Below are 57671 nucleotides of genomic sequence, written 5' to 3'. Positions count from 1 at the left end.
CATCGTAGCCCATTAAACCTGATAGCTTTAAATACTGTGGGTATTGCTGAATCAGCTTCAATATTTCAGCCAATTGCTGGGTGGATTCCACTCCACCTCGATGTAAGCCAACATCAATTTCAATATTCACGTTTAAGCAAATTGAATATACCTGAGCAATTTCTAAATACTGCTGTAGGCGTTGTTTGGTATCAATCAGCCACTGAATCTTGGCGTGTGACCATTCGGAATGCTTTTCATAAAAATAACCCGCGGCTTGGGCTGGCATGGGCTTGCCTAATAAGATATCAGCTTCAGCAAAATTTTCTAAGATTGAAATAATATGTGGTTGGTGAAACACCATAAAGCGTTGCGTATTGATCTGTTCAGACAACATTTTTAATAAGTCTAGACAGGCAAGCGATTTCACCACCAAACGTGCTTTCAAGTGTTGAGCATGTGAAAAACGCACTTGTACATGTTGGATATTTTGTTTTAAAGCAGCCGCATCCACGATGAGTTGTGGTGTCACAACCCCCTGTTTTTTTAGATTGAAATTGAGTTGTTTAAAATAATGATCCAACATTTTCATATCCTTTTCAATCAAAGAAAATTTACATACAATTCGATACGCGAAAAAGTCATCTACAACCTGAGCAAGCCAAAGCGACTGTAGCGTTGGCGAAGCGCAAGAAGTTAAAATACACCTTAATGAGCTTTAAACACCTCTCAGGGCGAAACCAAAATAAGTCCAGCTGAAAGCTTATTCCTTAATTAGATGAGAATACGGCATGACTCCGCTAAAAATATTCCAGCCCATAAAAACGCTCTTTAACCCAAAAACAACTTTTCTAAATATGGATTTAAAAACTTGGCTTGCGGATCAAGTCTCTGACGCAAAGCCATAAAATCATCCCACTTTGGATATAAAGCACGAAGCTGCGTGGTGGTTATATTATGCATTTTCCCCCAATGTGGACGACCCTTATATTTCTGCAAAATCGGTTCAACCACATCAAAAATCGAACGCGGATCTTGTTTGTGATATTGATGAACCGAGATCGAAATCGAGTCTTGCTGATAAAAAGGACTCAGCCAAATATCATCACCTTTGACAAAGCGAAATTCGAGTGGGAAAAAAGTTGAGACTTTATAATTTCTTAAGGTATGTAAAACCTCATCTAGACATTCGATGCCTTGCTCAACAGGAATCTGATATTCCATTTCATTGAATTTAGTATTGCGCGGCGTTGGAAATATCTTACTCGACCAATCCACATAAGTTGTTGGTTTAACCAGCACTCCTAAAAGCTTCTGCAAATAGGGATTGATTGGCGGGAAAAATCGGGTGAGCTCAGAGCACATAGTCAGCAAAGTATCATCCGATGGGAAGTTTTCTTTACGTGGCAAAAGTTCCTCATCAGTTTCATTTAAGGTTTTTAACATCACCTGTTTTTCATAGGAAAATACAAAACACTCAATGTGCCGATGCTGATGCTTCCATTGCTGAATATGTTGCATCATATCTTCGAGGGGGCAAAGTTCGATATGCTCTTTCAGCTTATATCGTGGACGATTTTGCATGGTGATCTTGGTCAAAATCCCTAAACTGCCTAAGGAAACACGTCCTGCGGCAAAAATTTCAGGATGTTCTGTTCGGCTACATTTTAGGATTTCCCCTGAAGCCGTCAGCAACTCAAAGGCTTCGACATAAGCCGAAATACAATGCAAATCTGCGCCTGTGCCATGTGTACCTGTTGAAACTGCACCTGCCAGACTCTGCTGATCAATATCGCCCTGATTCATCAAGGCTTGATTGATCGGGTTTAAGTGTTGGTCTAAATGGTATAATCGTGTTCCTGCATAGATGGTACTTTGACAGCGGTCAATATCTGAAGACTCCACACCTGCAATACGATCTAAAGACAATAACAAATCATCGGTACAGACCAAAGGCGTAAATGAATGTCCTGCACCGACCACCCGTATTTTTGGATAATCTTGCACAATTCGCTGTAACTCTAAAATATTGGTCGGTTGTAAAATCTGCTCAGGATAAGCTTTTTGAAAACCTGACCAATTCGACCAAGTTGCCTGACTAAATTCATTCATACTGCCTCTCCTTGGCCTACGGCAGTTTTTAAATTACCGTGATTGGTTCGCTTTGCGAGTTCTTGTTCTGGAATCGGCTTTGGTCGCGTCGTTTGATCATAACCTTGAACATCATTACGTTTATTCTTATCTCGCAATAATTGTTCTGCTAAATGTTTGAATTTGCTTTGACAAGCGGCAAGTGTCCATTGACCAAATAAGGTATGCCCACCTTCATAAGCTTGTTCTTGGTATTCCTCATAAGTGGTGACATACCCCATATAATCATTGCAATAAGAACTTAACCAAACTCGATCTATATCAGGCTGATCAGCCAAAACTTGTTTTACACTATGAACAACGCGTTGTCCTGCAATGGTCGTAAACTCACCCGGACAGCACACAAGTGCTAACTGACCTAATCGAATGATTTGTAATGGCACAACACTCGGCACTAAAGGACTTTGCTGTATTGCCCCTACTTTGACTTGTCGATTCATTTCTGCAATCAACGGATCAAGCATACTCGGCGGAAAACCAATCGGCTGCCCTAAAATCTTTTTTTCGCCTGCTTCTAGTAAAATTGGCTTAGGTCCTTGTGAGGCATATAGTTGTTGATAGGCAGTAAAATCAGGTGCTAAAGGATACTTGGTTTTTTGTTTACGATATTGATTGGCTAAAAACTGCATCGCTTTGATTAAAGGCTTTGGCGCACCGAGTCCATCGACAGGCGTTCCTGCAAAAAAAGCAACGCCATGACACGGTTGACTGGTTTTTGCACCGACTTGTCCAGCAGCAAACTCAGGCGGAATTTCAATATTGCTTAAATCCACATAAGACAATACTGCATCAATTTCCCCCTCTACTTTTTGTAAGGTGATTTTTTGCCAAGATTGCTGAAATGCAGCCAGAGCCAATTCACTTTGATAACGTCCATTTTGTTGTGCATATTGGTACTCTTGTTCGCCTTTAATTTTGTTGCGAATATTGAGTTGGTTTTTGCCATGAAAATGTGGGGAAACATCGCCTGCCGTTGCTTGCGCAAAAATCGTGACAGGATTTTGAATCCCTTGATCAATCAAAGCCTGCTCTGAAAATGCAGCGGCATAGCCCTTATTGTCGCCATCATGTGCCTTTAGCTTATTTCCAAGACAGGTGGCGTGCACCCCAAACAAAGAAATAAAGGATTGTAATTTTTGCCCCCGATAAAAACCGATCAGTTGCATTTCACGATTCATCGCCAAATGTGTTTCAGTTTCTGAATATTGGATGACATCAGGATTACGGTTATAAGCCTTAATTGAACGATTCCATGCCACAGGTATGTTTTCTGCAAAACTCTGTGTGGTCAGGAAAATCTCAGTCTCTTGTTCTTGCGCTATGGCAGTCAGAAAACTCAGAATAATCGCATCGACAATCGCACTTAAGTGTTCGGGCACAAAACCCGGTGTTGGCATGTTATACAAGGCTTCATGTGCACAGCCGCCCGGCCCTGAATGGGTATGGGTTGCGGTCAAGACCAATTGATTTTCATTAAACGCTGAACCAAAGCTTTGCTGAAGTCTCGTCACCGTTTGACTACGTATCGCATGGGTAATACAGCCTAAATCGAGACAGCAAAAAATAAGCCGATTTTGCTGCTGATCGACAATGCTAAAACTGCGTGCATATAAAGCCGTTCGCTTTTCATAAGCACGATGTGACCATTGGCCATAACCAAACATGGCGTAGCCTTTGGGTTTTATTTGAATTTCCTGCTTATCCCAACCAACCTGATACATTGGTATTTTCCCTTGTTAAATTCTTTTTCTAACTGTCTGTTATAAAGCATGTTTAAAGTTAAACAAAATTATGTGGTAGCCAAAAGCGTTAAAGAGAACTTATTTTTTTATAAAAAGGGATTTTTGTCTAAAAAAATGTATTTTTTGTCAAATGTTCAACAGATTATCATTCAAGCACAAACAAGCTTAGGACTCATTAGCATCCTAAGCTTGCTTTAAATAACCAAAAAATAGAGACTTAACTTGCAGCTTTATAAAACGGCACATCACCGTTAATAGTGGCTCGATGCATAATCCGATGCGCATCACCATAATCAAATAAAGCCTTATGCTGCGTGCAACGATTATCCCAAATCGCAACTTCACCTGCTTGCCACTGCCAACGCAAATGGAACTGCTCATTGGTCGCATGCTCAAATAAATACTGCAACAACTCAGCACTTTCCGCCTCATCTAATTCATTAATACGCGTGGTAAAACCTTCACTCACGAATAAAATCGGCTGACCTGTGACAGGATGCGTTCTCACCACTGGATGAATGACTGGAGGATTACGTTTAAAGGTTTGTTCCAGTTTTTGACGCTCAACTTCATTATGTGCAAAACGTTCAATCGGGAAAGACTGACGAATATCATGGGTAGCCGTTAAGCCCTGCAACTTTTGCTGTAAGTCTTGATCCAGTGCAGCAAATGCAGCGACTCCACTTGACCACAGTGTATCGCCACCCACAGGTGGAATCTTGATGGCTTGTAAGACGCAACCTAATGGCGGATTTTGGCTAAACGTGACATCGGTATGCCAAAGTTCATTGTCCCGTAAGTCTTGTTTCCAACTATCCAATACAATGATTTCAGGTACATTTTCCACCGTTGGAAAAATCGGATGAATATGCAAAGAACCAAAACCACGTGCCAAATCAGCTTGGGCTTGCGGTGCTAGCTGCTGATGACGGAAGAAAATCACATGATGATCAAGCAAAGCCTGTTGAATCTGTTGCGTGGTCTTTTCATCAACCGTATTTAGATCTACATCATGAATAATTGCACCAATGCTTGGTTTAATGATTTCAATATTTAACGTCATTTTTACATCCACACTTATAACTGTTGACCATACCAAGGCGAGAGTTGTTGCTGTAACCACCGCAAGAATAATTCAAAACTGACGGCGACAATGGCAATCACAATGATGCCGAGTACCACAGTATCGGTGATCAGGAATTGCGCCGCTGACTGCACCATAAAACCAATACCACGATCTGCTGCTACCAATTCCGACGCCACTAAGGTTGACCAGCCCACACCTAAACCAATACGAATTCCTGTTAAAATATGAGGTAAAGCCGTTGGTAAAATCACATGCCAAAATACTTGTGACTGGCTCGCGCCTAAAGATAAAGCAGCACGCTCACGATTAAGTTGATGGCTCAACACGCCATGGGTACTGCTGATAATCACGGGTGCAAGGATCGAAAAGAAAATCAAAAGCACTTTGGTGGTTTCACCAATGCCGAACCAGATCACCAATAAAGGTAAATAGGCCAAAGGTGGAATCGGACGCAATAACTCAACCAACGGATCAAATACCGCACGTACCCATTTATTCTGCCCCATCCACAACCCTAGGGGCACACCAATCGCAATTGCTGCAACAAGCGCCAATAAGACACGAGAAATACTCGCAGCCAAATGTTGCCATAAGGTGGCTTGCATAAAGCCTTGTTGGCTGACTTCAAGGAACTTCTGCCATACCGCCTGTGGACTCGGTAAAAATAAGCTTAGGACAATGTTTAATGCGGTGATCAGATACCAGATCACCAATACGCTCAATACACTGGACAGACTAAGAATCAAACTACGGCGGCGAGCTACAAACCCTCCTAATGCATTCAGAACGAAACTTGATTGCTTGGGCTCGGATGGATGCAGCTCAGCCGTCTTCGTAACTTCATAGACGGTATTTTTTGCTTGACCCGTCATACAGTCACCTCATTTACTGCTTGTTTCTGTACACGTAACCGTTCAAACAATTGCTCACGTAATTGAATAAACTTGGGATCGGATTTAATCGCGCGAATGGATTCTCCCCGTTTATAACGATCAGCAAAATCTAATTTTAAAGTTTCCACGATCTTGCCGGGACGTGCGGTCATCAGTAGCAGTTGATTGCTCAGTAACAAGGCTTCTTCAATGTCATGTGTGATCAGGAAGAATGATTTATTTTGTTCAATCCATAAATCCAAAACCAACTGCTGCATGGTTTCACGGGTAAATGCATCTAATGCTGCGAAAGGTTCATCCAACAAGATAAAAGCTGCATGGCTAATCAAAGCACGTGCAATACCAACACGTTGCTTCATGCCCCCTGACAGTTCCCAAATATTTGCTTTGGCAACATGGCTCAAACCAACAATTTTCAGGATCGTATCAACTTGCTGTTGTATTTCATGTGCTTTTAAGCCTTTGAGCTGCAAAGCAAAACCAATATTTTCAGAGACATTTAACCAAGGCAGCAAAGCGTGATCCTGAAACACCACAGCGCGGCGTGCATCAGGTTCAGTTACTACGTCATCATCCAGTTTAATTTGCCCTGAACTTGGCTTTTGAAAACCTGCCAAAATATTCAACAATGTTGTTTTACCACAGCCAGACTCACCCAAAATAACAGTCAAAGTCCCTTCTTCAATCTTGAGATTAATATCTTGAAGTACAGGTACATGCTGCTTTGGAAAAGTTAAATGAAGATGCTCGGCAGCTAATACGCTCATTTAGATCTCCTATGGCTGTAAGAAGTTGGTGGTGATATTGTCTCGATAATCAGACTTGACTTGATCGACTTTGCCCTGACTATTTAAGAAAGTTGCTGTATCAAAAATATTTTTGGCAAACTCACCCGCTAAAGTGGCTTGTTGTTGCTGACGATCTAGATAAATATTTCCTGAAAGCAGTAATGGAATATCTTTGCTATCCGACCCCGTCAGTTGCGCAATTTTCTGAATATTGTCCGCATTTTGTTCAAAAGCTTTGGGATCTTGGTTATAGGCTTCGATCTGCTTCAAGCTAGTTTTTACGAAGGCTTTGAGGAACTCAGGATTCTTCTCAGCAAAATCTTTACGTACCACCCAAAGATCATAGGTTGGTGCGCCCCACTCACCGACTTGTTTTGAATCGGTAAGCACCTGTCCGCTGGCTTTGATTTTGCTTAATGCAGGTTCCCAGACATAAGCGGCATCAACATCCCCGCGTTCCCAAGCCGCAGTAATTTCAGGTGGACGTAAATTAATAATTTTGAGTTGGTTCTCTGAAATATCCCAATGCTTTAACGCAGACAATAAGCTGTAGTGTGTGGTTGAAACAAAGGGAACCGCAATGGTCTTACCCACTAAATCTTGTGGTGCTTTAATCCCCGATTTATGACTCACTACTAAAGCCTCAGAACCACCTAACTTTGAAGTCACTAAAAAGACTTCGATGGGTAAATCACGACTCGCGGCGGCGGCAAATGGACTTGAACCAATATTGCCGATCACCACATCACCTGATGCTAGTGCATTAATCACATCTGAACCTGCATCAAATTTACGCCATTGAATAGCTTGCTGACTGTCACGCTCATAGTCTCGATTGACCTGAGCTACCTTGGTCGGATCAATGCCTGTCTGATAGGCGATCACAACAGGCTTGTTGTTTTTAGAATGAATAGGCACAGCATCTTTTTGATTTTGATAGATAATAAAAGCAACAATCGCCACAAGGACGATTGCTGTAACAATAAGTGGCTTGGAGTTCTTAATGCCCATAATCAGATGATCTTTCAACAATATCTGATTATGGTATGCGTCATGCTTTATGATTAAAAATAAGAAAAAGTGCGTTGTATATTCATTTAAAATCTATCAACTTATGAAGCACATCCAAATAGACTGTAATAGACTCCTTTGAAAAATCCCTGAAAGCGGCCTAATAAATTCATCATTTTGAATCATTAAACGCATAAATTAAGTAATACTGCGCTTCGATAAATACGGTGCTTACAAGATGATGTAATATCGTGATCTTATTCTGAAGAAAAATCCAACGCTTGCTGAGACCAATCATGCAACAACCCGATGTCGTACCAGAAACTCCAACCATCCCCTTTTGGCAAGCTTTTTTATTTTGGCTCAAATTAGGTTTTATCAGTTTTGGTGGCCCGGCAGGTCAAATTGCAGTCATGCATCAAGAACTGGTTGAGCAAAAACGTTGGATTTCAGAAAAGCGGTTTTTGCATGCACTGAATTACTGTATGTTGCTTCCTGGTCCAGAAGCACAACAATTGGCCACCTATATTGGTTGGCTCATGCATCGAACGATCGGTGGTTTGGTTGCAGGCATTTTGTTTTTTCTGCCCTCATTATTTATTCTGATCCTACTTTCTTGGGTTTATATCCAGTTTGGTGATGTCCCAATTATTGCAGGACTTTTTTACGGCATAAAACCGGCTGTCACCGCAATCGTATTCCACGCAACCTATAAAATCGGTCATCGTACCCTAAAAAATAAGTTTTTATGGTTTATTGCCAGCGCAGCATTTATCGCTATATTTTTCTTTAATATTCCCTTTCCAATCATCATCCTCAGTGCGGCAATATTGGGCTATCTGACCAGTAAAAAATATCCGCTCTTATTTGCTCAGCAAACTACGAATACAAATAGCGCAAAAAGTTATGGTACAGCGGTAATTGATGATGATACTCCGCCACCCAATCATGCTATTTTTCGTTGGGCGAATCTACTCAAAATTTTAATCATTGCAGGATTATTATGGTGTGTGCCGATATTAATGTTGTCCTTAACATTGGGATGGCAACATACTTATACCCAAATGGCATGGTTTTTCACTAAAGCTGCTTTACTGACCTTTGGTGGCGCTTATGCAGTTCTGCCTTATGTCTATCAGGGTGCAATCGAGAATTATGGCTGGCTCAGCCCAACGCAAATGATTGACGGCCTTGCATTAGGTGAAAGTACCCCCGGCCCACTGATTATGGTGGTGGCTTTTGTTGGTTTCCTTGGCGCTTTCAATACTGCCTTATTGGGAACTGAACATTTATTTCTTGCGGGTGCAATTGGAGCAGTGATCGTGACTTGGTTTACCTTTCTCTTTTCTTTTGTATTTATTTTGGCGGGCGCACCTGTCATCGAATCCACCCATAACCAACTTAAATTTACAGCTCCACTGACCGCAATTACAGCAGCCGTGGTTGGGGTGATTTTAAATCTCGCACTGTTCTTTGGCTATCATGTGCTTTGGCCTAATGGTTTTGAGCAAGGATTTAATTTTGAAGCTGCACTGATGACTCTTGCTGCTTTAATTGCATTATTTAAATTCCAGATCAATGTGCTATATGTGATCTTTGCATCTGCGCTGTGTGGATTAATGCTATATCTCTTATAAATACCATATCACATCTGTGAGCTGCTCGATCTCCGCTTTGTCATGGCTGACATACAGCATCGGGATTTTGATATCCTGTATCACCTGCTGAAAAAAAGGAATAATCTCAGCCTTATGCGCTGCATCCAAGGCTGATAAAGGTTCATCTAATAACAATAAATGTGGTGAATAAAGTAACGCTCGGCCCAAGGCAACGCGCTGCTTCTCGCCACCTGAAAGCTTAATCGGCATTCGCTCGACTAAATGACCTAGCTTTAATAACTCAATAATATAGTCAACATCAAACTGCCGTTGCTGCGGCTGAATATGCTTAAACCCAAAACGTAAATTTTGCATCACATTTTTATGTGGAAACAGTTGTGCATCTTGAAAAACTAAACCGACGCGGCGTTGTTGCGTCGTTAAATTAATCTTTTGAGCATGATCAAACCAGATCTGATCCTGAACCTTGATCCAGCCTGATTGCGGCGTGATTAGACCAGCGATACTGTGCAAGATCGTGGTTTTACCTGAACCCGATGCACCAAATAAACCAATGACTGCATGATCGGACTGGAAGTGCTGATCAAGACTAAATTGACCTTGTTGTAAACGAATATGACAATCAATCATCACGCATACCCACGCTTATTTTTCTGATAGCGATTGAACCACTGCGCAAACCATAAGGCAAAAAAGGCAACCGTCAATGACAAAATAATCAAGCGCCAAACCGCTGCTTCAGTATCAGGTTGCTGCATGAGACTATACATCGCCAAGGGCAAAGTCCGCGTTTCACTGGCAATGTTACCAACAAAGGTGATGGTCGCACCAAACTCCCCTAAACTTCGACAAAAACATAAAATGCTACCGACTAAAATCCCACTACTGGCCAATGGCAAAGTCACCTGCATAAATGCACCAAATGAAGAAGCCCCCAAACTCTTCGCCGCAATTTCTAAACGCTGATCGACCAGTTCAATTGCGAGTCGTATCGATTGTACCAATAACGGAAAACCCATCACTGCCGATGCAAGCACCGCTCCCTTCCAGTTAAACGCAAACTCTATTCCGAATGGTGCAAGATATTTTCCTAAAAACCCATTATTTCCAAAAACTTGCAATAATAAATAACCAGGTACTACTGGTGGCAACACCAACGGTAAAAACACCAGCGTCTCTAATAGTGATTTTCCCCAAAACTCTTTTCGCGCCAATATCCAAGCAATCAAGGTGGCAGGAATTAAACTAAAAATGAGACAAGTTGCTGCCACTTTACATGACAGCTTCAGGACTTCGATCTCTTCAGGTGTAAGCATCATTGCGGCAGTACACTAAAGCCATATTTTTTAAATATAGAAGTTCCCTCTCGGCTTTGCAGAAACTGATAGAACTTTAAGGACTCTGTATTGTTCCTAACTAATCCAACTGGATAAATAATCGGTTTATGGGTATTCTCAGGAAATACGGCGGCGATCTGCACATTCTTTGTCACCGCGGCGTCAGTGGCATAAACAATGCCTGCTTGACATTCACCACGCGCCACAAAGTTTAAAGCAGCACGAACATCTTCTGTTGCAACGAGACGAGACTCGACACGCCCCCACCAATCCAGCGAGATTAAAGCTTGCTTTGCATATTTTCCAACAGGCACACTTTTGGTATCGCCTGTACAAATTCGACCTCGAATCACACTGAGTGGATCAACGTTATTTTGCATTTTAATATTGATTGGGCGATCTTTCGGACTAATCAATACCAAACGATTTGCGAGTAAATTAACCCGATGATTTGCTGTGACTCGTTTTTTTGTTTGCAAATAATTCATCCAGTCCACATCCGCAGATATGAATACGTCCGCTGGCGCACCTGCTTCAATCTGTTTGGCTAATGTTGCAGAACCTGCATAAGAAGTTTTTATTTTGACTTTATTTTTATGTTGATAATATTGGGTTAATTCATTAATTGCATCCGTCAGACTCGCAGCAGCATATACCGTCACCGTATTGCTCGCCGATACATTAGCACCAAACAATAAATTTCCTGCGAACAGTACTGTTGCAAAGCACGCTGCTTTAATCTTCATAGATGTTCAATCTTCCTCGGATTTCGCTATGTTTCCACAAACATAGCGCCTAATAAAGATACACTAAAAACCACAATTAGCCAGTGCTTTGCTTTTAGATCATTTGCGGAAAATCAAACTAAATAGAATTAGCCTTTCACAACCAAACTCTGCTTCGGCAACAATTTACAACCACAAGACAGAGGATCATTGACCCGTGCAGCCATTTTACCCATCACCTGCATATTTGGATCGCCTGCAATAATCGTCGAAACCGTTTGATGCTTTGGACAAGTCGCTTTATCGCCGACACATGCAATTGGGATACCTTCTATCAAGAAGCTACTATTTCCAGAAATGACCTTCCCACCACCAGTTGTTGGACAACCAATCACAATATAGGGTGTTGCCATAATCACATCCCTCTCATCTTTGATGCTATAAAATTAAAGTACTTCAAACTCAATTCGACGATTTTTACGGCGACCATCTGCGGTTGCATTGTCAGCGATCGGTTGACTAGAACCCTTACCTTCCGTACTTAAACGATCTGTTGCAATATTCTTAGCCACTAAATAATCTTGTACAGCGACAGCACGTTCCTTACTCAGAATCGTATTTTTATTGGCATCACCGGAGCTATCTGTGTGCCCAATGATTCGGACTTGCTTACCGCCAACCTTATTTAAAGCAACGGCCATTTCATCCAAAATCCGTTTACCTGCATCAGTTAAAATCGCACTACCTGACTCAAACTCAATGATGCGGTCTTTTAAAGCATCATCAATGACTTTTTGCTCAGCCAGATTTACAGACAGTTGGGCATTAAATCGATAAGGCTGTTGCACTAAAGACTGAAAATTTGATGCTGTGGGTTGAATTTCATTTGGATTACTCATTTTCCCAGTCAGTTCAATCTGAGTCCCTTGTACCCGCAGTTGTCCCTGCTTCACTTTCTTGAGATCTGGTGTAATGACACGCGTCACCGAATCACTCCAACCGTTTGGCGCTGAAACAGGACGAACCTGAATCTTGTCTACCACTTGATCTGCACCATAAACCGACTGCATTTTAACCAAAATCGCCTGTTTACTTGCTTCATTCGGAACAACGCCTTCAACCACTATCGGTGCTGCCATTGTCAAAGGACTCAACGCTAAACCCAATATAGCAACGGCCCAACCACCCAATATAAACTTCGTATTATTTGTCATATTTATTCATCTAAAAAAGTTTGTCGAAATAGCTTTAAACCTTGGTTAAGGCTTAACTGACGTTGACACAATGATTGCTCTAAAGTGGCGAGACCTGCATTCTGTTCAAGATAAGCATCAATCCATTCTGCTTGAATCAAAGATACCCAATGATCACTCTGCATATTCTGAGTAAACAAATCACTTAAAGCCATGATATCTGCCCCTTGAAAACCGATGAATAAAATCGGTTCTTCCCGATGCAAGATACCAATCAATATTTCGGCATTACTTTTCTCTAAAAAACGTCCAATCATGCCTACCCAAAAAGCAGCAATTTCATAGCAATACATATGATTATTGATCGGCAAAATCAGCACTTTATTTAGACGACTGGTGCCATTTTTCAGGATGGGTTGAAGCAAAAGCCCTAATCCAATCATACTTTGTACAAGTTGATAAACATTGATTTTCATCAATTGGGCAAATGAATGCAAAGTATGATTTTCATAAAAACTATTGCATTCTGATGCGGTAAAAACCTGCACTAAATTGGGTAAATTGTTTAGCTTATCCAACATCACATCCGTATCGCGGATACTGCGTAATACTCGATTTCGTTGAAATAAATCCACCAACACCGACTTATAAAAATAAGGTGCAAGCAACAGATTCTGATAAGGCTGTTCAATCTCTAGTAATTGACTCAACACCATCGGGAACGCTCGTCCTGAACTATCTTGGCTGGCAATCAAGTTTGCGACGAGAAACATCGATTCTGAAGGATTTGCAATAAAGAAATCAAGTGCTGGCAATGCCTCATAGCGCTGCTTAAACTCAGGTGCTTGCATTGCATGTTCAAGTGCTTCAGTGATCCACTGATCAAGCACCTGAATTAACGCATATTGACCTTTGGATTTAATAAAATCCCCTCGAGCAGGCGTTTTTCCATAATATAACGGCGTGGTTTTTACTGCTTGCATACGCCCTCCCCACGGTACTGCGTGATCATCCTAATCATTACGGTGTTGCTCCTTGAGATGGCGAAACAGTAGAAGATTGTGATGCTGCACTATTGTTTGGAGTCATTTGAGCAGAGACAACGCGAACTGCTTTCTCAGTCACCACTTTATCCACAAGTTTTAGACCTGTATAACCACGACTCGATCCAACATTGCCTGAGCTATTGCCACTGATTAATCGGAAGTTTACTTTCAATGATAATGCTGGATTTGCCTTGCTCTTCCAAACCATCTCAAAGCTACCATTTTGCTCTTTACGTTGTGCACTATCAATCAAACGGTTGATCCCATACTCACCAGGTTCATCAAAGATAGTATGCGTTTGTCCTTCTAGATCGATCGCAGTGATACGCGCACCAGGAATCGCGCCTTTATTTGGCCAAACAAAATTCACCCATTGTTGAATGCCATTTTCATAGACCATACGTTGACCATCAATATCAATGGTATAAGACAAGAATTGTGGGTTCTGTAATGGATAAAACTGGAAGTTAGATTGGTTCGATGCTGGCGCAGCCGCAGGCTGATCTAAACTACCTGTTGCCATACCATTGATCGGTGCAACATATTGTTGGAAAGCCATCACAAATTGTGGATTCAGGCTGATGCCTAAATCTTTCCACGTCTTAGAAGTCAACACATAACCACGGCGAATCACAAATGGATCTAAAGCCTCTTTCACAAAGCGAGAAATACTGCCTGTTTCACCAAAGATCTGACCGATTTCATTACTGGTGGCTTGTAACGTTACACTCGAATTGAATGGATACTTCTGACTAAGATTGGTTTGGAACGGTTGATATGCTTGTATCCCCCAAAGTTTATTTAACTCATCCTGAGTTGGCAGGATCAAACTTGAAAATGCCTGTGTCAACGGACTCATCAATAATTTCTGCGCCACTTGCTGATCGGCTTCTTTCATACCCACCATCATTTTCTCATCAACATACTTCTGGGTAGTGTTAAAGACAGAAGTTTGATCAGTAATGGTCTGTTTCACCAATGCCATTGCACTTGGTCCAATCTCACCTGCTGTTTTGAGGTCATTGAACTTACTACGCACCTGCGCGAGATGATTCATATACTCATCAAATAATGATTTGTCTTGTAGATCATCACGCTTACGTACCAATTGATAGAACATTTGGTACTCTTGCGAAATTGCACCCTGTGCTTTATTCATGGCTTGAATAGTACGTTGATCGTCAGAGCTTTTTAAGACTTTACGCTTGAACCACGCAACAAAGCCTTTTTCAGGGATCGCCAGTTCTGCTTGCACAATTGGATTATCCCAATTGGTTTCAATGGCAATACGTTGTAATAGAACACGAATTGGTGAGTTTTGTGGTTCACCTAGAACATCAATACTTTTGACCTGTTGGCTAAACTGATCCGCTTTTGCATAATAAATACCATTCAGGAACTTTTTCCATTCTGCTACATATTCTTGCTTATACAACGCCACCAATTGTTTACGAATCTGCTCAGGGCTACCAGAGAACGTGAGATCGTCCGATTGACGACTATTCAACACCCAATCTTTGCTATCTGTTGGTTTGTTTGCTGCATCATCGATGGCGGTTTCCACATATTCATCCCATGCTTTCTGAGTGAAAACACCTGGCAATGCATAACTGCCTAACACGATACCTCGATTTTGCTCGCCAACAATTTGACCAACGGTCACCGCTGGGAAACGCACTGCAGCACGCATTTTAATTTCATTATAAACACGATCACGTGCTGGCATACCTTGTACGACAGACAACAATACTTGACGCGTTTGATCAACCACTTGTGCATCTGTTTCCAAAATAGGGAAACCACTTTGATTGGCCAAGGTCATCGCATAAGAAAGAATCTTTTCCGCATCCTGAATCATCTCGCCACGTGGCATTTGTCCACGGTTACTGTCTAACCAAGAACGCCAAAAACGAGAGACTTGATCACTCAAATGACTACTGTCCATGTATTCAGGATTGCTCATCATCAGATAAGCTTTAAGCGCGTTATAAGCATCTTGCGGGTTGCTATCAGACGGCTCTAAATACTGCTGGGTTTTAGCAACCTGCTTGATTTCGACATTGACATGATTTTCTTTCAACGTTGTTTCATTATTTTTAACACGTTGTAAATATTGCGCGATATTTTGTTGAGTTGGCGTCAACACGATCTGCTTGATACCTTTCAAGTATTCAGCTTTTAAACTTTCACGTAATTGATTGCCTTGATACAAACCAAAACTGAATTTGAGCGGGCGATTGTTATCGAACTCATCCAGTTGTTGTAGACGCTCTTGTAAGATTAACAAAGCTTCAAGTTGCGTTGAGAGTTGTCCACCAGATGACTTTTCTAAATGCACAACTTTATCTAAATCTGCCTGTACGTCGCTGATCAATTGTTGGTTATTGCGATATGACCAGACCCATACTCCCAATATCAGCGAAACGCCCACCAATGCGCCAATAAATGCGATATAGCGTTGACGTTTTTTTGCAGGGTTAATGTGCTGTTTTACTAAATCCTTATCTCGCAAAATGACATTCGAGAACAATCCATGTAAGAAATAACCATGATTCGGCGCAACTGATGGTGTGATGCCTTCTTGGGTACTACTTTGGATATGCTCAAGCTGAAACTCTTGTGCAATGTTCTCTGTCATTGGGCTTTCAATAACGCCCTCTTGCAAAGCACTGGTAAAATAGAAACCACGGAATACCGGTTGGAACTGATATGGATTATCTTCAAATAAAGTCCCAATAAAGCTCTTAAGTGCAGGCTTTAATGTTTTGAACTCCAGTGGGAATGTCATAACACTTGGTGAGATGTTTTGCGAGTGACGACGACTTAAATGCGTCGTGCTGACGCTTTTCAAACCGTCATAAAGCAAGCTGTAATGTTTATCAAATAATTCGACGGCATTTTGTGAGGAGTTCTGCTCATAAGGTAAAGTCGCCCCCCAAGCTTGGTTGTATTCTTGCGATTCATAACAATCGAAGAACTCCGTAAATCCAGCAATCAAATCCATTTTAGAGAAAATCAAATAGACAGGAACCACAACTTCTAATTTCTCGGTCAAATCTTGAATACGAGCGCGTAAGTTCTTGGCCAATTTCAATGAGCTTTCAGGACTCTGACTGACCAATTCAGCGATACTCACAATCACAATTAAGCCATTTACAGGGGCTTTGGAGCGATTTTTCTTTAAAATATTCAGGAAGCCTAACCATTCAGAATGATCTTCCGAATAGACCGAATAGCGTCCTGCGGTATCCAGTAAGATCCCTTCAGTTGAGAAAAACCAATCACAATTACGTGTGCCACTCAGACCTGCAGAGACCATTCTTTGATGCGTTTCTTCAAAAGGAAACTTTAGCCCAGAGTTATAAATTGCAGAACTTTTTCCTGCCGCTGGGTTACCAATCACCATATACCAAGGCAATTCATAAAGCGCAGCATTGCCTTTTTTATCGCCTAATTTTGATTTACGAATCAACTGAATCGATTCTTTCATCTGCTGATGGATTAACTGTAATTCAGCCTTATCTTTTTGTTGACCATGTTCAGCACTACTTTCTTGCTCAATCGCATTGGCTAACTCTTCACCCTGTGCAGCATGGCGTTTTCTTTGGATCAACCAATAAATGCCATAGCCGATTAAACCCAGTACATAGGTTGCAGCCAAAGCCAGAAAAATATGACGTGGAATAACCGAATAGGAAGAAACAAGTGCCACAAATAAAGACAAGGCAATAATTGCTTTCGGATTGGTGATGTACTGCCACAGATAACCTAAAATGATGTACATTGAGTTCTCGAATTCTTAAAAAGTTAATCAATCAGCAATTGCAACGCTTTCCTGATCTTGCTTAATCTCAGAAAAAGTTTGAATAAATGCTTTTAAATCTTGGCTATACACAAAAGCAACCTGTGGATCTGGAAGCTGTGCTCCCAACATCAATCCAAAAACTTTTGCGACGTTTTGAGTGTGCCCAGCCATCGGTTGGCAATAAAGATAGTGATGCGGTTCAATTGGACTCTCTGCAAAAAACTGCGTTAGTTTTTTAACAACTTTGACATCGGAACCATCTTCAATCACCAAGACAAAAGGCGCCTCATCCTCATATTGTGGTAAATCATGAATATCTAGCTCATCAAAAATTTGCTTTAAATTATTTTGATTTGATACAAGCTTTAAGGTTTTTAAAGGTTGTAACTGTTCTACCTCAACCACCGCAGGTGCAACACAAAAACTGCTGACATATTCAGCAGGTATGTAGGCTTTTTTGCCCCACATTTTTTCATCGATAATTTCTTGATCAAGTTCAGAATCAGCTGCAATGATCAAGGAAATGTCGTGTGGCTGTTTTTGGATTCGATCAAACAACTCAACCACATACTGATCCACAGATGATCGGCTGACAAAATGATATTCGATATGAAACTTCTGTGGAATGATCCCTAAATCATAGAAAATGGCTTGAATACCGTCATTACTGCTTTGATCATTCCAAGTGTGAATCACATCCTCAGAAAGTATAATATGCAGGTTGAGCTTCTCTAACCGATAGACCTGCTCAATCTGTTTTAATTCAGTTTCCTCATCACTCGACACGGTCGGATCTATCCAAGCAGGATGCATACGGTACTCATGCAAATTCTGGCTTTCATAAAACAAACTAGAACGTTGTAAATGATCTGAGATAGCACTCAACATTTCATTATGCTGTTGAATTTGATGATGAATAAGTAACGTGATTCGCTGCTGTCGCATGCTGACAAATTGCATATCTAAAGCTGTATCTTCACTGAGCAACTGATCCAATGCCTCAATACGATAAGACAAAACTGGCGATCCATGCGCATCCGATAAATTACTATCCAACAACGGCCCCGCAAGCGTCTTGATGCCCTCAAGCGTTGAATCATTTTCACCTAAAGCACTGTATGCTCCTGCCGCATAAATGTTCAGTTCTAACCAAGTGCTTTTTTGGACTTCTTTTTGCTCAGTAGCTTCAATATTTTGACTTTGCTCAGTGGCTAAGGCTTGTTGCTTTTTATCTTTATACTTTTGAAAAGCCAGATATATCAACCACGGTAAAATCAAAACTGAGGTGATGATTAAAGGTAATATAAAGAAATAATGGATGAGATCGCCTGATTCTGGTTGATATTGGGTATCACGCCAAAAATAAATCACAACCAACCCGACCAAGATGAAACAAGTGATAAATATTGCGATAATCTTCTTGATCATTATGCCGCCCCTAACAGTGCATAACGCGTTTCGATGTTATGTTGTAATTGTGTGGATGGCATTAAAAACGCCCCTTGCCCTAAACCAATATTATGGGTCGAATTTAAACCCATTGGGCCAATTTCACTTTTATCCAAGATCAGTCGAACATCGATAAACAACGTTGGGCTACACCACGTTTGGATCAAATGCTTCAATTTTTTATTTAATGGTTGTTCGGGTAAAAAAGCCAAATACTGCTCTCGTTTTAATGGGCCAATTTGTATTTCAATCTTGCCATCGATTTGTTGTACCGTATCCCCACAAAAGGTATTCACCCCCAACAAGCTTGGATTTTTCCCACCCAAGCTGGTCTTCTGTTCGTCACCTAACTGGAATTTTTCTTTCACAAATTCCTGAATACAAACCTGCTCATTAAACACACAAGTTAATACCGTTTTTAATGCATGAGCAGTATTGTTCTGTCCTTGCATCAAGCCTGCAAATTCCGCAAAATATTCGTCTAAATTCTGCTGCTCATGTTGGGAACTAATATAACCATTTAAGGCATGCAGAATATCGAGGTAATGATTATCCTGTTCGATTTCATAACGGATCGGTAAATTGTAAGTCAGGCTTGCATCAACATACTTCGCGGTCAAAGTATGATTAAACAATCCCAAAAACTCTTTCGCTTCGAGTCTTTGCTGTCTCGAACTTTGTTTTAATTTATTGGTATAGGTATAAGGCAGCGTACCTTGTGTGCCTGTTAAACCCACAACAAGATTTGTCAAATAAATACGTTCATCTTGATAGCGTAACTCTTCAATTTCAGTGGCAGGAAAACTTAAACTAAATGATGTTTCAAACTTAAAATCTTCTGACCAATTTCGAGACACAGGTGCATGAGGCACATGCCGCAATAGCCGAGCTGACTGAATAAACTCAAAAGTGCCCGCCTTTTTAAAGAGCTGATCAACTACAGAAGCGTCTTGCCACCAACGTTCTGAACGCATTGGTATATCTCCTGTTGGTTAAGACTATCTTTAACAACCACATCAACAAAACTATTGATCTGAACTTTAAGATTAAAGATATGGCTGAGTAACTGGCTAAAAATATATAAGCTATGCCCTCTAAAGACGCTTCGATTCACACCTAACTCTACTTTCACTCCCCGAATAAACATCGGAAATGGTTTGGCATTGACCAATTTATTGGTCGTCGAAAAACTTAATGTTTTCAATGCGTCAATCAATAAAATATTTTCTTTGGAATGTGGCAAATTATATAAAGCTAACAATTCTTTGAGGTGGCTCAGCGCATCCCCTTTCATCAATGCCAAAGTATTCAATGACAAATGCGAAATAATTCGCCACTGTTCATTTTTATTTTTATCAAACTCAAAAGGAGACGTTGGACGTTTGAGAATCAAAGCACGTCGAGCCAAACTGCTATCATTTAGATTTAAAATATTGTTGCTTTGACCCAAAGCCTCATGCGCTAAATCACCATTTGAGCACAACAATTTAGTACTAATAAAATCAGATTTTATTTCATACGGTTTTAAATGCTTCGAAACAATTGAATATCCCATCTGCATGGTTTTGTTGGACGATGGAAAGTAATTCAATGCATAAAAAAACTGTACTTTATCGTTATGGTAATGGCTCATCGCAAAGAAAGGGAGCACAGGTAAATAGGTTTGTTCCTGATTGGTTTTTTCCCGCACCATATTCATTTCAATCACTGAATACACCTGATATAGCTCAGGATGATGCGCATCTGTCACCAGCGGATATTGCAATTGGGTATGGGCTATTTTTTGTGGTTCAGCCTGTTTTTCAAACAGATTAATTGCGGGTGTGGTAAATAATTTAAAATTTGCGATATTCAATTCTGAGTAATTACGCACCACAGCCTGATCATTTAGATTCAGTTTAAGATGAATCAAAATTTCAAAACTTGAATGTTGTTGTAGGATGCCTTTCAACTGACTTAAATCGAGATTGAGATAGTTAAATTTTTCAGGAAAACAAAAATATTCCATCAACAACCGATAAGCATGATGCGTATGTTGATCAACAGGAAGTAAACTTTCTTGCTCAGTGAAACCCATCACCAAAAATGGATTGGAAATCTCGACAATACGTGATCCAATCCGTACTGAAAAAGCTGTTTCTTTCTGAAAAATACTATCCAAGACTTGTAATGGAAAATTTGAGATCGCATCTAAATAAATTGGCAGTTTTTCATCAAGCACACAAGACTGAGCATCATTAAACACCTCAAACTTTAAACTCAAGGTTGCATTCTGATTCAGATGCATATGCGTACTGGGTGAAGTCTGAAAATCCAAATCCGTTAATGCGATAGGTAATAAACGAACTTCATTGCTGGTATTAAACTCACATTGCACGCCTTTAAAACTACGTGATCTTAATCCCGTTTTTTGAGGAATAATATGTGGTGATGTCAGTTGTTTAATTTTATTAATATCTTCAAAACTGACCACAGTACAGGCTGGAAAATGACGCAGATATTGAGGGAACATCACCTCAAATAACGAATAAGTAAATACGTCATAGCTGTCTGCTAATTTTTTATCGATTCGTGCCGCAATCAATGAAAAAGCCTGAATTAACCGCTCAATATGAGGGTCATCAATTTGTTCTTGGTTCAGTGATAATCGTTGAGCAATCTTTGGATACTTCTGCGCAAACTCTCTAGATTGTTGACCGAACTCTTGTAATTGTTTTTCATAATACGGTAAAAGTTGTTCTATCACAGTTCTCTCGCGCTAAGCTCTTGCAGAAATAACATATTGTTGTGTCGTCGGTTTTAATAAAGCATCAAAAAAAACGGGTTCATATAACGGATGGATATTTAAGTAAGCTTGAATGCTTAAACACAATGCTCCCATATTATGCCCATCTAACAACATCTCGACTTTAATCTGCCGCAACCTTGGCTCATGTGCCGCAATAGACTGCTCAATAGACTGACAAATCTTATCTCGATCCAACGGGTTTGCAGTTGAAAGTCCCACGAAATCAATGATCCCAAATTGCAAAATAGACTTTTTTGCGAGCGGATATTCATCCATATCAGTATCAAACTGCGCAATTCTGGTATTGAGTAGATCCTCCAAATCACAAGCAACCGACTCCCGTAATTGTTGAATCGACAATCCCCTTAAATAATCTTCGTGCTCGGGCAATAAGCGATCAAACAATGTTGACCTAAACCCATATGGATATAAATGATCTAAATTCATTTTTGATAAAACAGAAAGATAAGGGAAATAGAGGTTAATGAATCATTAACCTCTATGAAAAATCACGATTCTAATTATGCAGCGTAAGATGCTGTATTGTTAGAAAGTGACCATTTCTTAGTTACAGCACCTTTCGCAGTACCGTTAATATCTTGTTGGTTATATGTCCACTCAACAGCAGCATATTTCAAACCGAACTGTTCAGTTGGAACGCCTTCTTCATTTACAATCGGGGTTACGCTTGAAACTAAAACGTGCTTCAATTTGATTTGTAAGTACTTGATACGCTTATCACCGTTTGCACGATAAAAATCAATCTGTACTTCATCAAAAGTATAACCAGCAGAACATGCTTCCCAAAGTTTAGGACTAGTTGCATCCAAATCTTTAAGGAAAATCATATCTTCGTGCTCAACACGCTCAGCAGTATGCCCCCCAACACTACTTGAAGTCGCAGACTTAGGCTGACGGATTTTGTGAGACCAAGAGTTAACTTCTAGCCAACCTTTGTGCTCTGAATCGCGAGATTCTCCATCAACCTTGTATTTGCCACGAAACTCAACGTATATATCTTTCATTTAAAAATTACCTCTGTTTATTTAAAGTTATTTTAGGGTCTGTTGACACCTCAGCTATGTATTGAATCGTCTAAAAAACATCTTTAGTCGCAAACATTTGTGAAGTATCAACCTCCCCTTTTGGCTGATCTCATTTTTTAATTTGAGGACTGCGGTAGTTCAGTCACGAGTCGCAAAGAAACAGACAACTCATCCAGCTGGAAATGTGGTCTTAAAAAGACCACAGATTTGTAGTGACCTGGCTGTGCAGGATCTTCTACAACTTTTACTGATGCCTCACGAAGCGGATATTGTGCTTTCGCCTCTTGAGATGCACCATCATCAAGCAAAACATATTGTGAGAGCCATTCGTTCAAAAAGGCTTCAACATTGCCTGCTGATGCAAAGCTGCCCACTTTGTCACGCATCATTGCTTTTAAATAATGTGCGATACGTGAGACAGCCATGATGTACTGGATCTGACTTGAAAGTGCAGAGTTTGCGTTGGCAGTATCACTGTCATATTTCTTCGGTTTTTGTGCCGATTGCGCGCCAAAGAAAGCGGCATAGTCTGTATTTTTACAATGAACCAGTGGAATGAAACCGAGGTCACTGAGTTCTTTTTCTCGACGATCAGTGATCGCGATCTCTGTTGGACACTTAAATACAACTTCCCCATCGGAGGTTTTAAAAGTATGCACTGGCAAACCTTCAACTAAACCACCACCTTCTACACCACGAATCGCAGCACACCAACCATGTGCATCGAAAGCATTGGTTAAACGTGTACCAAAGGCATAAGCTGCATTCATCCACAAGTAATCATTGTGGTCTTCACCCGTTACCGCTTCGATGAAGTTAAAACCTTCCGTTGCTGTGCCTTCTTTCGGATGATAAGGCAAGCGCCCTAAAACATGCGGCATGGTGAGGGCAACATAACGTGAATCTTCGCTCTCACGGAAAGAACGCCATTGCACATATTCTGCGGTTTCAAAGATTTTTGAAACATCGCGTGGACGATCGATATCAGTGAATGATTCAAGACCTAAAATATTTGGACTCGCAGCAGAAATAAATGGCGCGTGGGCAGCCGCTGCAACATGCGAAACTTGCTCTAATAAATACATATCAGAAGGCGTGCGATCGAATTCAAAATCACCGATTAACGCAGCGTATGGCGCACCACCAAATGAGCCATATTCCTCTTCATAAATCTTTTTAAACAAAGTGCTTTGATCAAAGTCTGTTGCACCTTGGAAGTCCTTCACCAACTCTTTTTTGGTCGTATTTAACATACGAATTTTAATCATTGAGTGCGAAGGGGTTTCTTGACAGAAATAATAAAGTCCACGCCATGTCGATTCAATTTTCTGAAACTGTTCATGGTGCATGATTTCACTAAGTTGCTTTGAAATTAAAGCATCAATTTCGGCAATACGCTTATCAATCGATAAGGTCATATTTTCCGAAACTGTGATCGTCCCTGCCATCACTTCTTTGGCTAACTCACCAATCAAACTTTTAGCGCGAACATGCTCGTCATCATTACGCGCAATACGACTTTGCTCTACGATCGAATCAAGCAAATTTGCTGATTCAGCTTCTACATTTGATGCAGTTGCAGCTTGTAAATTACTCATTTTCCGCCTCCGCGCTCAGTTGGCGTACTTGATCTGTATTTTTTAGCACGTCATCCAATAAATCTTCCAAACGTTCACTATTCGAAATCTTATTTCGAAGATCAGTTAAACGTTCACGTGCTGCAACCAATTTACGCAAAGGATCAACCTGTTGTACAACTTGCTCAGGTCTAAAATCTTCCATTGAATTAAAAGTTAAGTCGACAGACATACGTCCGCCCTCTTCAGTCAATGTATTCTCAACTTGAAATGCCGCTCTCGGTGCTAAAGACTCCATCACTTCATCAATATTGTCCAAATCAACATTGATGAATTTCTTGTCTTTTAATTTGGTCTTTTCAAGCTCTGAAGCAGCAGAAAAGTCGCCCATCACCCCAACGACAAAAGGCAATTCTTTAGACTCTCTACCATCACCCACTTCGACATCGTAAGTGAGCTGCACACGAGGAGGACGAATACGTTGCAATTTTTTCTGTACGCTTTCTCTTTTTGCCATAACTCTATACCCTTGATTATTTTTTCAACGAAGCGAATGGATTCGTACCTGTCGGTCGAACAGCACTTGGTGTTGTGGTTGTCGGACGACTTGCTGGTGCAGCAGTCTGTGTGGTGTTACGCGGTGCAGAAGTGGTTCGTGCTTTAGGTTGACTTACTACACGTCGATTCGCGGTGCTCGTACTTCGAGCTTCTTTTTTAGGTGCTTCCTCTACAACCTTGGTCGTAATCACAGGCGCAGGTAATGCGGTACGAATATTCTCGCTAAGCTGTTTAGCAGGTGGATAAGTTAAATCTGTACTGAGATAACGCATTTCATCGGTTCGCATGTGTTGTAATGCATTATTTGCAATATCAACACCCGCCAAGAAAGTGACATCAGTCAACGTCGCGCCTTGAATATTTTTTTGTTGCAATTCATTTGCCAACGTCAAAGCATTCATGGGTTGTTTCAGCTCATACATTCGCATCGCTGCTTGAGCCAATAAATCATTGACTTGACTAGCATTCGATTTATCACAAACCTGCTGATAAATTTTCAATAGTGCTTGATCGGTTTGACCCGCGACCAACGGGTTTTGTTTAATACATTTTCTTTTTAACTTAACGGGTTTTATTTTTTGATCAGTCAGCTCAACCTCCTGATCAACATTTTTTATTTCTTGATCATCTGCGTAAGCCAAACTACCCATAACCATACAAATAATTGATACTACAATACCTTTTTTCAAAATATGCCTCATAATTATTTAACTTATATAATTGAAGAGCTGACAATTATTGTTTAAAAAACCCTCTTACTCTTCAATTTCGTGCAGCTAGAACATTGTGGCGAATTTAACAAAAAAAACACATAGAAAGTCAATACTATTTACGTTTTCTAACATTATTAAATTATTTTAATTATATTACTAAATGTTTTTTTAAGAATTAGTACTCACTTTCTATTTAAAATTAATATCATTTGTTGTAGAATAATCTGTACACTCAGATAGAGTAAAGCTAAGTTTTTGATTTTATTCAGAAAATATATTTTAGATATAACAACAATATCAAGTCTGAACTTACTTAGCGGGGCTTGATATTCAAAATTATTGTGAGTAATAAATGAGTAATTTAAAGGTTTTAATTACAAAACTATCACCTCCTACTCGTGCTGCATTAGAAAAATCTGCCAATTACTGCATTAATCAATTGAATTATGAGATTGAGATTGAGCATTTATTTGTAGAGTTATTAAATCAAAGTCCAGTGAATGATTTACTTATTTTATTACAAAAAAATAATATTTCCGCAGAAGCTTTAACTCAGGATTTAAAAGAAACAATTGCCTCTTTACCCAAAGGCAATACTCGTACTCCGATATTTGCAAAATCAATCGTTAAGCTATTTGAACAAGCATGGTTATTAGCTTCTGCTGAGCAAACACCGTTGATTCGCAGTAGCCATTTAATTATTGCGCTGCTCACGGCACCTGATTTACAGCAAATTGCCTTCAGAGCATCGAGCTTATTTGAGCTATTCCCGATCGATACCATGAAACATAAGTTTTTGGATATTTGTGGTCGAAGTAGTGAACAAGCTCAAATTAAAGCGCCAACAGCATCAACCGAAGCACCAAAAGAAAAGACGGCAACGATCATCAAAACACCTGCATTAGATCAATACACCATCAACCTCACTGCAAAAGCACAGAATGGACAGATTGATCCTGTTATTGGGCGAGAGTTTGAAATCCGATTAATGCTCGACATCTTGATGCGTCGTCGGCAGAACAATCCGATTCTGACAGGTGAGCCTGGTGTAGGTAAAACGGCGGTTGTTGAAGGTCTCGCATTAAAAATATCGCAGGGCTTAGTCCCAGAAGCATTGAGAAATGTACAACTGCACGTATTAGATATGGGGCTATTACAAGCGGGCGCGAGTGTTAAAGGTGAGTTTGAAAATCGCTTAAAACAAGTCATTCAAGAAGTTCAGGCTTCCACTCACCCGATTATTTTATTTATTGATGAAGCACATACTCTGATCGGTGCTGGCGGCCAAGCTGGACAAAATGACGCAGCCAATCTACTCAAGCCAGCCTTGGCACGTGGTGAGTTAAGAACCATCGCCGCAACAACATGGGCAGAATACAAACAGTATTTTGAGAAAGATGCAGCCCTAAGTCGCCGCTTTCAAGTGGTAAAAGTAGAAGAGCCGACTGAAGAGGTCGCTATCGATATGCTGCGTGCCATGATTCCTGTCATGCAAAATCATTTCAACCTACATATTGATGATCAAGCGATTGTCACTGCTGTTCATGCCTCTCATCGCTATATCAGTGGACGTCAGCTTCCAGACAAAGCGATTAGCGTGTTAGATACCGCTGCGGCTCGTGTGGCATTAACTCAAAATGCCCAACCAGTAATCCTTGACCAGTTCAAAGCTCAACAACACAATCTAAAATTAGAACAACAAATTTTAACGCAAGAACATCAGCAGTTCCCGATCCATCACGAACGTTTAGAGCTGCTTAACCAAGAGCTTTCGACTTTAGAAAATGAAATACAAGAGATTGAAGCGCGATGGCAACAAGAGCTTGCCTTGGTGAAACAGATCCAACAGTTAAACGCCCAAGATGAACATAGCGAAACCAAAGATCAGATCGCCGCGTTAAGAACAGACTTAACCCAGCTTCAAGGACAAAGTCCTTTGGTGTTTGAACGTGTCACGCCTCGAATTATTAACGAAATTATCTCTGACTGGACAGGTATCCCTGTTGGAAATATGGTCAATGATGAAATTAAGCAAATTTTAACGCTTGAAGATAAATTGGCTGAGCGCGTCATGGGTCAGGATTATGCACTAACCCAATTGGTGCAAGGCATTAAGACCTCTAAAGCCAAATTAGAAGATCCAAATAAACCCCAAGGTGTGTTTATGTTGGTCGGGCCAAGTGGTGTCGGGAAGACCGAAACTGCATTGGCTTTAGCCAATGAGCTGTATGGTGGTGAACAACACTTAATCACCATTAACATGTCTGAATATCAAGAAGCGCATACGGTTTCCTCTTTAAAAGGCGCACCTCCAGGCTATGTTGGCTATGGTCAAGGTGGTGTACTGACTGAAGCAGTACGTCGTAATCCATATAGTGTTGTGTTATTGGATGAAATCGAGAAAGCGCATAGTGATGTACAAGAGCTTTTCTACCAAGTTTTTGATAAAGGAACTTTAGAAGATGGTGAAGGTCGTCTAATTGACTTTAAAAATACGACCATCTTGCTCACTTCAAATACTGGATCAAGTGCGATTATGCAGGCTTGCTTAAACCAACCTGTTGAAGAATGGCCAAATCCTGAGGATTTGCTGGAACATTTAAAACCAAGTTTATATAAACAGTTTAAGCCTGCATTTATTGGTCGTATGCGGATCGTTCCTTATTTCCCATTGCATGATGAATTACTGGTCAGAATCATTAAACATAAACTGGGTAAAATTGTTTCTAGAATTGAGAAGCAATATGCCACTAAAGTTCAGTATTCTGAAGAACTCGTCGAACTACTATTGAACCGCTGTACTGAAGTTGATAGTGGTGCACGAAATGTGGACAATATTCTAAACTCGACGGTATTACCTTCACTTGCTACTGAAATTCTTGTTGCTTTAGCTGAGCATAAATTACCGAAACTTATCGTTATTGACGTCAAAGATGAAGATATTAGCTACCAATTAGATCCTATTGAAAAAGGACCTAAAAAGCGTGCGAGTAGAAAAGCAAAAGCTGACGTTTAAGATTATTGAGATTGAGCCCCAATTGTTATGAATATGGACATATCCCCATTACTTACACCAATTCATGAGCAATCGCCTTGTGGTGATGATTACTCTTTTTCCAATGAGTTTCACACCATCAAAAAAGCGAGAACGCAAGATGATGTTTTGCTTGATCAAGGGGATTGGGTTACTGAACCTAAGCAAGCTGATTGGGATTTTGTTGCATCTACATCTATTGATTTGCTGCAATCTAAAAGTAAAGACATTCGCTTGCTGACGTGGCTTTCTGAGGCTTGGGCAAATCTTTACGGTTTTTCAGGGATTGCCAAAAGCCTAGAATTAAGCCATCGCTTACTTGAGCAATACTGGCTGACGATCCACCCAGAAGTCGAAGATGATGATCTTGATCAACGGATTGGTTTATTGCAGGGGCTCATTAATCAGTTACCGTTACTGATTAAAAAAGTTTCGTTAGTTGATCACTCCCCTTTTTATCATTTGCTTGATTATGACAATTTTCTCTACCATGAAAATATTCGTCGCAAGCAAAGTGATGAATATGACAGTACGAATAACAGCACTGAATTAGAGCAATTTGAACAGGCTTTATTGAATACAGATAAAAACTTTCAATATCTAAACTACCAACATTTTAATGAAATCCTCCAGCAATGGTCTGTACTTAAAAATGTTTTGGATGGCTTATTAGGCTTAGATTCACCAAGTTTTGCAGCGATTGACTCAAATTTAGATACGATTCATATCAGTCTAAAAAAGATCTATAAAACCGATCATTTTGAACAATCTACCCAACAAAGCGCCACCCAAGTCGAAACCCCAAGTACACCGACAACTCAACCAGTTACGGCTCAGGTTCCAATGACCCACAATCAACTGTCCTTTCAACCACAAGTTCAATCGCATGTTGAAAATCGTGAACAAGCCATGCAAGTACTGCAAGAGATTGCCACTTACTTTCAAAAAAATGAACCACACAGCCCAGTGAGTTATATGCTGCAAAAAACAATTAAATGGAGTCAAATGCCACTACATGAATGGTTGGGTCAAGTTATTAAAGATGAGCATCCCTTACAAATGGTGCAAGACATGCTCGGCGTTCAGCCAAAGAATGAATACGAATAATTACTGGTAAATTGATATGTTTAAAGCAGAAAAAATTCTTTGGGGCGAAGGCTTATTTTTACGTCCACAGCATTTCCAGATCCAAGATACCTATCACGAGCAGCGTTTAAACCATACCATTCGCGCGTTAGTTCCTTATGCTTATGGTGTACAAAAACTCAAGTTTGATCAGGTGCAACTTTCAACCCATATTTTGGCGTTAGAAGAAGTCGAAATCATCTGGCAAGATGGAGAGATTTATAATGCTCCTGCGCAAGACCTACTCCCTGAACCATTGCTGTTGGATGATATCAATCTAAAAGGTGAAATGGTTGTTTATCTTGCTTTACCTATTTTACAAGCCAACAAGAAAAATATTTCGGATGGAGATCACTCGCTTTCCAGTCGTTATCATAATTATTTAGCTGAAACGCACGATTTATTTACCGATGCGAGCCCAGCCGATCTCAGCTTATTGCGTCGTCGCGCAGAATTTAAACTACTAGAACAACATATTCAACCAAGTCAAAACCTAGATGGTTTTTTATATCTCGCTGTTGGTAAATTAAAACGCCAAAGTTCAGGTTCTTTTGAGTTGGATCAGAAGTTTATCCCACCCATTTTGCACATTGCAGCGTCAGAAGCTTTAACCAGCAACTTAAAACGAACCCTCAATGTCATTAAAGCAAAGATCAAAACCATTCAAAGCAGCAACCGAGAAAATGAACAAAAACTGATTGAGTTCCGCTCTGGAGATATTGTCTCATTTTGGCTAATTAATGCATTAAACACGTCTTATGCAGGCTTGAATCATTTATTACAGTATCCACTGATTCACCCTGAGCGTTTATTTTCCGAACTTTTACGTTTAACTGGATCATTACTGACCTTTTCGACCAATTATGACGTAGATCATTTGCCACATTACAAACATCATCAACTTCAAGAAAGCTTCCAACAGCTGGATGTGATCTTAAGAGACTTATTAGATACCATTATTTCAAACCGCTACTTCAATATTAACTTGAAAGAAATTCGACCGTCTTATTGGGTTGGTAGTCTTGAGTCAGATAAAATCACCCGTGATACTCGTCTGTATATTGCCGTTTCAAGTAGCGTGATGCAAACGCATGAACTCATTCAGATCGTGCCATTGCGATTTAAAGTGGGTAGCACCATTGATGTTGAGCGACGTGTTGTGGCTGCTTTACCCGCCGTGCCACTGCACCATTTAATGCAAGTTCCAACAGCGATCCCAGTTCGTTCAGGTGTAAGTTACTTTGAGATTGAACCGCATCACGAGTTATATCAACAGATGCTTGAATCAGAAACCATTTGTGTCTATGTACCTGCTGGTTTTCAAGATATCACGATTGAACTTATTGCCGTAATGAATACCTAAGAGAACAATGATGACTCAACATCCGACGGGCATACCCTCTTTATTTGATGATGGAAAAATTGGTTCAGGTTTACCTGCATCAAATCTCCCGCAAAATAAATCTCAAACGACAAATTTGATAGATCTGCTGCATGACGGATTCTATTTGGTTTTTTTAATTCGTAATCGTTATATTCCCTCAAATCCCAGCGATTTCCGTAACAAAATTCTAGATTTATTAAATCGTTTTGAGCAACAAGCGAAACGACTTCAATTTTCGAGTGACGATATTCATGATGCTAAATATGCATTTTGCGCCTTAATCGATGAAACCATCGCCACTCAACAAGATGCTGCATACTTCAACTTGCAAAATACATGGTTGGTTAGCCCTCTGCAACTCAGCTTGTTTGGTTCACAATTAGCAGGTTATCGTTTTTTTGAAATTTTGGAACAACTACGTAGTCGTGGTAAAGATCGCTTAGCTGCACTCGAGATTTTTCATTATTGTTTACTTTTAGGTTTTCAAGGGAAATATAGACTTGAATCCGTTGAAAGTTTAAATCATCTGGTCGCCCGTGTCGGCGATGAAATTGATTATCTGAAAGGTAAAAAAGCGGCTTTTTCCCCTTTTGCAGCGATCCCCGATCAAATTAAACATATTATCCATCATGAACTGCCATTCTTTTGGATCTTAATATTTTTATTGATGTTTGCTGCGCTGACTTTTGCAGGGCTAAAATTTATGTTATCCCAACAAAACCAGAGTGCTTTATCTCCTTATCAAAATGTGATTTCAGCACCCGCAGAAGAAGCACATATTACAATCCATTTACCTTAGTTGATGCAGCATGATTCAGGAAAAACCTACCTCATTACGCATATTACAGACGAATAAAAAAAAGACTTTATCTCCTGTAATTTATTTATTCATCGGATTTCTATCAGGAATCATCTTTAGTTTATTGATATTTTTCATGTTTTTTAAAGCCCAGTCGCACCAAGAACTAAATGAGACTGAACAGGCAGAAGTGTTGTTGCCGCCCCCAACAAGTACGCAACAAGATTCTCAAAGCACTCACGTGATCGAGTTTACTGCTCAAGAAAGCACTGAATCTGACGAAGATAGTAATTTTACTCAACCACAAAGTAGTGAGTTAAATAAATTTTTCCAGCATGCCGCGCCGCCTCCAGTAAATTCAGGACAACAAACCTCGCCTTTCCCAATTGGACATAATGCGGGAAAAACAGCACAACCAAAGACTCCACAGCTCAGCAATAATAAAAATGGGCAAACACCTGTGAGTGACAAAGTAAATAAAATAACGACTCAACCAGCCAAAACCAATGCAGCAAAGGAGGTCGAGGTTGAAGCCGAAGCACCAGAGGCAACGGTACAAATCAATGTGACTCAACGGCCCTTTTCTGTAAATGAACTGAAATAACCAATGATTTGGTTTATTTCCTTCTGTTTTATTTTGGTCGCTGTGACACTGACGTTGTTAATGTCTTATGAGTTACGCACTAAATGTTCACAATTATTACAGTCACTACTTCCCAGTAGCAGAAAGAAAATCGTCAATGCGATGCAGTTTGCAGAAAACATGCATCAAGCCGCTGCGCCTGAAAAAATCCAATCACACTGGCATCTACAACAGTGGTGGATTTTAATTGCAGGTTTCTTTTTATTTGCCAGTATTCTGATCTTTGCTTTCACACGTCCAATTAATTCAACCCGTATCGAAGCCGTATATTTAAAAGAAACAGACCCTCAGGTTTATGCTTTATTGAATGGTGAAATACTCAGCCCACCGCCAGAAGTCGATGTCACCCTAATTCATGATGCACTCATCGAAGCAACACGTATTGAACAAGAATACCTCGCTCAGCACAGCGGTTCGGTTGATGCATCGCAGATAGAAGTACCCATCACTCATTCCCACGGTGCTTTGGATAGCCGCATGGTTGACCGTAAATGGGATAAGATGAATCCTCGTTATAAGCAGCGCTTACTCATGGTCTTTAAGATTATGAAGGAACAATATGGATATGAGCTGGTGTTACTGGAAGGTTATCGTAGCCCCGAACGTCAGAATATGTTGGCAGGAAATCCAAATACAACACGCGCTAGAAGTTATCAAAGCTACCATCAATTTGGACTGGCTGCCGATGTAGCGTTTAAACGAAATGGTAAAGTGGTCATCACTGAACGCGACCCATGGGCGATGAGAGGCTATGAACTATATGGCCAAGTTGCTGAATCAGTTGGTTTAACTTGGGGTGGTCGTTGGAAGTCCATTAAAGACTTCGGTCATACTGAATATCGCATGCCCGGCTTGAAGAAAACCAGAGAAATGGCGGAAATGCTCACCTCTGAAGGTCAGGTCAATAGCAATATTTCTTAATATGAATATCCATTTTCACAAAAACCTTTAAATCAGATAAAGGACTAAATTTTTATAAAAAATAGTGATGGCACAAATTTAAATATTCAACTCGTTAAAGATAAAATCATTATAGAAAATAAAGCATTTTCCTCAAAATATTACGTATATGTTAATTCGCACTTCTAATTAACACTTCAAACAATAAACTCCAGCCATCTATTAAAAGAAAGAGTAATAGTTTAATTGGTAATGAAATTGTAATGGGTGGAACCATTATCATGCCTAATGACATTAATATAGAAGCCACAATAATATCAATTACCAAAAAAGGTAATAAAATTATAAAACCAATTTGAAAAGCTACTTTGAGCTCACTTAACATGAATGCAGGTATCAACTTAATTGCAGAAATACTTGAACTATCCAACGGTAAAGGAGTTTTCGATAATTCATAGATCAATCTAATATCAGATTGATGTGTCTGCGTTATCATAAAAGCTTTTAATGGTTCCCATGCTTTTATAAAAAAATCCTGTATAGTTATTTTATTTTCTAAATATGGCTGAAATGCAATTTGATTAATGACTTCAAAGGTTGGTCCCATGACAATCATTACTAAGAAAAAAGAGAGTAAAATTAAAACTATATTTGGAGGAGTTTGTTGTAAACCTAATGCTTGTCGCATGATAGATAGAACTATTACATTTCTTACAAAGGTAGTAGTCGCTATAAGAATTAAAGGTATTAAACTTAATATTGTTAAAGAAATAAATGTCGAAGTTGGATTCAACGTATTTATTATATCGCCTTGTTTAGCCCCCATTTCAGCAAAACATTCAAAGCTGATGCATATACCAAGTAATGCTATCAATACTTTAATTAATACTCTATAGTTCATTAAAACCTTCTTGCTTACCAGATACATTATCAGTACTTTTACGTAAATGTGTAATAGAAATATTCTGGTTTGACTCAACAATCATTAGTTCATAATCATCTCTATCAAGAATGTATAAGCTTGTTCTAGAAGATAATTTAATTTTTTTGTATAGCGCCGTATCTTTGGACTGCTGTGAAAATTTAGAACTAAGATTTTTCTTCAAAAAAAATAGTATAAAATACGCCGCCGTTAGTAAAACTAAAGCAACTCCAATAGTATAAAATATATACCCAGAAGAGATCAGCTCATTTTGTTTAAAATCCATATTAGAAACTTTCAATTTAGTTTTATGACTTGAAAACCTAGAACATCATCAACAGCAACTAATTTACCATATCCCAGTAAACGATCTTTTAAATATAGTTTCATAGGCTCATCAACTAATTGACTTAGTTTAACAAGACTTCCCTGCTTTAATTTTAATAATTCACCAATTGTAATTTTAGCTGAACCAATTTCTACAGTAAGTTCAACTTCGACTTGATCTACTATTGCGAGCTTATCTATTAGATCATCACTATTACTATCTGAAATATCAGATAGGTCTGGTAAATTTATTTCATTAATTTGGGTAGTCACTTTTTAATCTCATTATTAGAGGTTAGTAAAATTGCTCTTTGAGCATCTTTTTGGCCTAAGGAACCTAATGCAATTTCATCGCCATTACAAACGATACTAAAAAATTCCGTAATATGATGGTTGGACTTAATTATATCACCAACCTGTATATCCATAAAATCTGATATTGACAACTTATCTAGAACAAATTTCGCTTCTAAAGCTACAATCTCATCATCAAATGACGCAATAGATATAGGGGTGCTGCTAGATAGATCATACATCTGTTCATTATTTAATATATTAGAATCTAACAACAATCTAAATCTCTCATGACCAACTAGTATATTAGCAACAACTGGCATGCCCTCAAAATCAACATCCTTAATATTAACTAGCTTATTACCAACATAATTCTTACCACAAATATTGAAAATTTTTAATAAAATATCTCTTCTAGAATTCTCAATTAAAAATAGACTTATAGTATCATTAGGAATCAATTTCTCTATATTTTTAAATAGTAATTTCACCCAAATATCAACACTATTTGTTAAAAAACCTAATTTATCGCTACCATCAAGACAATAAAAACCATCCTGATCAATTAATCCATCATCGACTAAAGAATACTGTTGCTCCAATTCCACAAAAATAGGAGCATTATAATTTATCCACTCTGTGCACCAACTTTCAATTGATTCACGAATAATTTCTTCTAATCTTTTTTTTTCATGTTGAGTAAGAAAACCAATATGATATTTCATCTATTAACCGCCACGAGAAGAATTATAAAGCTGCTCTAACATCTCATTTGCTACATTCATTACACGTGAACTAGCTTGATATCCTCTTTGAATAATTAGGATATTACCAAATTCTTGAGCTAAATCTATATTGGCCAGCTCAATATACCCCCCTTGAATTTTACCGAAATATTCTAAATCAGGTTTGCTATAATTTACTTTTACGTTTTCAGGTTTATGAAAGAAAGCATTTTGATCTTGAATAAGCTTAGTTTCATCCGAAAAGCTAGCCAAACCAAGAGCCTGACTAGTTTTCTTTTTTTGCCCATTATTATAACTTATTTCAAGAATCCCATCTTGGCCAAAATTATATCCAACAATCCCTGCTCTAGGTCCACCATCTGTTGCATTGGCCTGCACACTACTATTACCTACAGAGACAACACTAACTCCACCTATATCAAGTTTTAAATTTTGCTTTCCTTCATCAAAATTTAATTCAATATCTAAAAACTGTTCTAAGACTGTACCAGCTAATGTAAAATTAATTACACCTGTATTCAGTATCTTATTTTTTTCATCCGTTATCGTATACGACCATTTACTACCCACAGTAGTATTATCTGATTGTTTTTCAAAACTGATTGATAAACTCTTTAATGAACCAGTAGAGTCGTAAATATTCACGTTATTTAGCTTATAAGGAGTTGTTTCTGCTGTACTTAATATTCCATTAACATCTAATACTGTTGTTTGTGCTGGAGGTAAAGACTCATAATTATTTATATTGATAGCTACCAATTTGTTCCCATTAAAGCCCATGACATTATACATACCTGACTGATCAACAAGAAAACCTTCCTCATTGAATTTAAACTGACCTGCACGAGTGTAAAATATTTCTTTTTTTGAATCTTTAAGAATAAAATACCCCTTACCGTTAATAAATAAATCAGTTTGATTACCAGTTTGTTTTGAATCACCATTTTTTGAACGTGTTCCAGTACCTTGATAACTTACACCAAGCCCCATACCATTATTACTTTCCACATCTTTTAAAAAACTATCTTTCCCTTTATAGCCAGGCGTATTCATATTACTAATATTTTGTGATACATTATTTAGCTGAGTAGAAAATGCTATCAAACCACTAACACCATTAAAATGTGCCTGCGTCATTTTATTACCTCACTGTCTTAACTTGTGATAATTTAATATTAGTCAAAAAGCTACCATCAGCTTGCTTTATACTAATTAAAGAACCTTCATTAGAAAAATTAACAGCAGATACTACTCCAGTCACTGTTGTACCACTCTCAGTCATTATTTCCACTTGTTTCCCCATGACTCCTAATGACTGTAAAGTTGCATTTATAGATACTAAATTGCTAATATTTTCATTAGTAAGTCTAGCTTGCTCCAAATTTGTAAATTGTGCCATTTGAGCAAGGAACTCTCTATTATTGATAGGCTCAAGTGGGTCTTGAAATGTTAACTCTGTCATAAATAATTTAATGAAATCATTTTGGCTTAAATTATTACGACTTACTTCACTTGTAGCAGAAGCTAAACTGTTACCAAGAGCATCAATTGCCATACGCAACCTATTATATTTTTGACCAAATAATTTTGCCATTGACCCATATTCTATCAATATTAGCAGGTAGTTGTCTTCGAATATTTTCCAATAATTCTACTTGGTCATCGCCTAAATTTCTTATAAACAATTCAGATTTAGTAATCAAAATATTTTTTTTGAAGAAATTTGGACAAACACCTGAAATTTGCTTAACTTCTGGAGAGTTTTTTCTAGTGCTACCAACCTCTGGGTCAAAATTACTTGAATAAAAAGTATCTACTCTTAGGTTTTCTTTATCTATGTTGTTTAATTTTGATTTAGTTAAATTCTTGCCATCACTTTGCTGCAAATCTGTATAGTTTTTCAGATATTTTGTAGCTGTAAGTCTATTCTCTGGAAGTTTTAAGCTCTGGACTTCATCTAAATAAGATAAATGATTGACAGCTGTTCGCTTCAGGTCATAAGTTTTCTCATAGTTTATAGTACTCTGACTGCTTGTTTTTACACCAGAATTTACAATAAAATTCTCATAATTATCTTCGAATAAATTTGGTTTAACATCATTTAAAAAGCTTTGTACAAGACTACCATTGTTTAAGTGTGGCTTATTCCCTAAATCCTCTTTACGATCATAGACAGTTCTAGCAATATGATCTACTTTAATATTGTCCATAACAGACTACTCACTCTGAATATTTGTAGGATATGGAAAGCTGGTGCTTTCGAACTGTATGATTAAAATGATCAATTTTTCTTTTTTGTACAACTAAAACATTCATCTTATGTTGTAAGTTTGTTTTTAGTTCACATACAAGTTTCTTATGAATCAAAAACTCATTGTATTTCTTATTGAGCATTTTAAAGCTATTATTTTGAGTAGTACTATCTAATATAATATTAAAGCTTTGTTGAAGCTCAGTGATTTCTTCTAAGATTGATAAATATTCATGATGGCATTTATTCCTTAGAACTTCTACCTCATTACATCTAGCAGTTAACGTACTAATCTCATTTTGCATAATCATATATTGCAGTTGAAAAATACCTTCCATCGATCTATTTTTACTTAAAAAATTTACTCTCATAACTATTTAACCTGCGGAGGCAATTTCATCAATAATATTTTTTGCTAAAATCCAAATATTTTCAGTTGCTATAGTTTCATCTTCAAATTGAACTAACATTTTATCAATTTTAGGCTTATTCTTAATAATACTATCAAGCAATATATTTTGCCCCGATTGATACGCACCTAGTTGAATCATATCAGAGAACTCATCATGTAAAGCTAAATATTTTTTTAGCTGAGCAATTACTTTTTTTTGTTCATTAGTATATAGAACATTTGAAAGCCTACTAATGCTTTTCAATACATTAATTGATGGAAAATGTCCCTTATCAGCTAATGAACGATCGAGTACAATATGCCCATCTAGAATTGATCTCATATGATCTGATATCGGCTCATTGTGATCATCACCTTCTACAAGGATTGTATAAATAGCAGTAATAGAGCCCTGCCCTAATAATGCACCACCTCTTTCGATCAATGGGGGCAATAGAGAAAAGACAGACGCAGGATACCCCCTTAGACCTGTAGGTTCAGAAGCAGCTAATCCTATTTCTCTTTGTGCGTATGCAAATCTCGTAATCGAATCCATAACCAATAATACGTTAAAACCTCTAGCTCTATACCAATCAGCAACAGATGTAGCTGTATATGCAATCAATCGTCGAAAGATCGCAGGTTGTTCAGCGGTTGCAACGTAAACTATAGATCTTTTTAATCCTTGTTCACCTAAAACATTTAAGAGGAAATCTGTTACTTCACGCCCTCGTTCACCAACTAATGCGACGATAATGACATCAGCTGTAGCATATTTGCATAACATACCTAACAATGTACTTTTACCGACCCCACTTCCAGCAAAAATCCCAATTCTCTGACCAACTCCTATTGGTGTAAATAAGTCTATTGCTTTTATACCAGTGTTTAATTTCTGTGTAATCGAGATACGATGTAATGGATTAATTGGTGAAAAATTTTTGGCTAAAAACTCGATGGATTCTGGTATAGCCATTCCATCTATAGGATTTCCCAAAGAATCAAATACCCTTCCTCTTAAATCTAAACTTACAGGAATTTGAATGGATTTGGAATAAGAAACGACTTTACAATCAAGGTTTAACCCATGGATATCACCAAAGGGCATTAATATGAAGGAACAATCATTTACTGAGATAACCTCTGCAAAAATATTAAGTGACTGATCATCACTAATAATCAGAATAATCTCTCCAATGCTTACACTTAAGCCCGTAGCTTCAATACTGACACCACTAATTTTCTTAATCTTACCAGTAAGTTGACTAAAATAAGGGATATCTATTTTTTTTAATATAGAATCAACAATAATATCAAGATTACTAATCATTTAATAATTGCCTAACTTTTTTAATTTGCTGCCCCAAACCAATATCAATTGAAGTTGCATTTAACTCAACAACAACCTGTCCAACATTCAAACTCCTATCTTCCGTAACAACAATTGCATAAGATTTTAACACCTCACTCTCATCAATAATTTTTTTTATCATTTCAAAATCTGTTAATCCAACTTTCATTACAAAACCTTGATCTAAGCGATGCTGAAGAATTGTTTTTCTTACAATATTTATTATCAGCTCTTCATTCCCTAATAAACTAAATACAATTTTTTCCAATATACTATCAATTACTTTTATAGAAATTTTTTCTATCGAAGAATTCAAGTTTTTCAAATTTCGGTCAAATTCCAAAATACAATTATTTAGAATATTGATTTTCTCTTTGTATTTATTTTCTAGTACTAATAGTTGTTGATCATTAAATCTTTTCAACTTTAATTTTTCTGCTTCAAGCTTTGTTACATACTCTAAACGATATTTCTCTTTTACATCCGCTAACTCTTGTGCTCTCAACATATCATGTTGACTTATATCTTGAGGCGTGTCTACAGGTAAATCTTTGATTTCTTCTAGACAAAATTGCTCTTGATTCGAAACACCATCACCTTTATGCCGACTACCCAATGTAACTACTTCTTCACTTTTATTTATCGACCTTAATAAAACCGAAGAGTCTTTATTTTTCATACTCATTAATTACTTTCTCGCGGAAATACATATCTAAAGTAGCTTGCATTTTAGGCGCCAACTTAAAATCTTGAAGACTTTCCTTATATTGAAGATAATCTTTAAAATATGATGGTTTCTTATTTAAAGATATTTCTGAAAAAAACTTAGCACTTATAAGTACATACCAAAATGGAGATATCACTTCTGTTGTTTTGCTCAAAAGCGTAGATGTTATATCTAAATTACTCTTATCCGCAGAGACAACCTCATCTATGATCGATGTATTTTCATCAATACCAAAAGCCTTAACCTCAGTTAATAACTCATCAAGTTTTTCTCGCTCAGATCGAGTTAAATTTGATTTAATTTTTTCCTGGTCATTTAAACTTAAGCAATAAAAGCGTAATACCCAATTTCGTAAAGCAGACTCATTTAAATCCATCTTTTTCCAACCAATATTTTAAATTAACAACAATTCGCTCCCTTTCTTCATCAGACAACGATACTAGATTAATTTTTTCGACAGCTAATTTTTTTCTTAAAAATCTATAAGTAAAAAATAATATTGTTGAAATTAAAATAAACAAAAGTGCCAAATTAAAGGGATTTAAGATATTAAGTTTAGCATCATCAGTTAAAACTTTAGATTGATTTCCGTGACTCATATAATCAGGTTGAGTTTCAACAGGTTCTAGCATGCTACTTACAAGCACAAGGTTATCACCCCGTTTTTTATCAATACCCAAACCGACTTCTAAAACTTGCTGAATATTCTGTAATTGAACAAAACTTAATGTATTTGGAACAATGACACCAACACTTATTTTACTAATTTTACCTGTTGCGTACTCAATCTCAGAAATTTCTTTACCCATAGCATATTCACTATCTGTCATAGTATCTTTCTGCGTATTTTTTATACTATCACCATTGGAAATATTTGAAGATGACTGTTTTTTACTTAATAAAGCTATACCTGCATCAGAAAGAATTGGTTTTTCACTAACAACCTTTTTCTTGTCAAAATTTACTTGAACATTGGCTGAAACACTCGCTTTACTAATATCAAATGATTGAAATAATATGCTTCTAACTTTACGCTCAATTTTTTCTTCAATATCGTCGGATCTTTTCAAAGAGCTAGAGTTATTATTGTAATTATTACTTATTATTTCTCCATGGGCATTAAGCAAAATAACATTCTGAATATCTAAACCATTGACAGCTGACGCAATTAAACTTTGTATACCATCAACAATACTCCTATCCAATTGATAGTTATACTTCGTTTCAATAACAACAGAAGCTTTCGCTGTTGCCTTATCAACTTCATATATAGTGTCTTTTTCTGGCGTTAAATGCACCCGTGCATATTTAATACCGTCCATCGTCATGATAGAGCGTGCTAACTCTCCTTCTAATGCTCGCTGAAAGTTAATTTTTTGTGCAAAATCGGACATACCATAATCAGTTTCATTAAAAAGCTCAAAACCGATAGTTTCTGGATTACTTAAACCACCTTTATCCAAAGCAATTTTTGCTTCACCTACACGATTTTCCTCTACTTGAACAATATTATTTTTAATACTATAGGGAATATTAGATGAAGCAAGTATATTAATTATACTTGCTTGAATATTTTTATTTTCTTGCTGCAACAAAGGTACATATGTTGGCTTTAATAGCCACCAACACATCCCGATAAAGCCAGCAATAACAAAGACAACTCCACTTATGAAAAAAGTAGACTTACGACCCCAGAAGCTCATTATTTCTATTACTCAAATTATCTGCTTAGATTTGCATACGTGTAATTTCTTGATAACTCTCAATTAGCTTATTTCTAACCTGAACAGCAAATTGAAATGACAGTTTTGCATTTTGCATAGATACCATAACATCATGGACAGCAATATTCTCTCCAGAAGCATATTTTAAAACTTTTTCAGTTGCACTTTTATAGAGTTCATCATTCCTATTTAGCATATCCAAAAAATTTACATTTTTTGTTGCTGCAACTTGGCCCACCCTACTTTCAAGTTTAGGCAGTTGTACAGTTGTTTCAAGATTTATTGCATCTAAAGGATACATCTAATTATTTTCCTATTTCATAAGCTTTGGCTGTCATATCTTTAATACTATTAAAAATACGTACATTAGCGTCATACGCTCTACTCGCAGATACTAGGGTTGCCATCTCTGTTGCTGTATCTATTTCAGGATAGATTACCATTCCTCTAATATCAGCTAACGGATGTCCTGGCTCATAGACACTCTTCGTCTTATAATCAGATACGTTATTTAGATATACACTGTTTTTTATATCGCTTAAGAAATTTGCGTGCGTCTTAACTTGTAGAACCGAGGCAGTATTTTTATTTGGCAGCGCTACATTTGCAATTGCAATATTATAACTAGCTGCTTCTACTCGAGCTTTTTCATGCCTTAAACCAAAAGAAATTACATCTTGAACAGATAAATTTGCGAACTGCATTACTATTCTTTCCCTTGAATTGCTAATTGCATTAGCCCATAACTTCGATTTAACATCTCTGCAATTCCTTGATAACGACCACTTGCTGTAACCGCATCAAAAGTTTGCTCATCAAGTTTTATTAAACTTTTTGACATATTACTTTGGTATTTATCCATATCTATTTTATTATAAGCTAATTTTTGTAACGTTACATCCTTCATTAAGCGCTTATAATCAAAAAAAACACCTTTAGTATCTGGAACATTTAGATTTGCTACATTCATAGACGCCACTTTAATACGCATATCCTGTATATTCATTGCATTTACGAGGGTATGGCTAATACTTGCAATATCATTCATATTGATACTCCTATTGAATTACCAAATCTGCATTTAAAGCACCGGCATCTTTAATTGCCTGAATAATAGTAATTATATCTCTAGTACTTAAACGGGTTTTTTGCAAAGCTTGCACTAGACTAGCAACTGTTGCCCCATTTGGTAGTGATACAAAATTTGCTGTATTTTCAGTTACCTTCAAATCTGTTTGAGGTATAATTTCAGTAGAAATATTCTTATTATAGTTTCGCCCAATAAACATAGGTTGAGAAACTGAATACTCAGTATTCACCTTAACATTTAGATTCCCTTGTGAAATATTTACTTCACCAATTCGAACATTTGCCCCAGCAACAATTGTTCCTGTTTTCTCATTAATGACAATTTTAGCAATTTGATCAGGCTCAACCTCAAGACGCTCAATACTTGCAATCAAACTCGGAATTTGCATATAAGGTGAAATAGATATCTCTATTTTCCCTGCATGAACAACCCGAGCATCCACTCCTCGCTGCAAAATTACCTGCACGATTCTATTTGCTGTTGTATAGTCTGGTTGATTCAATACAAGTATTAATTTATCTTGAGATGCAATACTCTCAACTGCTTTCTCTAAATAAGCCCCTTTAGGAATACGTCCCACAGTAGAGTGATTTTTCTGAGAGATATTTCCATTCATTTCAAAAGAATAACCACCAACAGCGAGTGGTCCTTGTGCCAAAGCATATAATTTATTATCAGGACCATATAACGGAGTTAAAATCAAAGTCCCACCCAACAAACTTCGAGCATCGCCAATTGAAGACACTTCAACATCAAACTTATCTCCAACCTCACTAAATGGTGGCATTTTCGCAGTTATCATTACGGCTGCTGTATTTCTAGAGTTGAGATCTCGCTCGTTTATATTGACATTAAAATGCTTTAAGGTATTAACTAAAGCCTGTCTTGTCGTACTATTTCGATCCGAATCTCCACTCCGAGCAAGACCAACAACCAGACCATAACCAATTAGTGCATGTTCTCGATCATCTTGTATCCGAACTAAATCTTTCAATCTGACCATATTTACTGCTGCGCTAGCAGATGGATTAAAAAAAATTAAACTTATTAATCCGATTAATAGTTTTTTCATATTATTCTTAACCAATGAAAAAGCTTATAAAAAATACTGAATTTTTGGGCATCATCAGCAACACCTTTACCATTTATTTGAATTTTTGCATCTGCTAAACGATATGAATAAACAGTATTATCATAACTAATATCATCAGGTCTGATAAAACCAGTGATTTGGATAAGTTGTTTATCATTATTGATGATCGCCTCTTGACTACCCTCAACTCTCAAGTACCCATTTGGAAGTTTTTCTCTAACTTGCACAGAAACTACAGTTTTCAACTGACCTTGTCTAGATGTATTACCTTCACCACTAGCCCCTCCTTCTAACCCCAATCCAGCATCAGCTTTAGCAGTCAAAGTACTTGCAGAAAAAGATAAATTTGTTTTATTTTTTGCGTTTGTTCCGACAGATGATTTTGCTGAAGTTGACTCAGCAACCAAAATTGTTAAAATATCCCCAACATTAACAGCACGCCTATCACTCGTTAGTGCTTGATAATTATCAACATTAATTAGACTAGTTTGAGCTAATGTATGGCTAGTCAATAGAACGCATATAATTAAAATAGTTTTATTAATCAATTCTAACGATTCCTTTTTTCACAACAGTAGTTCTTACAAGTTGATTATTACTTAGTAAGCGCACATTAACTTTATCTAAATATTGCCCAAATTGCTGAGCAATTCCTGTCGTTTCAATCGTAATACCATCCGAAATTGCTAAAACATGAACTTCTTGATCTTTAAAAACCCATGGGGTTTCTTTCAAGTGTTTCTTTAAAACTGGTTCATTAATTTTAACAGATTGGGTAAGCCAGACATTTCCATTAAATGGACCTATCGCAAGCGCCGTATTATTTATCTTTTCTTTGATAAGATCAATCTCATGGTACTCAACTAAGATTCCATCCAAAGATTGATTACGACTTGCATTTTGTTTAAAAACCCAAGCCATTTTTTTAATCTCAGGACGAAACCATACTACTTTAATTTTATTTTTGGCTATCTGCGGATCGCAATCTACCACCTCAAATGCAACTCTAGCTTGATAGACAGAAGTTAGTAGTTTCAAATGTGAATATAAATGATCAGAAGGCTCAAATAAAGGAAATAATTTTGAAGAACTATCACTTTCAATACGCTCTTCTAACAATTGATTTGCTGCCTCAACAAACTGCTCATGATTTAGCCCCTCACAAGCACTGACTTGCAATTGTATTGACAGCGCAACAAATATAATTAATAACTTAAGATGCATATTAACGTCTTAAATTATTAATCGTTTCCATAATTTGATCTCCAGCCTGCAATACCCTTGCATTTAGCTGGTATGCTCTCTGAGCCATGATCAAATTCGAAATTTCACTTACCAAATCCACATTTGACATTTCTAAATGCCCTTGTAAAACTATTCCCATTCCATCTTTACGCAGTTCTCCATATTCGGCCTCACCACTTAATCCCGTAGCAGTATATAAACCACTCCCAAGTTTTTTTAACTGACTCTCATTTTCAAAGCGGACTAACTCTATTTTACCCAGTTCTATCTCTTCGCCAGTGCCAACAACTCTTCCATTTAATGTGCCATCAGCAGCCAAGACTATTCTCTCTACGTCTGGCGGTATCCGAATATCGGCAGTCAAAACCTGCCCACTTGATAATGCCAGCTGCCCTTCAGCGTTTACATGAAATTGACCAATTCTTGTATAAGCTAAACTGCCATCCGATTGTTCAACCTCAAAAAAACCCTTACCTTGAATAGCAAAATCATAAGGTTGATTTGTCGTTTGAACATCTCCATTTTTAAAGTCAGTGTAGGTGTGCGCTAATGAAACACCAACTCCTTGCTCGGATAGCGTATTATTGACATTATTGATAGCAACAAGATTTGAAAATTGAGCATTTTCTTTTTTATATCCCATTGTCTGCATATTCGAGATATTACTTGATATTGAATTTAACCATTTTTGTTGCGCGAGTAACCCAGAGTTTGCAATACTGATTGCATCGATCATATTATTTCCCCAATTGATTTATGCCACTATCCAACAAATTATCATAAGTATTTACCGCCCTTTGTAAACTCTCTATATGTCTAGACAACTCCATGATTTTAACCATGTCTTGGCTCATCATCGCATTAGATTGCTCTAATTTACCCTGATAAATTTGATATTCGCTTTGGTCAGCTTGTTTAACTGTTGAAGCTGAATATAATGCATTTCCTTCAGCTTTAACATCATCACTTTCTGCATATACAATTAAAATTTGATTGATAGCAGTATTACTCTCTAAATCCATAATATTACCATTTGAATCCACTTTTATTGCTTCCAAATTTTTTTCTGAAATAACAATAGGATTTGCCTCCTGACCTAAAACTGACAACCCTTGTCTAGTCAATAAATATCCATTTTTATCAATATGAAAATGACCATCTCGAGTCAAAGCAAAACCTTCATTTGTTGCTACTACAAACCAACCTTTACCTGATAAAGCAAAATCTAAAACTCTATTTGTGTCTAAAAAAGATCCATTATTAGAGTTTAAATATGAGGTTGTTTGTCTATCCCCTAAATCAGAAAATGATTTGTTAACTGATGACGACGGTGCTAATGTACTAAATACATTTTCACTTCTGTATCCAATCGTACTGATATTCGCTGTATTCTGAGAAATTGTCTTTAATGCATTAAACTCTTGTTGAATGACTTGAGCAAGTTGCATAATGGGATCGGTCATGCAGTCAACTCCAATGAGTGAAAGTCTGGGATTGAGATAATCCCTGCAGATGATATCTGAACAAACTGCCCCAACTCTGCGATTGATAATACTTCCACATGTGGAATAGCTCGAGAAATCATTGCTCTAAGAGGGCGACGAATAGCAGGAGAGCACAATAAAACTGGTTGTACATTACTTGCCAACAACTTCTCTGTTTCTTGCACAATACTTTTAAGAAACTTATCTATATATTGAGGTGGTAGCATACTTTCATTATTTACTCTTATCATAGCTAACATATGACCCTCTAGCTCAGGCGCTATAGTCATAACCTGCAGCGTCCCATCCGAACTCAAGAATTTCTCATAAATAATCGAACCTAATCTCTCCCTAACTTTTTCAGCTAGTTCTTCAGGAACCTTATTTACCCGACCAAAATCTACTAATACTTCAAGAATTTTCTCAATATTTTTTATACTTATCTGTTCTTTCAATAATAACTGTAGGACTCTTTGGATATCTGAATAAGTTAATATTGCTGGTATCAGCTCATCTATTAAAGACCCCATACTATCTTTATGCAAATGTATTAATTTTTCCGTTTCTGAACGTGTTAAAAACTCACTCAAATATCGCTTAATATTCTCTGACAAATGCGTAACTATGACAGTTTCTGGATCAACAATTGTGAAACCCAAGGTTTTAGCTTGTTGTTTTTGAGCATCTTCAATCCATACAGCAGGTAATCCATAAGTAGGTTCTTTAGTTACCTCACCCGAAATACTATTCATAGAAGCATTACCAGAATTGATTGCTAAAAATTTGAGATAATTGACACTTCCTCTTGCAACCACCGCACCGTAAATTAAAATTTGATAATGATTTTCTTGTAATTTTTTATCTGTTGTTATAGATATTTTAGGTAAAAAAACCCCTAATTCTAATGAAAGCTGATTCTGTAAAACACTATATCGCTGATAAAGAGATCTGGAATCTCCTAATATATATGGCTCTAAACTTAAACTAACTTTTAATTCAAATTCTGCAGGAGCTAGATTATTAATTGATTTTTGTTCTTGTTCCGTTCCATCACCATTTTCAATCTCAGTATCACCTAAGTTATCAGTTGATGTTTTTTTATATCTTAATGAATACCACACAGCAACAGAAAGGATAAGTATTAAAATCAATATAGGAAACACGGGTAGACCAGGTAAAAATAGCATTAAGACCAATGTCAAACCTACAATCATTATTGTTTGCGGGTAAGCAAAAATCTGCCGCCCCAATGCTTGACCTAAACGTGTATCCGTAGCAGCTCTCGTAATAATAATCCCTGCTGCAACAGAAATAATTAAAGATGGAATCTGAGTTACAATCCCATCACCAATCGTTAATAAAGAATAATGCTGTATAGCCTCAGCCCAACCCATCCCTCGTTGCAACATACCAATGGCTAAACCACCAATAAGATTGATTACAATAATAACTACACCAGCAATTGCATCACCTTTTACAAATTTTGACGCCCCATCCATTGCTCCATAAAAATTTGATTCTTGTTCTAATTGATGACGGCGGCGCTTCGCCTCATCCGAATCAATTAATCCCATATTGAGATCGGCGTCAATACTCATTTGCTTACCAGGTAGTGAGTCAAGCGTGAAACGGGCAGCAACTTCTGCAACACGCTGAGCACCATTTGTAATCACAATATATTGAACAACCACAAGGATAAAGAAAACAACAAAACCTACAACTAAATTCCCCGCCACCATATGATGACCAACAGCATCAATCACTTTTCCTGCATCAGCATTGTCTAAAATCAATCGTGTTGATGAAATATTTAAAGCTAAACGAAATAATGTTGTAATTAATAATAATGAGGGAAAAGTTGAAAAGCTTAACGGTTTTTCTGTGTCTAAAGCTAATAGCAAAATTAGCAGCGCACCAGCAAAGTTTGTTAATAACAAAAAGTCTAACAACCAAGTAGGTATCGGCGTGAATAGTACCAATAAAATACTAATCACCCCAATCACCAAGGCTAAATTATAAAATTCAAATTTTAATTTCTTTTTATCTATCATCTTTTAAAACTTCAACTTTGAGTTTGGTAGCGCAATAACCCAACGATATATATCAACTACATCATTATGCATCTCTGCCGGTATAGGTTGGTTAATTGCGCAGTTCGCAAAAATATATCTAGCAACAATTGGACGATGTAATATAGGCACCTGATTTTTCCGCGCCACTCGCCGAATCATGTGCGCAAGCATACCTGTTCCTGTGGCTAAAACAATAGGGGTTTGCATTTTATCTGGTTGATAAACTAATGCAACAGCATAATGAGTAGGATTAATAATCACCACATCTGCTTTCTTAACTTGAGAAATCGCTTTTACTTTTGAAAAAAACTCTTGTTGATTACGTCGTCTTCTTGATTTTAACTCTGGACTTCCTTCACGATGACGATGTTCATCTTTGACCTCTTTCTGACTCATCCGCATTTGACGGGAAAATTCTCGTTTGGCATACCATATATCAAATAGTGCAAAAGCAGCCATTACAGTTACCAAGCTAAGCATTAAAATAATTACTGCATGACTAAAAGCCAAACCAATAGCTTGAGGGGTTCTTGATAGATGAGTAGTTAATTGCTGAATGATATAAAGGATTGAAAAATACGCAACAACAAAAAATAGTAAGCCCTTAAGGACGACGCGAAATACTTCAACAAATATTCTTTTAGAAAAAATTTTTTTTAAACCTTTAACTGGGTCTAATCTTTTTAAATCAGGTTTTAATGCAGTAAAAGCAAAAACAAAACCACTATAAGAAAGACTGACTCCAATCGCAGCGACGATCAGCATAAAAATTAAAGGAAAAATTACCGTAAATAGTTTAGATAAACTTTGACCGCCCAAATATGCAACAGTTGCTAGGTTATTATGTGCAAGCACATCCGCATGACTTATCCACCATACAGCTTGTTTAGAAACTTCTAAAACAATTTTTCCTGAAAATATAGCAAAACCTAAAATAAAAGTTGCAATCACAGTGAAAGACAATAAGTCCATGCTTTTAGCGACGTTTCCTTTTTTTCGAGCTTGCTCCAACTTATAAGGTGTTGCCTGTTCTGATTTTTCTTGTTGATCATCCATTATTTAATCTCAATGATTCAAAATAGGATAAGTTTTAAAGGCTGCTCAAAAAGCCTCGGTATATTTTGAACGATCATTGGCATTGTAAACATAAGTAATAATAAACCCACAGTAAATTTGACAGGAAGTGCCAAAAAATAAATATTTGCTTGAGGCATTGACCGAGACATCACTGCAAAAGCAAGATCAACCAACCACACCCCTAGAATCACAGGCAATACCATAATAAATGCGAAAATAAACTGAGCACCCATAATGCTAATCAATTTTTTAATATTTAGCAGCTGGAAATCGAATGCACCGAGTGGAACGACTTTAAACAATGCTGCTAACCCTTGTATTAAGGTGTAATGTAGATCTAATATGAAGAAAACCACTCCTGCAATTGCAATGAGGAGATCCGAAATCACTCCACCTAAATGACTAGAGGAAGGATCAAATATACCTGCTGTGTTTATCCCTATTTGCAAATCAAGCAGCTTTCCAACTAAATCTAAACTGGCAAATGCTGTGTGAAAGCTAAAAGCTATCACCACTCCCAATAAAAACTCACTGATCACAAGTGAAATGGTTAAGACATTTGACTCTATAGGAACCAAACCAGCCATAATAATCGAAATGGACAATACAATGATTAATCGAACTAATATCGGCGCCTTACTAAAGACGTTCAAAGGCATAACAACAAAGATAGGCAACAAGCGCAACGAGAGTAGCAGGACTGTAGTAAACTCTAAAAAGCCCAACATGATTTACAAGCTAGCTGCTTTAAGAAAAAGCTCGATTGCAAAAGCCCTCAGATGGTTGACCATCCAGCTTCCAAGAATCAGTAATACAATCACAGAAATGATCAATTTAGGAATGAAGGTTAAAGTCATTTCCTGAATTTGTGTAGCGACTTGTAGAACACTGACGATCAGCCCGACAATCATAATAGCCAATAGCACAGGTGCAGCAACCAAGGCTGTTGTTAATAATGTTTCTTTTAATAAATATAAGAGTTGATCTTGGTTCATTTTCATACGCTCCAAACAGCGCATATTTTAACGGAATCAACCCAACAAACAAATATATTTTAACGAATATTATTTCTTCTCAAATTCATATATATATCTTATGCTATAAGCATAAAAAAGCAGGTGTTCTTTCGTGTTATGACAACAATTATCCCATCCGAATCTAAAGACCAACTTCAAAAATGGTTTAATTTTTTAGAATACGACCCTAAAAATACTCATTTAATTACTTCGATAATTGAATCTGCTCTAGCCACAAATCAGCTAGATATCCTCCATCAAATGATTACGCATATTCAAAATCATGATTTTCACCCCCCCCAATTGTGCGGTCTACTCAGTTTAGTCTGCTTACAACTAGGCAAATGTGAAGAAGCAATTATTTTCGGGGAGTACACCCTAGGCACTGAATATGAAAATGTAACAACACGACACAACCTTGCTTATGCTCAACTGTATAAAGGCCAGTACCAGAAAGCACGAGAACTTTTACAACCTCTCATTGAATCTTCTAATGAGGTAAATTCAGATACATGTGTATTGTATGCAAGAATTATGCATCACTTAGAACTCCCTGATGATGCTATTTCTGCATTGGAAAAAGCAATTGTATTAAATCCATCGCATGCGGAAGCTTTAGGTAATCTTGCTTTACTTCAATATGAGACTGGACACAATCTTTCAGATTATTCTAATGTCAAAGAAACAGCTAATAAAGCACTAACAATTGCTCCTTATCAACTTGAGGCTTTATTAGCTCTAGCTGAAGTACAACTCAATGAGCGTAGTATTTCTAACGCCCGGAATAATTTCAATTTGATTTTAGAACACCATCCTCAGTCTGGTCGAGCTTGGTCTGGATTAGGTCAGCTTGAATATTACGAAACCAATATTGACCTAGCTGAAAAACATCTACTCACTGCTGTTGAATATATGAAAGATCATGTAGGCACATGGCATGTCTTAGGCTGGTGTTATATTCTGAAGAATAATATAGAGAAAGCAGCTTGGGCATTTGAAACATCACTTCCACTCAATACTGAGTTCGCTGATAGTTATGGTGGTTTAGCTGTTGTCGAGGCAATGCGCCATAACACGACAGTGGCAAAGCAATGGATCAAAAAAGCTTTTGAACTTGATGAACATAGTATGGCGGCAACATTTGCTGAATATGTTTTACTGAACAATGAAGGCTCTCCTGAGGCGGCTCAGCAAAAAATGAATAGTATATTGATCAGAAGAGCGCCAAGCAGTGATCGCTCTGGGCAGACATTAGTCAATGAGTGGTTAGTTCAACACCCGAATTTACAAAAATATTTAAATCAAGAAGATGATCATGAATGAGTTTTTATCCCCTTTCGATGCAGATGAAACACTTAAACTTGCAATTCATGCTAGTGAACATGGCGATTCGCATTCTGCGATTCGCTATTTAACTGAATTATTGAATGTTCAACCAGATCATGGTGCTGCTTGTTACTTTTTAGCTATGCAATATGCAGAAATTGGGCTATTCGAACGTGCGATTACCACGCTACAACATGCAATAAAAATCAACCCAACCTTTGATATTGCTCAATTCCAGCTTTGTTTATTATTTTTACAAACTCAACAAACTTTTCAAGCTGAACAACTTTTTAGCAGTTTGTCATTAAGTTCTCACGACCCTGCACTCGCTGCCTTTTCTCGTGGTTATCTGGCTTTATTTAAAGAACAAAGTGGCGATGCTATTCATCATTTCCAAGAAGGTATTGCGGTTTGTTCTAATGAGGCACTGAACAATGATATTAAACGTGTCATAGCACAAGTGGAGCAAGCAGCTGCTAGCGCACCACTGGGCACATCTACGACCAATGCCACTGAGACCCCACAAGCGAATCACCTTAATCAAGCTAAAGTAGAATCTACAAACACATCGAATGAACAGAAAAAACTTACAGGTTTTTTAGGTGCTTATCTAGATACGATTGATGATGAAAATGGGCCACACTAATTCAGTGTGATTTCTGAAAAGAAAGGAAGAAGTCAGTCTACTTCTTCCTTGAATTTAGAAGCCCATCGACCACTTGGTTAATCTTAACATCGTTACCTTGATATTTTGTGAGATCAAGCCCGCCACCTCGATAGATATGATATTCGGAAAGTCCTATTCTTTGCCCAGCACGGTTATACAGTTTTAACGTCATATCACTGATAAAAAATACGGTTTCGTAATCTTCAGTTGCATCATAGTTCAAGGTAAATTCACAAATATTTGGCTTAAATGGCGCATTAAATACTTGTGTTTGGATATGATGGCTTTCTAATCGGTTAATGAGCATTTCCTGAAAACGGTCAATTTTGACCTTAGGGTTATTTTCGATACAGATAGAATTAAGCTGCGAAAGATAATCTGCATGTATCGGATTTGCTTGCCATTGCCATGTCGTACTACATGCCGAACAAAGTATGGTACTTAGCAACGGTAAAATTAATTTCTTATTTTTCATATATACAGTGGCATATTTAAAGACAGTAGAATTATAACATTATGAACAATCAATTCAATTACTTAGCTTATCTCATTCCACCACATAGTGATAAAATGAGAAAGGATTGAGCAACTAACTGAGACCATGTATAGAACGAAATAAACAAACATCTTAAGGATTTATTTCTGCCAATCTTTTTGATAACTCAGCATCATTTCCATCAAGTAAAGGTGTACCTTCATAATAAAATTTACTTAAATATTTACCTGCATTATTAACATTTATTACTAAACCACACCAAGTCTCACCAGCCTCATCACTCTTCCAAAATAAATTATCTTCCGCTTCTAGTAAATCGAAAGAAACAGTAATAGCAGGCCCTTTAGATTCATTGTATTCACTCATGTTTGGTAATAACCAACATTTAGCCATAGATCCACGTCTCAAACCTAAATTCTCATCTATTAATCTTTCAACATAATAAGTAATTTCCCCCCAATTTTTAGGGGCTATATATACAATTTCTTGTAATACATTATTAAGGAGTTGTGTTTTTTCTAAAAAATTCATTATTACCCACCAGCTTTATTTAAAAATGGCTTTTGAATCCAATTGCCGTCAGCATTTTTATATTGTGCAACAAATGCATCTGGCCTTGTAGAAAGATTATTACGCCCATAGGATACCGAAATTCTAACAGGAACTTTTTGACCTGTCTGCTTAAAAATCTCAGCTACAGGGATCTCAAAATCTGCTCTATACCGTCCCTGATTTAAGTTTTTCAACTTTGTACCATCAGATAAAACTAATGGTCTTCCATTTCCAGGGACAATGTTAACTTTATTGGTTGGTCCACCAAACAAATCACCCCATAAATGAAAACCAATATCTCCCGTCACAGCATCAGGACCTTTACCTAATACTGTTGTTGAAAGGCCATCTATTCCTGAACGGTTATTAGCAGGACTTATAGCTGCATATCCCTCAACTGTTGATACTCGGCTTAAATTATCTGTAGTCCATGTAACACCACTGTATTTATAAGAAGTATTTGGAGTTGGATTATTGGCAGCTCTGTTAAATGTATCAATATTATCGAAATGTAAAGTTCGTGATGCAGTACTAACAAAAGGAGCTTTAACCTGTGTACTTGCTGTACTTGGGTACAATGCTTTTATTGGCGAAGCTGGCGCAGATGCCGTTAATACCTCCCCAGTCGTACTACCAACAGGGATATCATTTACTAAACTAAGACTAGCGCTACCTCTTTGGCTTGAACCTATCGTCCGACCAACTACGGCAGCTTTATTCACATCCTTAACAGCAGATATATATCTAAGCCCAGTTCGTACAGAACCCAGTGTTGAAGCTGTAGCAGGGTTAGATGCAATTACATCATCATAAAACTGTTGAGATGCTTCGTAATCACCACTCACCGCACTAAAAAAAGCTACTGGTGAATTAGATGCAATCGTTGCCGTGTTACCTAGCAATCTTCCAGCATTCAATACAGTATTTGTCATAGTACTCACTGCATCATTTACTGGCTGGTAAAAATATTTATCTAGTGTTGGATTACCAGTATTTATTCTTTGAGTTGCCCATGAGGATTGGAATGGTACAGATGCATTACCCCACTGTTTCAATGCTGCTATTCTATTGCTGAAGAAGCTTTTAACTCCTTCCAAAGCATTCTCAATATTAGGATCACCTAGCCAATCTCCCTCGCGAGCCTTAACAACAATAGTGTCTAACTGAACTACTCGTCTTTCATCCGAACCAGCAATTGATATGAGTCTAGCTCCCTCCATACCCTCTAAATGTGCATATTTTGCCATAATTGATTCATTTAAATAGTTTGGTCGTTGTAAGGTATTTGCTGTTGTTGTTTTCTCACTAAACCAATTATCTGCTTTCTCTGCAAACTGTCTGCCTACAGTATTGGCTATCGCTGCCATTGAGACATTCAAATAATCCGGCTTACTTCCACCAAACCACTTATCTTCTATCGCGCCAGCTATATTTGCCCCTGCTAATGCATATGCATATGGACTTGCTGTAGTACCTAGAGCATCATCAAATACACCACTAGCACCCATACCAGAAGCCGCTATAGATGCAACAACTGATGAACCCAATGCATTCCAACTAAAACTTTGTTTGTTACCAAACACCTGATTGGCTATATGATTCGATCCATAATTAATTGCTCCAAACACCGCACCCTTAGCTGCCCAATGTGCATTCTTTACTGCTGATGCGGCTTTAACTACCCAACTACTTTGGCTCGCAGCTTGTGTAGCTGTTCCTACAGAAGAAATTGCCCCGCCAACACCAGCTGTTGCTCCAGCTGTTAAAGCAGATATACCCACTTGTGACCATGAGAAGCTATCTACAACACCCATCGCTTTTCCAGCCAATTGCGAAGCTGCACTACCAACAGCAGCTCCAATTGCTGCTGCGGCAACCGCATAACCAGCCCCGATCGTAACACCCATAGCACTACCACCAGCTAAAGCTGCCATACCAACACCAGCCATTGATGCTGCTGTTCCAGTCGCAGTGGTAGCAACAGCTCCCATCAAGCCTGCCGCTGCCCCTGCGGTATAAATTGTCACCACCACAGCCACTACAATCATTACAATCTGAGCAATACCACCACACTTCTTCTTCGGTTTCGGTGGTGGCGGTGGGCTTGGAATCGTCGGTTGCGTATCCCCGATCGCTTCACCCGGACTATATGGTCTAAAGGTTTCACTGTTGTTATGAATATTGGTGACTTTGTTCGGTATCGTCAACACCTGACCTGCTGTCAATTTATCTAATGGGCTTAAGCCATTCAGATCAGCAATCATGTACCACATCGAAGAATCACCCCATACTGACAAAGCAATGCTCTGTAGGGTGTCTCCATTGCTGACGACATAACTTGTTGGTGCACTCGATGGATACTGTGCGTTGATCGGCTCAAAGTTCTGATCAAAATCAGCAGAAGAAATTGGCTTAAAGTTTTTCGCTTGAGTCGGCTTGGCACGGCTATTTTGCAAACTCTGAACATAATCTTCACGTGACGGGCCATCGTTACTCACGTCACCGATACGCTGTCCATTCACATAATAGAAGTTGCGGTACCGATTCATCGAGTTATTGATTAACTCATTACGCTGCAACACCATCCCTTGCGAGTTATTGATATAGGTTGCAGAACGTTTGTTTTGCGTGTTTTTCTCATCCACAAAACCACTAATATGACCATTTACATTATAACTAAAATTAGTAACACCTTCCTGTCCATTGACCTTAGTTGTAATTGATTTTTGCTTGGCCGAATCCCACCACTCATATTCATATTGCGTACTTTGAGTGGGACCAGAGTTCGAGGGCGGAGTCATGACAGTCTTATCTAATGTGACCTTATCCGCAAGATAGAAGTAGGTTGTTGTACCTGTACCTGTACCGCCAACTTTGGTTTGCTTGGCAATTTGGTTGTCTTTGTTATATTCACTGTTCGTAGTCTGGTAAACACTGCTGCTATTTGGATTATAGTCTTGATAGGTCTTTACCCGCCCCAAGGCATCATTATGACGTACCGAGATTGTATAGCTTGTACCTAATACCTCATTTGAGCCATAGTCTGCGTTTTTGATTGTTTCGATGTAACCATCGGTGGTGTATGTATAGCTTTCTTTATGTGCCTTACTTGAGTTAAGTGCATCTTTCCCATAGTCTGCCGAGGTTCGTTGGCCTAGCTTGTCGTAGGTAATCTCAACTCCTGTAGCGCCTCGCTCAACCATCTTGGTGGTACTGTTTAACACGCCCATACTGATCTCAAAACGATTCATACGGTCATAGCGATACCAGAAGTCCTGGATCTTCGGTGCAGCATTCACCGCATCACGGTAGTTCGCCAGCATATGTATGATGTTGCCATTGGCATCATATTCGTAATGAATATTAAAGGATTGATCTTGCACACTCATCTTACGATTCAATGAGTCGTAGTTAATCAATGCATTTTG

General features: G+C 38.0%; 58 protein-coding genes (1 of these 58 running past the window's edge). 9 read left to right on the top strand and 49 right to left on the bottom strand.

Annotated features, from left to right (window positions below):
- The 7 genes from J2Y37_RS07395 to tauA all read right to left on the bottom strand — a co-directional run.
- Window positions 1-565 carry the start of an alanine racemase gene (locus J2Y37_RS07395; protein WP_349032408.1) on the bottom strand. It extends 599 nt beyond the left edge of the window, so 565 of the gene's 1164 nt are visible here — the first part of the coding sequence; its start codon is at window positions 563-565; its stop codon lies off the left edge, out of view.
- A gap of 245 nt (window positions 566-810) precedes the next feature.
- A complete protein-coding gene (locus J2Y37_RS07390) occupies window positions 811-2091 on the bottom strand; it encodes a D-arabinono-1,4-lactone oxidase (RefSeq protein ID WP_349032407.1) in 1281 nt (426 codons plus the stop codon).
- Complete coding sequence (locus J2Y37_RS07385) at window positions 2088-3851, bottom strand: neutral/alkaline non-lysosomal ceramidase N-terminal domain-containing protein (RefSeq protein ID WP_349032406.1); 1764 nt, start codon at window positions 3849-3851, stop codon at window positions 2088-2090. Before J2Y37_RS07385 ends, J2Y37_RS07390 begins: the two co-directional genes overlap by 4 nt.
- Window positions 3852-4089: 238 nt before the next feature.
- Window positions 4090-4935: a taurine dioxygenase gene (gene tauD, locus J2Y37_RS07380; RefSeq protein ID WP_349032405.1), complete on the bottom strand. Its 846-nt coding sequence runs from the start codon at window positions 4933-4935 to the stop codon at window positions 4090-4092.
- A 14-nt stretch (window positions 4936-4949) separates the two neighbouring features.
- A complete protein-coding gene (gene tauC, locus J2Y37_RS07375; protein ID WP_349032404.1) occupies window positions 4950-5831 on the bottom strand; it encodes a taurine ABC transporter permease TauC in 882 nt (293 codons plus the stop codon).
- The gene (locus J2Y37_RS07370) at window positions 5828-6619 is read right to left on the bottom strand and encodes an ATP-binding cassette domain-containing protein (protein WP_349032403.1); all 792 of its coding nucleotides are present in this window, start codon (window positions 6617-6619) and stop codon (window positions 5828-5830) included. The genes tauC and J2Y37_RS07370 overlap by 4 nt, the downstream gene beginning before the upstream one ends.
- Window positions 6620-6628: 9 nt before the next feature.
- Window positions 6629-7651: a taurine ABC transporter substrate-binding protein gene (gene tauA / locus J2Y37_RS07365; RefSeq protein WP_349032402.1), complete on the bottom strand. Its 1023-nt coding sequence runs from the start codon at window positions 7649-7651 to the stop codon at window positions 6629-6631.
- Window positions 7652-7944: 293 nt separating this feature from the next.
- On the opposite strand from tauA, the gene chrA reads away from it, so the two are divergent.
- A complete protein-coding gene (chrA, locus tag J2Y37_RS07360) occupies window positions 7945-9288 on the top strand; it encodes a chromate efflux transporter (RefSeq protein ID WP_349032531.1) in 1344 nt (447 codons plus the stop codon).
- Here the strand turns inward: chrA and J2Y37_RS07355 are convergent.
- From J2Y37_RS07355 to J2Y37_RS07285, 15 genes are all read right to left on the bottom strand, one after another.
- The gene (locus tag J2Y37_RS07355) at window positions 9283-9900 is read right to left on the bottom strand and encodes an ATP-binding cassette domain-containing protein (protein WP_349032401.1); all 618 of its coding nucleotides are present in this window, start codon (window positions 9898-9900) and stop codon (window positions 9283-9285) included. The genes chrA and J2Y37_RS07355 overlap by 6 nt on opposite strands.
- Window positions 9900-10589: a molybdate ABC transporter permease subunit gene (gene modB, locus J2Y37_RS07350; protein ID WP_241322957.1), complete on the bottom strand. Its 690-nt coding sequence runs from the start codon at window positions 10587-10589 to the stop codon at window positions 9900-9902. Before modB ends, J2Y37_RS07355 begins: the two co-directional genes overlap by 1 nt.
- Window positions 10586-11353, bottom strand: coding sequence for a molybdate ABC transporter substrate-binding protein (gene modA, locus J2Y37_RS07345; protein ID WP_349032400.1), 768 nt, complete (start codon window positions 11351-11353; stop codon window positions 10586-10588). Before modA ends, modB begins: the two co-directional genes overlap by 4 nt.
- Before the next feature lie 128 nt (window positions 11354-11481).
- A complete protein-coding gene (locus J2Y37_RS07340; RefSeq protein ID WP_005195670.1) occupies window positions 11482-11745 on the bottom strand; it encodes a PAAR domain-containing protein in 264 nt (87 codons plus the stop codon).
- Window positions 11746-11778: 33 nt separating this feature from the next.
- Entirely contained in the window at window positions 11779-12546 is a 768-nt protein-coding gene (locus tag J2Y37_RS07335) for an OmpA family protein (RefSeq protein ID WP_349032399.1), read from the bottom strand.
- A gap of 2 nt (window positions 12547-12548) precedes the next feature.
- Window positions 12549-13508, bottom strand: a complete 960-nt coding sequence (tagF, locus tag J2Y37_RS07330) for a type VI secretion system-associated protein TagF (protein WP_349032398.1) — start codon at window positions 13506-13508, stop codon at window positions 12549-12551.
- 37 nt (window positions 13509-13545) lie between these two features.
- Window positions 13546-17355 (bottom strand): type VI secretion system membrane subunit TssM, encoded by a 3810-nt coding sequence (gene tssM / locus J2Y37_RS07325; protein WP_349032397.1) that lies wholly within the window; start codon window positions 17353-17355, stop codon window positions 13546-13548.
- Between the two features lie 27 nt (window positions 17356-17382).
- Window positions 17383-18804, bottom strand: a complete 1422-nt coding sequence (locus J2Y37_RS07320; protein ID WP_349032396.1) for a hypothetical protein — start codon at window positions 18802-18804, stop codon at window positions 17383-17385.
- Window positions 18804-19799 (bottom strand): type VI secretion system baseplate subunit TssG, encoded by a 996-nt coding sequence (gene tssG / locus J2Y37_RS07315; protein WP_241322952.1) that lies wholly within the window; start codon window positions 19797-19799, stop codon window positions 18804-18806. The genes J2Y37_RS07320 and tssG overlap by 1 nt, the downstream gene beginning before the upstream one ends.
- Window positions 19763-21571: a type VI secretion system baseplate subunit TssF gene (gene tssF, locus J2Y37_RS07310; protein WP_349032395.1), complete on the bottom strand. Its 1809-nt coding sequence runs from the start codon at window positions 21569-21571 to the stop codon at window positions 19763-19765. The genes tssG and tssF overlap by 37 nt, the downstream gene beginning before the upstream one ends.
- Window positions 21572-21583: 12 nt before the next feature.
- Window positions 21584-22060 (bottom strand): type VI secretion system baseplate subunit TssE, encoded by a 477-nt coding sequence (gene tssE, locus J2Y37_RS07305; RefSeq protein WP_349032394.1) that lies wholly within the window; start codon window positions 22058-22060, stop codon window positions 21584-21586.
- Between the two features lie 74 nt (window positions 22061-22134).
- Complete coding sequence (locus tag J2Y37_RS07300) at window positions 22135-22638, bottom strand: type VI secretion system tube protein Hcp (RefSeq protein WP_005195657.1); 504 nt, start codon at window positions 22636-22638, stop codon at window positions 22135-22137.
- 137 nt (window positions 22639-22775) lie between these two features.
- Window positions 22776-24257, bottom strand: a complete 1482-nt coding sequence (gene tssC, locus J2Y37_RS07295) for a type VI secretion system contractile sheath large subunit (RefSeq protein WP_005195655.1) — start codon at window positions 24255-24257, stop codon at window positions 22776-22778.
- Window positions 24250-24753 carry a type VI secretion system contractile sheath small subunit gene (gene tssB, locus J2Y37_RS07290; protein ID WP_005195653.1) on the bottom strand — a complete coding sequence of 168 codons (504 nt, stop codon included), beginning with the start codon at window positions 24751-24753 and terminating at the stop codon, window positions 24250-24252. The genes tssC and tssB overlap by 8 nt, the downstream gene beginning before the upstream one ends.
- Window positions 24754-24769: 16 nt before the next feature.
- Window positions 24770-25483, bottom strand: coding sequence for a hypothetical protein (locus tag J2Y37_RS07285; protein WP_034594941.1), 714 nt, complete (start codon window positions 25481-25483; stop codon window positions 24770-24772).
- A gap of 376 nt (window positions 25484-25859) precedes the next feature.
- On the opposite strand from J2Y37_RS07285, the gene tssH reads away from it, so the two are divergent.
- The 6 genes from tssH (at window position 25860) to J2Y37_RS07255 (ending at window position 33413) form a co-directional block, all read left to right on the top strand.
- Window positions 25860-28523 carry a type VI secretion system ATPase TssH gene (tssH, locus tag J2Y37_RS07280; protein ID WP_349032393.1) on the top strand — a complete coding sequence of 888 codons (2664 nt, stop codon included), beginning with the start codon at window positions 25860-25862 and terminating at the stop codon, window positions 28521-28523.
- Window positions 28524-28550: 27 nt separating this feature from the next.
- Window positions 28551-29648 (top strand): type VI secretion system protein TssA, encoded by a 1098-nt coding sequence (tssA, locus tag J2Y37_RS07275; protein ID WP_349032392.1) that lies wholly within the window; start codon window positions 28551-28553, stop codon window positions 29646-29648.
- Between the two features lie 16 nt (window positions 29649-29664).
- Window positions 29665-31029 (top strand): type VI secretion system baseplate subunit TssK, encoded by a 1365-nt coding sequence (gene tssK / locus J2Y37_RS07270; protein WP_005195646.1) that lies wholly within the window; start codon window positions 29665-29667, stop codon window positions 31027-31029.
- Between the two features lie 7 nt (window positions 31030-31036).
- Window positions 31037-31849, top strand: a complete 813-nt coding sequence (gene icmH, locus J2Y37_RS07265; protein ID WP_349032391.1) for a type IVB secretion system protein IcmH/DotU — start codon at window positions 31037-31039, stop codon at window positions 31847-31849.
- 136 nt (window positions 31850-31985) lie between these two features.
- Complete coding sequence (locus tag J2Y37_RS07260; RefSeq protein ID WP_349032390.1) at window positions 31986-32453, top strand: hypothetical protein; 468 nt, start codon at window positions 31986-31988, stop codon at window positions 32451-32453.
- 3 nt (window positions 32454-32456) lie between these two features.
- A complete protein-coding gene (locus J2Y37_RS07255) occupies window positions 32457-33413 on the top strand; it encodes a M15 family metallopeptidase (protein WP_349032389.1) in 957 nt (318 codons plus the stop codon).
- A 151-nt stretch (window positions 33414-33564) separates the two neighbouring features.
- Here the strand turns inward: J2Y37_RS07255 and fliP are convergent, their stop codons facing one another.
- Genes fliP through J2Y37_RS07135 form a run of 24 tightly spaced genes read right to left on the bottom strand, consistent with a single transcriptional unit; the run spans window position 33565 to window position 51187 of the window.
- Window positions 33565-34293, bottom strand: coding sequence for a flagellar type III secretion system pore protein FliP (gene fliP / locus J2Y37_RS07250; protein ID WP_349032388.1), 729 nt, complete (start codon window positions 34291-34293; stop codon window positions 33565-33567).
- Window positions 34283-34600, bottom strand: coding sequence for a hypothetical protein (locus tag J2Y37_RS07245; protein WP_349032387.1), 318 nt, complete (start codon window positions 34598-34600; stop codon window positions 34283-34285). Before J2Y37_RS07245 ends, fliP begins: the two co-directional genes overlap by 11 nt.
- An 11-nt stretch (window positions 34601-34611) precedes the next feature.
- Window positions 34612-34914: a FliM/FliN family flagellar motor switch protein gene (locus J2Y37_RS07240; RefSeq protein WP_349032386.1), complete on the bottom strand. Its 303-nt coding sequence runs from the start codon at window positions 34912-34914 to the stop codon at window positions 34612-34614.
- Complete coding sequence (locus J2Y37_RS07235; protein WP_349032385.1) at window positions 34911-35660, bottom strand: FliM/FliN family flagellar motor C-terminal domain-containing protein; 750 nt, start codon at window positions 35658-35660, stop codon at window positions 34911-34913. Before J2Y37_RS07235 ends, J2Y37_RS07240 begins: the two co-directional genes overlap by 4 nt.
- 3 nt (window positions 35661-35663) lie before the next feature.
- Window positions 35664-36818, bottom strand: a complete 1155-nt coding sequence (locus J2Y37_RS07230; RefSeq protein WP_349032384.1) for a flagellar hook-basal body complex protein — start codon at window positions 36816-36818, stop codon at window positions 35664-35666.
- 4 nt (window positions 36819-36822) lie between these two features.
- Window positions 36823-37275 (bottom strand): flagellar hook capping FlgD N-terminal domain-containing protein, encoded by a 453-nt coding sequence (locus J2Y37_RS07225; RefSeq protein WP_349032383.1) that lies wholly within the window; start codon window positions 37273-37275, stop codon window positions 36823-36825.
- Window positions 37247-37891 carry a hypothetical protein gene (locus tag J2Y37_RS07220; RefSeq protein ID WP_349032382.1) on the bottom strand — a complete coding sequence of 215 codons (645 nt, stop codon included), beginning with the start codon at window positions 37889-37891 and terminating at the stop codon, window positions 37247-37249. The genes J2Y37_RS07225 and J2Y37_RS07220 overlap by 29 nt, the downstream gene beginning before the upstream one ends.
- Window positions 37892-37901: 10 nt before the next feature.
- The gene (locus tag J2Y37_RS07215; RefSeq protein WP_349032381.1) at window positions 37902-38303 is read right to left on the bottom strand and encodes a hypothetical protein; all 402 of its coding nucleotides are present in this window, start codon (window positions 38301-38303) and stop codon (window positions 37902-37904) included.
- A 6-nt stretch (window positions 38304-38309) separates the two neighbouring features.
- The gene (locus tag J2Y37_RS07210; protein WP_349032380.1) at window positions 38310-39653 is read right to left on the bottom strand and encodes a FliI/YscN family ATPase; all 1344 of its coding nucleotides are present in this window, start codon (window positions 39651-39653) and stop codon (window positions 38310-38312) included.
- The gene (locus J2Y37_RS07205; RefSeq protein ID WP_349032379.1) at window positions 39646-40353 is read right to left on the bottom strand and encodes a FliH/SctL family protein; all 708 of its coding nucleotides are present in this window, start codon (window positions 40351-40353) and stop codon (window positions 39646-39648) included. Before J2Y37_RS07205 ends, J2Y37_RS07210 begins: the two co-directional genes overlap by 8 nt.
- On the bottom strand, window positions 40343-40777 hold the full coding sequence (locus J2Y37_RS07200; RefSeq protein WP_349032378.1) for a hypothetical protein: 435 nt from the start codon (window positions 40775-40777) through the stop codon (window positions 40343-40345). The genes J2Y37_RS07205 and J2Y37_RS07200 overlap by 11 nt, the downstream gene beginning before the upstream one ends.
- Window positions 40764-42104 carry a flagellar basal-body MS-ring/collar protein FliF gene (gene fliF / locus J2Y37_RS07195; RefSeq protein ID WP_349032377.1) on the bottom strand — a complete coding sequence of 447 codons (1341 nt, stop codon included), beginning with the start codon at window positions 42102-42104 and terminating at the stop codon, window positions 40764-40766. Before fliF ends, J2Y37_RS07200 begins: the two co-directional genes overlap by 14 nt.
- Window positions 42105-42129: 25 nt before the next feature.
- Window positions 42130-42426 (bottom strand): flagellar hook-basal body complex protein FliE, encoded by a 297-nt coding sequence (gene fliE, locus J2Y37_RS07190; protein WP_349032376.1) that lies wholly within the window; start codon window positions 42424-42426, stop codon window positions 42130-42132.
- Window positions 42427-42430: 4 nt separating this feature from the next.
- A complete protein-coding gene (locus J2Y37_RS07185) occupies window positions 42431-42829 on the bottom strand; it encodes a flagellar basal body rod C-terminal domain-containing protein (protein ID WP_349032375.1) in 399 nt (132 codons plus the stop codon).
- Window positions 42830-42831: 2 nt separating this feature from the next.
- Window positions 42832-43173, bottom strand: coding sequence for a hypothetical protein (locus J2Y37_RS07180; protein WP_349032374.1), 342 nt, complete (start codon window positions 43171-43173; stop codon window positions 42832-42834).
- Between the two features lie 10 nt (window positions 43174-43183).
- Window positions 43184-44287: a flagellar basal body P-ring protein FlgI gene (locus J2Y37_RS07175; protein ID WP_349032373.1), complete on the bottom strand. Its 1104-nt coding sequence runs from the start codon at window positions 44285-44287 to the stop codon at window positions 43184-43186.
- On the bottom strand, window positions 44284-44856 hold the full coding sequence (locus tag J2Y37_RS07170) for a flagellar basal body L-ring protein FlgH (protein WP_349032372.1): 573 nt from the start codon (window positions 44854-44856) through the stop codon (window positions 44284-44286). Before J2Y37_RS07170 ends, J2Y37_RS07175 begins: the two co-directional genes overlap by 4 nt.
- A complete protein-coding gene (locus J2Y37_RS07165) occupies window positions 44849-45532 on the bottom strand; it encodes a flagella basal body P-ring formation protein FlgA (RefSeq protein WP_349032371.1) in 684 nt (227 codons plus the stop codon). Before J2Y37_RS07165 ends, J2Y37_RS07170 begins: the two co-directional genes overlap by 8 nt.
- A 1-nt stretch (window position 45533) precedes the next feature.
- The gene (locus J2Y37_RS07160; RefSeq protein WP_349032370.1) at window positions 45534-46289 is read right to left on the bottom strand and encodes a flagellar hook-basal body protein; all 756 of its coding nucleotides are present in this window, start codon (window positions 46287-46289) and stop codon (window positions 45534-45536) included.
- 1 nt (window position 46290) lies between these two features.
- The gene (locus J2Y37_RS07155) at window positions 46291-47016 is read right to left on the bottom strand and encodes a flagellar hook basal-body protein (RefSeq protein ID WP_349032369.1); all 726 of its coding nucleotides are present in this window, start codon (window positions 47014-47016) and stop codon (window positions 46291-46293) included.
- Window positions 47013-49088: a flagellar biosynthesis protein FlhA gene (locus tag J2Y37_RS07150; protein ID WP_349032368.1), complete on the bottom strand. Its 2076-nt coding sequence runs from the start codon at window positions 49086-49088 to the stop codon at window positions 47013-47015. Before J2Y37_RS07150 ends, J2Y37_RS07155 begins: the two co-directional genes overlap by 4 nt.
- A 3-nt stretch (window positions 49089-49091) precedes the next feature.
- Complete coding sequence (locus J2Y37_RS07145) at window positions 49092-50165, bottom strand: EscU/YscU/HrcU family type III secretion system export apparatus switch protein (protein WP_349032367.1); 1074 nt, start codon at window positions 50163-50165, stop codon at window positions 49092-49094.
- A gap of 17 nt (window positions 50166-50182) precedes the next feature.
- Entirely contained in the window at window positions 50183-50914 is a 732-nt protein-coding gene (locus J2Y37_RS07140) for a flagellar biosynthetic protein FliR (protein ID WP_349032366.1), read from the bottom strand.
- Between the two features lie 3 nt (window positions 50915-50917).
- Window positions 50918-51187 (bottom strand): flagellar biosynthetic protein FliQ, encoded by a 270-nt coding sequence (locus J2Y37_RS07135; RefSeq protein WP_349032365.1) that lies wholly within the window; start codon window positions 51185-51187, stop codon window positions 50918-50920.
- A gap of 132 nt (window positions 51188-51319) precedes the next feature.
- Here J2Y37_RS07135 and J2Y37_RS07130 point away from each other — a divergent pair, with 132 nt between their 5' ends.
- A complete protein-coding gene (locus J2Y37_RS07130; RefSeq protein ID WP_349032364.1) occupies window positions 51320-52525 on the top strand; it encodes a tetratricopeptide repeat protein in 1206 nt (401 codons plus the stop codon).
- Window positions 52518-53174: a tetratricopeptide repeat protein gene (locus tag J2Y37_RS07125; protein ID WP_349032363.1), complete on the top strand. Its 657-nt coding sequence runs from the start codon at window positions 52518-52520 to the stop codon at window positions 53172-53174. The genes J2Y37_RS07130 and J2Y37_RS07125 overlap by 8 nt, the downstream gene beginning before the upstream one ends.
- A gap of 37 nt (window positions 53175-53211) precedes the next feature.
- On the opposite strand, the gene J2Y37_RS07120 is transcribed toward J2Y37_RS07125, so the two are convergent.
- The 3 genes from J2Y37_RS07120 to J2Y37_RS07110 all read right to left on the bottom strand — a co-directional run.
- On the bottom strand, window positions 53212-53670 hold the full coding sequence (locus tag J2Y37_RS07120) for an Sbal_3080 family lipoprotein (protein ID WP_349032362.1): 459 nt from the start codon (window positions 53668-53670) through the stop codon (window positions 53212-53214).
- Between the two features lie 153 nt (window positions 53671-53823).
- Entirely contained in the window at window positions 53824-54222 is a 399-nt protein-coding gene (locus J2Y37_RS07115) for a hypothetical protein (protein WP_349032361.1), read from the bottom strand.
- A gap of 2 nt (window positions 54223-54224) precedes the next feature.
- The coding region (locus J2Y37_RS07110; protein WP_349032360.1) for a DNA/RNA non-specific endonuclease at window positions 54225-57671 on the bottom strand (3447 nt) is incomplete at its 5' end.

Origin of the sequence: Acinetobacter sp. 3657, from assembly GCF_031456775.1 — a bacterium.
Classification (GTDB): domain Bacteria; phylum Pseudomonadota; class Gammaproteobacteria; order Pseudomonadales; family Moraxellaceae; genus Acinetobacter.
Note: the sequence above shows the minus strand (reverse complement) of the source record. Positions and strands in the feature narration are given on the sequence as shown.

Excerpts from the sequence above, each read along its gene's own strand:
- icmH (WP_349032391.1), top strand. The coding sequence starts at position 31,037 with ATGATGACTCAACATCCGACGGGCATACCCTCTTTATTTGATGATGGA.
- J2Y37_RS07200 (WP_349032378.1), bottom strand. The coding sequence starts at position 40,777 with ATGGATTTAAATGAGTCTGCTTTACGAAATTGGGTATTACGCTTTTAT.
- J2Y37_RS07120 (WP_349032362.1), bottom strand. The coding sequence starts at position 53,670 with ATGAAAAATAAGAAATTAATTTTACCGTTGCTAAGTACCATACTTTGT.
- J2Y37_RS07160 (WP_349032370.1), bottom strand. The coding sequence starts at position 46,289 with ATGATCGATGCAATCAGTATTGCAAACTCTGGGTTACTCGCGCAACAA.
- J2Y37_RS07385 (WP_349032406.1), bottom strand. The coding sequence starts at position 3,851 with ATGTATCAGGTTGGTTGGGATAAGCAGGAAATTCAAATAAAACCCAAA.
- J2Y37_RS07205 (WP_349032379.1), bottom strand. The coding sequence starts at position 40,353 with ATGAAAAATAAAGACTCTTCGGTTTTATTAAGGTCGATAAATAAAAGT.
- J2Y37_RS07210 (WP_349032380.1), bottom strand. The coding sequence starts at position 39,653 with ATGATTAGTAATCTTGATATTATTGTTGATTCTATATTAAAAAAAATA.
- tssM (WP_349032397.1), bottom strand. The coding sequence starts at position 17,355 with ATGTACATCATTTTAGGTTATCTGTGGCAGTACATCACCAATCCGAAA.
- tauD (WP_349032405.1), bottom strand. The coding sequence starts at position 4,935 with ATGACGTTAAATATTGAAATCATTAAACCAAGCATTGGTGCAATTATT.
- J2Y37_RS07245 (WP_349032387.1), bottom strand. The coding sequence starts at position 34,600 with ATGGATTTTAAACAAAATGAGCTGATCTCTTCTGGGTATATATTTTAT.
- J2Y37_RS07185 (WP_349032375.1), bottom strand. The coding sequence starts at position 42,829 with ATGCAGTTCGCAAATTTATCTGTTCAAGATGTAATTTCTTTTGGTTTA.
- tssE (WP_349032394.1), bottom strand. The coding sequence starts at position 22,060 with ATGAATTTAGATCATTTATATCCATATGGGTTTAGGTCAACATTGTTT.
- J2Y37_RS07230 (WP_349032384.1), bottom strand. The coding sequence starts at position 36,818 with ATGACGCAGGCACATTTTAATGGTGTTAGTGGTTTGATAGCATTTTCT.
- tauA (WP_349032402.1), bottom strand. The coding sequence starts at position 7,651 with ATGGGCATTAAGAACTCCAAGCCACTTATTGTTACAGCAATCGTCCTT.
- J2Y37_RS07300 (WP_005195657.1), bottom strand. The coding sequence starts at position 22,638 with ATGAAAGATATATACGTTGAGTTTCGTGGCAAATACAAGGTTGATGGA.
- J2Y37_RS07390 (WP_349032407.1), bottom strand. The coding sequence starts at position 2,091 with ATGAATGAATTTAGTCAGGCAACTTGGTCGAATTGGTCAGGTTTTCAA.
- tssA (WP_349032392.1), top strand. The coding sequence starts at position 28,551 with ATGAATATGGACATATCCCCATTACTTACACCAATTCATGAGCAATCG.
- J2Y37_RS07215 (WP_349032381.1), bottom strand. The coding sequence starts at position 38,303 with ATGAGAGTAAATTTTTTAAGTAAAAATAGATCGATGGAAGGTATTTTT.
- J2Y37_RS07125 (WP_349032363.1), top strand. The coding sequence starts at position 52,518 with ATGAATGAGTTTTTATCCCCTTTCGATGCAGATGAAACACTTAAACTT.
- tssB (WP_005195653.1), bottom strand. The coding sequence starts at position 24,753 with ATGGCAAAAAGAGAAAGCGTACAGAAAAAATTGCAACGTATTCGTCCT.
- J2Y37_RS07115 (WP_349032361.1), bottom strand. The coding sequence starts at position 54,222 with ATGAATTTTTTAGAAAAAACACAACTCCTTAATAATGTATTACAAGAA.
- tssG (WP_241322952.1), bottom strand. The coding sequence starts at position 19,799 with ATGCGTTCAGAACGTTGGTGGCAAGACGCTTCTGTAGTTGATCAGCTC.
- modA (WP_349032400.1), bottom strand. The coding sequence starts at position 11,353 with ATGAAGATTAAAGCAGCGTGCTTTGCAACAGTACTGTTCGCAGGAAAT.
- tssC (WP_005195655.1), bottom strand. The coding sequence starts at position 24,257 with ATGAGTAATTTACAAGCTGCAACTGCATCAAATGTAGAAGCTGAATCA.
- fliP (WP_349032388.1), bottom strand. The coding sequence starts at position 34,293 with ATGAACTATAGAGTATTAATTAAAGTATTGATAGCATTACTTGGTATA.
- J2Y37_RS07155 (WP_349032369.1), bottom strand. The coding sequence starts at position 47,016 with ATGACCGATCCCATTATGCAACTTGCTCAAGTCATTCAACAAGAGTTT.
- J2Y37_RS07165 (WP_349032371.1), bottom strand. The coding sequence starts at position 45,532 with ATGCATCTTAAGTTATTAATTATATTTGTTGCGCTGTCAATACAATTG.
- J2Y37_RS07370 (WP_349032403.1), bottom strand. The coding sequence starts at position 6,619 with ATGAGCGTATTAGCTGCCGAGCATCTTCATTTAACTTTTCCAAAGCAG.
- J2Y37_RS07150 (WP_349032368.1), bottom strand. The coding sequence starts at position 49,088 with ATGATAGATAAAAAGAAATTAAAATTTGAATTTTATAATTTAGCCTTG.
- J2Y37_RS07320 (WP_349032396.1), bottom strand. The coding sequence starts at position 18,804 with ATGATCAAGAAGATTATCGCAATATTTATCACTTGTTTCATCTTGGTC.
- J2Y37_RS07235 (WP_349032385.1), bottom strand. The coding sequence starts at position 35,660 with ATGAAATATCATATTGGTTTTCTTACTCAACATGAAAAAAAAAGATTA.
- J2Y37_RS07225 (WP_349032383.1), bottom strand. The coding sequence starts at position 37,275 with ATGGCAAAATTATTTGGTCAAAAATATAATAGGTTGCGTATGGCAATT.
- J2Y37_RS07140 (WP_349032366.1), bottom strand. The coding sequence starts at position 50,914 with ATGTTGGGCTTTTTAGAGTTTACTACAGTCCTGCTACTCTCGTTGCGC.
- fliE (WP_349032376.1), bottom strand. The coding sequence starts at position 42,426 with ATGTATCCTTTAGATGCAATAAATCTTGAAACAACTGTACAACTGCCT.
- J2Y37_RS07255 (WP_349032389.1), top strand. The coding sequence starts at position 32,457 with ATGATTTGGTTTATTTCCTTCTGTTTTATTTTGGTCGCTGTGACACTG.
- tssH (WP_349032393.1), top strand. The coding sequence starts at position 25,860 with ATGAGTAATTTAAAGGTTTTAATTACAAAACTATCACCTCCTACTCGT.
- J2Y37_RS07355 (WP_349032401.1), bottom strand. The coding sequence starts at position 9,900 with ATGATTGATTGTCATATTCGTTTACAACAAGGTCAATTTAGTCTTGAT.
- tauC (WP_349032404.1), bottom strand. The coding sequence starts at position 5,831 with ATGACGGGTCAAGCAAAAAATACCGTCTATGAAGTTACGAAGACGGCT.
- J2Y37_RS07220 (WP_349032382.1), bottom strand. The coding sequence starts at position 37,891 with ATGGACAATATTAAAGTAGATCATATTGCTAGAACTGTCTATGATCGT.
- J2Y37_RS07130 (WP_349032364.1), top strand. The coding sequence starts at position 51,320 with ATGACAACAATTATCCCATCCGAATCTAAAGACCAACTTCAAAAATGG.
- J2Y37_RS07135 (WP_349032365.1), bottom strand. The coding sequence starts at position 51,187 with ATGAAAATGAACCAAGATCAACTCTTATATTTATTAAAAGAAACATTA.
- fliF (WP_349032377.1), bottom strand. The coding sequence starts at position 42,104 with ATGAGCTTCTGGGGTCGTAAGTCTACTTTTTTCATAAGTGGAGTTGTC.
- J2Y37_RS07340 (WP_005195670.1), bottom strand. The coding sequence starts at position 11,745 with ATGGCAACACCCTATATTGTGATTGGTTGTCCAACAACTGGTGGTGGG.
- tssK (WP_005195646.1), top strand. The coding sequence starts at position 29,665 with ATGTTTAAAGCAGAAAAAATTCTTTGGGGCGAAGGCTTATTTTTACGT.
- tagF (WP_349032398.1), bottom strand. The coding sequence starts at position 13,508 with ATGCAAGCAGTAAAAACCACGCCGTTATATTATGGAAAAACGCCTGCT.
- modB (WP_241322957.1), bottom strand. The coding sequence starts at position 10,589 with ATGATGCTTACACCTGAAGAGATCGAAGTCCTGAAGCTGTCATGTAAA.
- J2Y37_RS07175 (WP_349032373.1), bottom strand. The coding sequence starts at position 44,287 with ATGAAAAAACTATTAATCGGATTAATAAGTTTAATTTTTTTTAATCCA.
- J2Y37_RS07260 (WP_349032390.1), top strand. The coding sequence starts at position 31,986 with ATGTTTTTTAAAGCCCAGTCGCACCAAGAACTAAATGAGACTGAACAG.
- J2Y37_RS07335 (WP_349032399.1), bottom strand. The coding sequence starts at position 12,546 with ATGACAAATAATACGAAGTTTATATTGGGTGGTTGGGCCGTTGCTATA.
- J2Y37_RS07145 (WP_349032367.1), bottom strand. The coding sequence starts at position 50,165 with ATGGATGATCAACAAGAAAAATCAGAACAGGCAACACCTTATAAGTTG.
- J2Y37_RS07180 (WP_349032374.1), bottom strand. The coding sequence starts at position 43,173 with ATGAATGATATTGCAAGTATTAGCCATACCCTCGTAAATGCAATGAAT.